Source organism: Candidatus Nitrosocosmicus sp. FF01 (genome assembly GCF_047711275.1).
Taxonomy (GTDB): Archaea; Thermoproteota; Nitrososphaeria; order Nitrososphaerales; family Nitrososphaeraceae; genus Nitrosocosmicus.
Genome location: NZ_JBLNIG010000002.1, coordinates 692,057 through 749,355 on the forward strand (window position 1 = coordinate 692,057; position 57,299 = coordinate 749,355).

The following is a 57,299-nucleotide window of genomic DNA, read 5'->3' on the forward strand; positions in this document are numbered from 1 at the left end:
GTTGCTGTGTCTGCGGAGCAAGAGTCAATACGTAACCAGTCTGTCTCTGCAGTAATACTAGGAATAGATGGTGACGATTCTTATTCACCCAATCCAATAGAAATTCAAGTGGGTCAGACTGTGACTTGGTACAATGGGGATACTATTTCTCATACAGTAACTTCAGGACGAGATGGAGATCTTGATGAAGGTAGCTTGTTTGATTCTGACGCAATAATTCCCAATCAATTTTATACTCTTACTTTTGTCGTACCTGGTGAATTCCCGTATTACTGTATATATCATCCTACGATGGTGGGGGAAGTGATCGTAAATGAAGGTGAGACAGGTTCATCATTGTCTGATGACTCCTCAAGCGATGAAGATGACTCCTCAAGCGATGAAGATGACTCCTCAAGTGATGAAGATGAAATCTAATTTATACGCAAAAGTCAGTGTCGTAAAAAAGTTGTCTAAACATGACCCTCGGTCATGGAGTGACTACATTGCATACTTTGCATACTTTGAAGAAGAATTTGGAGGCAATTACAGTTCAATTAACATAAATACTGATATCCAGAGCGCGGATTATCGTTTTCGACGATTTATCGATTAGTTGTTATTGTGCAGATTAGTTCGCTCATCATATCTTATTATTTCTAGATCAAAGAGAGATAAATTTAAAAACGTTTTCAGATGCCGCTGGTCAGAGCTAAACGAATCTAATTTATAGTAATAAAAGAAGTTCAAATTAAGAAGATATAATCACATATTTAAAATATTTATATCAATCTTTCATTGGCATTATCTATTTTTGTATCCCGGATATTGATTGATTTTCAAAGTGATTATCTATTCTTTCAGGATCAAAGTACACGTCAATAGATTCATTATACAATGCTATAATAGTTGTTAAATTAGTAACAGGTCCATTTCTCATGGTAATTGTTGATGTACCGTTTAGATTTATGACCTCGCCATCGACTATCGGTGCTTGGGTAAGATTGAAATTACTTATTTCATGTTCATGTCCTGCGCTCCCATTTGGCTTTGACATTTCTATTACAGCAGTGAAACTAGGATTAGAGCTGTTCAAAGCATTAATTGACCAATTTCCTGAATTTATCCAACTAGTATTACCGGTAAAATCGGTTTGAGTATGATTGAATATTCCTGTTTTGGAGTCTGTTTGTTGTGCTTCGACATTGGAATGATTATTTATAGTTAATGCTATTGTCGCAAGGAACAGCGTCGTAAATCCAAATACAAGAGTAATTTTTGTAAAATATCTTTTCTTGTTTAAGAAATTATTGTAAAAATTCATCCCTAACATTAGTACTTACTAATATATATATTGATTGTCATCTTATATGAAGATAGAAATAATTTAATAGATATTTTCTTGTAGTTTGAAAATCCTTATATTTTGATTGTATTCAAACGGAGTACCATCAACTAGCTGGTTGTAATATAAATTCGACTGTTTCTAAAATTTATAGAATATTTGATAATTAGCATGAAACGACAAAACTTTCATTATCTATTAGCATTTTGTGTTACTATTATACAATATATGTCATATTTTTAAAAGGTTTGTCTTGCCCCCACTCATACGACGGGTATAAACTGGGTTCTAGAATTGTGAAATGGCTGATATACTTTTTATCCCTTAATGATTTTTATATCAAACCATTACAGTATATGAATGGCACGATTAAATCATACTACAGGATTAACTATTGATGATCTTGATATTTCTTTTTCATTTGTGAATAATCAAATTCCTTATTTCTTCAAAAAACTTGTTTGCTCTTTGAAAGTGCATATTTGATTACACGGTTTGGAAAAATGAATAACAAATCTAAGAAGGATGTTAACGAGCAAATGTTATCGGGTACCACTGGAGCTGATGATGTCGCTGTATCTGTAAAGGGTTTAAGAAAATCATTTAAAAATGTGACAGTCCTCGATGGCATTGATTTTGATATTCAAAAAGGGACCGTTCTGGCCCTTTTGGGACCAAACGGTGCGGGAAAAACTACTACGGTTCATATTCTCAGCACGTTGTTACTACCAGACAGCGGTAGCATTAAGATCAACAATTTTGATGTAGTGAAACAAGTAAATAAGGTCAGAAGTTTAATTGGATTAACTGGGCAATATGCCGCACTCGACGAATATCTGACCGCTAGGGAAAATCTACAAATGATTGGTAGGCTTTATCGATTAAGTCACAAAGATATTGGTCGCAGAACTGATGAGTTACTAGAATTATTTGATTTGGTACATGCATCTAACCGGGCTGTAAAGACATATTCGGGAGGAATGCGTCGTCGTCTGGACTTGGCCGTCAGCTTGATTGCTTCTCCTCCGATTCTCTTTCTGGACGAACCTACTACCGGTCTTGATCCACAAAGCCGGTTGATAATGTGGGATATAGTTAAACATCTTGTGTCTGGTGGAACAACAGTGCTTCTTACGACCCAGGATATGGACGAAGCCGATCATTTGGCAAATAAGATTATAGTGATGAATGGAGGAAAGATTATAGCAGAAGGAACTTCAGAAGAGCTAAAATTACTAGTAGGCTCTGAGAGATTGGAAATAACAGTTATAAATGAAGAAGATTTTGAACGTGCTGCTACTATAATTCAGGAGGAAAATCTACGTATTGAGAAATCTTCCAAAAAACTTAGTTTTGCAACCAAGGGCGGAGTACATCAATTAAAACAGGTTCTTAGTCAATTAGATGAAGCTAAAATTGAAGTCGAAAATATTTCATTCCATAGTCCGACTATGGATGACGTTTTCCTTACTTTGACTGGTCATATGACAAACACTGAGGATGCCGGCAGCAAGGAAGACGGGGTGATGATTCATTGACAACACGTTTCATAAATAATGATGTCAAACCAGAATCACATTCAAGATTGTTCTGGCTAATTAGCGACTCTTGGGTATTGGCAAAACGCAGTATTAGACACATTACAAGAAATTTGGATCAGCTTTTCTCAGTGGCTCTCTTTCCAATTATGTTTTTTTTGCTATTTAGATATGTTTTTGGAGGTGCAATAGATACAGGAAGTATAAGCTATGTCAATTTTTTAGTAGCTGGTATCTTTGTTCAAATGCTTGCCTTTGGAGCTAATTATACGACAATGAATTTGGCTATAGATTTACAAAGAGGCATAGTTAACAGGTTCAAATCCCTTCCAATATCGAGATCGGCACTATTAATAGGTCACGTAGGTGCTGACCTTGTCAGAAACATGATGACTGGATTAATCGTAATCGGGGTGAGTTTTTTAGTTGGATTTGAACCAGTTGCAGGTGTTATTGATTGGATACTAATTTTTATCTTGGCCGCCCTCTTTTCACTGGCCATTTCATGGATATCAGCAGTTATGGGGTTAATAGTAAAGAGTATAGAAGCAGCCCAGTGGACAGGTTTTATAGTTATTTTTCCTCTGACCTTTGTTAGTAGTGCTTTTGTTCCCACCGAAACAATGCCTTATGCGCTTAGATTGTTTGCTGAAAACCAACCACTTACTCACGTTATAGAGGCAATTCGTTCATGGCTAGTGGGCACCCCTGTGGGAGATTCTGGATGGCTTGCATTTGCCTGGTGTATAGGTATAATTGTAGTAACTGTACCTACTGCATCCTGGCTTTTTAAGCGTCAGACACTCAGATGAGTATGGGGATTTAATTTCGATATCTACCAGTAGCCAAGGATCCTGTATCTTTTGGATGTTGATCAGATTAATTATCCATCCAATTCTCGTCGACTCTATCATGAATCAACTTGGTAAATATCTATCCATAAACCTATTACTATATAATATATTGATCGTTATAGTTCCTATTTGTTTTGACATATCTAACACAGCTATTGTATGGATAAACAGCTTAGATTTAATCTTTCAATGGTAGGAATATAGATACTATCCAGCGAGACAGAGAGGGAGAATGAGCGTGTATGTATATGTATGACTCTACTCTACTCTTTGGTTATTTCAAATCAAGATCCTAACCAAAGTTTTTAAAAGGATTTGTTGCTTATATAGTGTGAAATTGGAGAAAGTATTTCGCAAAAAGGACATCACGATGATTGATAGAAGGTCTTCTGAGTTTTCTCTGGTAGATACCCCTCCGATTTATGAGGCAAGGACTGAATTATAGTATGCAATCTCTTACCTTACTCGTACCGGAACATTTTGTTACTATTGAAGATACAATTCCAATGATATCAAATGTTATTTCAATCCGCGATGCAATTCTTGGCAAAACTAATCAGATACAATCGACAATTGCAAGAGATGATTCTCAAAACTTAAACTCTCGATTAATTAAGGATAGTTATACTCGAGATGATTATGTTTTATCCATCAAGGATCTTCATAGTCTTGATAGGAAAATTCTGTGGTTATTGACTGAACAGCCGTGGTCAACCTATTCTTTTAAAGCATTGGAAAGAAAGTTAAATGTTCATCAACAAACTCTTGCGAGATCATTGCGCCGACTGGTGGAGCTGGATTTCATAGAGAAATCACCGGCTGGATATAGTCTAAATCAAATGACGGCGTCATCAATTCTCTCTTTGATTGAAAATTCAACAGTCAATCTATTTGACGAGGAGGAGATCGCATTAGAAGATACAAACAAGTCAAAAAAACAAAGAAAATTCAACCAATTACTACAAATGCATATCCCTATTAAAGTAAATGTTGAACAGCTAGTAAATAGTATATCTCGCAAGTGGTTTGGAAATTTAAGATGGTTAGGGCTTGTCAGGAAGGATACTGGATACAGGCTTGAATGGGTAGTACGAAATAAATACTCAGATGGGGACTTATTCAGGATCAATGTAACAATCGTATCAGAATATATTATAGTAGAGTCGGACGCAGAAACTAAAAGTGAAAAGATTGAAGCAATGTCTTACTCAAATAAACTTATTGGTGAAATACTAAAAGGATTTAAAAGTGATCTGACGGAAAATCCTAACAATAAAGAGACCTATCATCAAGTACTTATGGACGATATAAAATATAGGGTGAAAAAAGGAAAGTAGTCAATTCTTTTTTATTAATTTTTTATTTTCGATCCAAAATTATAGATAGGTTACTTAATAGGCTAACACTATTCAACTCAATTTTGAAAATCCTTCTTTTGTAACTATTCCTGATTCCACTCTAGGTTTTTCACCGATAGCCTTTTCAATTGCCTGTTTTGCAAGTTCTAAAGCTTTATCAATTGTGATATCATTGCTGTATTCCTTTTGAAGTACCTCTATCGCAGTATCAGATGCATGACCTATTGCAAATCCATTTCCTTTCAGGTAGGTACCACTGGGATCGATCTGATATAATTGAATTCCAGTGACGTCTTTACCCGCAATTATTATAGAAGCAGCTTGGGGTCTTACTGCATAAATTGTGTAATTATGCAGGTATGTGCTAAGATGCTTGGCTATTGACTTTATATCTATTGGACTTTCATAGGATAATCTATGCTTTTGTGCTTGCAATCTAATTTCTTCTATCAATTGCTCTATATCTGCTATGTAACCTGCACCTGTTGCTCCAATATGTTTGTCGATAAAAAATATTTTTTCATTTGGATCTACAAGAGGTAACGTTGGTTTAATGTGGCTTGTTATTAACGCAAATTCTGGAGTTTTTATACCAATAGTGGTGGAACCTCTATTGACTGCCTCTAGAGCGCTATCAACTAGTACTAGCCTGCCTCCTTGCCCATAATAATATGGATACCTGCCGCTATTTCCTGAACCATATTGGGAACCAGATGAATTACTGTCTTCTGTCATGTCTTGTCATTCCTCTCCTATGCTATTGCTTGGCCACCAACAGTTACTAGTTTTGGAATCACTAGAATATCAATGCCGTTACCTGAGCCCGGATCACGCTCCATTGATGCGGAAACTGCCTTTCTTGCAACCTCTTTTGCTTCATCATTTGTAATATTCTTATCATATAGGCTTTCAAGTACTCCATATGCAATTGGAGCACCTGATCCTGATGCCGCGAAATCCTCGTTTGTTATTGCTCCACTCATATCTGCGACATTTACTTGCGGTCCACTGGAATCCACTCCAGCCACTAATAATTCTACATAATATGGCTGATAACTGCGAAGCCCCGAATAAGCTAGATTTGCAATCAATCTAGATGACTCTTTAACACTCAGTGGAAACCCTCTTCTCAGTTCCAATAATTTTCTCTCTGCTGCAGCCACTTTGATCAAATGTTCTGCATCCGATAACTGACCAGCTATTGCTATTGCAAGCGTATCGTCTATTTTAGAAATTTTTTGCACTATTTTTGATCCAATAAAAAAACCCTTGCTAGCTCTTTTATCCGATGCAAGTACAACTCCCTCAGTTGTTTTTATCCCGATAATGGTTGTCATATTGTTACTTATATTATACAAGTGCTCAAATTTATTGACCAACTTTGGGGAAACTTGGTCACATATGAAAATGAATAATAGCAGAAATAAAGTATGTGTTTAATCTATTGCCAAAATACTATATAAAAACAAATTATCTGTTTTGAAATCGATTAGAATAAAAAAGGTTTCATTGACCAGGAAAATTAGCACATTAATCCTGGCTTACAGTGACTGGGATCGAAAGATATGGTGCTTTTCTGTCCAGCTCTCGTGGTGACTGTGATGGTCTGCATGATGTGGATGAGTATGGGTTACAGTATGGGCGTGTCCATGGTGGTTAATGATAATGAGTGTGGGTATCAAGATATTGACCATCGTTATTAGTGGTAATTTTTCCAATTATGTCAGATAACTCTCCGATAATAGCAGTTAATTGGGTCGTAGCCAATTCTGAGTTATTGTTTGAAACAGTATTCTGTGCTTGAGTTAAATTTGTTACCAATTGTTCTAATACTCGTGTATTTTCTTCGTTACTACTACTACTACTACTACTGCTGGATTGAGCTGAAGCTTCGTAATTTTTCAAATTTTCAAAAGATGCTCCAAATCCTACAAACAGCATCGATATCAATGCAAAACCAAAGTAAGTGATTGTTTTCATTGCAAATTTATTACTAACAAAGTTATATTTAAAGAAAATTACGATTTCTAGAATAAATCTGAAACCTTGAATTGAATATTGATTCTTGATGCCAAAGAATAAAGTATACATACATATCATTCAATTCTAAGATAAAATTAATGCTAATTTCTGGACAGTTAATCAAATCAGTTTACAATCCACATTGTTTTAAAAAATTTCTGATATTTGCTCATGCTGAATTTAGTCACCTGGATCTAAATTTATCTAATTTAGTTTGTTTTAGAATAGGCATCAGTAGTAGAATGTTGTAAATCTTGTTAATTATTTTTGCATAATGAATAATATTCTACTATTCGTAATCGTAAGCGCATTTGCTGCATCCGTTTTATTGGTTGGTGTAGGAACGCCGGCCATGGCACAAGACAATATGACAATGAATACTTCTGAACATGCTCCTGTTACAAACACAACCGAATTAACAGACACAGGTATGGGATTGGATGGAAATTCAGTGATGGGTAATGATACATCTGCCACAAATATGACTGGCTAATCTATAATCCATTTAACTACTATTTTTTGGATATTTAATAGAAAATTGAATAGAACAATATAGTTATTTGACTTTTACCTATTGTAAAACCACTGGCTCTTAATAATTGCGGTAAAATAATAAAATCTAAATCCTATTATCGATTTTATCTAGTTGAATTTGCATATATCGCGGATAAAAATATTTTGCTTATTTGAATAACTTTGAAAGACAGGTTCTTTTCTAAGGGTCATTTCCAAGGTTGATTTATATAAATACAATTAATGTTTTTGAATAATTATACTAGGTGTTTTATATATGATGTTAATTAAGTAGCTAAAATGAATAAAAATAGTATAATATCTATCAGTTTTGTTATAGCAATAGCATTCATACTGGCAGCCTCATCTCCTAGTTTGATGAATGTATCTGTATATGCTCAATCAGGCGATGATGAAGAAGATGATACTTCAGGGTCTAGTGATTACGAGGAATTTGTGAATTGCCTGGCTCAATCAGAGGGCGACAAGGGATTTGCAAGCGAAGATGAAATTAGAGACTGCTTTAGACCTATTTATGACCCAGAGGCAAATGCCAATTCAGTTGCATCAGCTGATGGCATCGGAGATAGCAGTAGCAGTAGCAGTAACAACAATGATGACGACGATGCAACTTCAAATACTGATGAGGAGTCAAACAACTAATATCAAGAAATCATTTTTTCTATTTATAGGGTTGATTCCGTGATTGGACCTACCCTTTATTATTATTAAATCTTTTTGTTTATACCCGCCGCTTAAATTCTTGTAAACGTGAACACCTTTCTTATATGCATAAGCCATTTCCATTTAGTTTGTATGATGTCGAGTCGGGCAAATTACAAAGTTATCATGCCTTTGATTTGTTGTACATATTGACTAATGTTTTTAATAAGAAGAACAGAATCTGGAACAGAAGCAGGATGTCAACCAATGTGTGCACGTTGTGGAGATAACGCCTGTCGTTCCCCTACTCTTCATCGCTTCCACATTTAGCGCTTTTATAGGTTTTGAATTTCTGTAATTTATGCCATTATCAAATACTTTACTGATTTATAAGATTTAGAATATTGCCATCGGGATCTTTAAACCATACAACCTTCATACTACCATCAATATGTATATCCCCGTTTAATGTAGTATTGGGTATATCATAATGTTCAAATCTGACTCCTTTATTCTTAAGATCTGAGACAATATTTTCAATATCATCTCCTACTGCCCAAGTAACACATGTCGATTTATTAGTTCCGGCAAATTCAGATCTATATACAACAATTGACGAATTGCCACTTTTATATACTATCACCTCGTCTTCAAACGTATCTATTCTTTTTAAACCCAGAGTATTTTCATAAAAGTTTTTTGCAATTTTCAAATCTTTTACAGCGATATTTGCTGAAGATGTCTTCTCACCTAACATATCTGATTTACTCCTTGATATAACAAAAATCCTGTAATTTGGCTTACTGGGAATGACATTCTTTCATTTATTTTTTCTGAATTTATTTCTGAACCAAACATAACAGTTATGAAAATACATCGTATAAAAGTAAATAAGGGAATAAAAGTATATCCGATTATTCAGATTCCATAAATGAGATCAAAATAGTTAGGTTCCACTCTTATCCAAATGATTTCCTCACAACAGGTTGGGTCTCCAATGAATTTGCATTGATGTTGACATTTCTGTTTATCGCTATTTGGTTAGCATAGGTGCAGCAAAATTTTTTGGATGACTCTATACTGGAGTGGCTTTCTGCAACAGTCTTGTTCGGAATTTTACTTAGTGTACGAGTCGGATTATTCTGATAAGTCAAGTTTGAATCATTCGATAAAATTGGGCAAAGGTAAGAAATGTCTAACTATTGGCCACACCACCAACATAGATTGGAACTGATCCAATAATTACTGATAAAACTATTGATTTCATTAATATGATATTAGGTAACATCATTTGATAGATTCAAAGCATCTCTCTACATAATGGGCATATAAGTTCTGATTTTAAGGATCGGAGAAACCTCCTTTCTAAAAGTTCGTGGTTATAAATTTTCTCTCAAATCCGCCAAGTCAGTAAATATGAAAGGTTACTTGATCTTTAACCATTGTTACACTAGATGTCCGCACTTGGATTTGATTTAAATACTATGTTTTTCGATAAATCATAATGATTAAAATAAATACTAGAATGCTCCAGAGCATTTTTTTGATAACAGTATCTGTATCTATGATCGCAGCAATCAATTTGAATCAGGTCTTTGCTCAAAATCCATCAAATCCAGATTTGAATGTCTTAAAGGGTTCTATTACTAGTACATCAAATAATGGGAATACTACAGAACCTGCTTGGATATTGGGAGGAGTGTACAAATTCACTGATTTCAATTCTTCATCTCCAGCTTTGAATACCACATTTTATATGACTAAGATTGATGGATCAGCTGAGCATACTCATTCAATATATGATTTGAAACTAACGGGAGACCCGGTTGTTGATAGTAATTCAAACTCTACAATCTTTAACGGAACTACTACAGTGACATTAAAAGATGGACCCGTTGCAAATGTGCCGACTCAAATAAGCCTGCTGGATAACAGTGCAATAGTGATTAGTGTTGATGGCAACATGACTAATGATCACTTTGGATCTACACCCATCTACGGAACTCAACACCTTATCTGTGTAGAAATTCCAGATCTTTGCAGCTAAATAACGACTACAATTCATTCTTATTTTTTGTCACTGAATAACGGATATTCTTATCAAATCTTGATATTTGTATGGGTCAAACTAATGTGTTATTTACATACTAATACGAGGACTAGTCTCTAGTCTCATTTCCGAGACCTTTCCTATGAATTCATTGGAAAACGAACAAAAAGGTTGAATTTCAGTAATAGAATTCTCTCAAGTTTTTGTCATATTCTAGATATGTCTTTAAACTACAAAGCATTTGTGTCCAACCTTGACAATTACTATAGGATTCGTCCAGTGAAGCTTGATCGGTACTTGTCCATCCTGACTCTGAAATTTTTATCAATGTAGAGTCTTCTCCTATACTTTCAAAAGTGATCTCAACTCTCAATCTGTTAGTTTCTACTGCACTGGCCCACTCAAATTCTATCTTTTGGTTTTTTATTGATCGAATAACATAGATTGGGAAAGATCCCGGATAGTCATGAAAATCCCACATTACTTCATTTCCTTCGTCTAAGGATCCACTAGAACCACCAGTAGTGAAATATTTACTTAGTTTCTTTGGATTATAAACGGCGTCAAAGACTTCATCAATTGGTTTTTTTATTTTTGCCTGTACGGTGAATTTTAAAACCATACTTATACACTCTTATAAGGTTATTAGTAGTAAATGTTATATAAATATAACATGTACACTGAGAGTGAGTATGATCACATTCTAAAGGCACTAGGTAATTCTACTCGACGTGCAATCCTGGATTCGATCAAGGATAATCCAAAGACCACATCTCAGCTGTGTAGTTTATTAAGTGAACTTGATCGGTGTACCGTAATGCAGCATTTAGACGTGTTAGAAAAAGCCGACCTGATTATCATTAAACATCAGGGAAAGCATAGATGGAATTACATTAATCTTCTTCCAATAAAAGAAATTCATGACCGGTGGATACGCAAATATTCATTCGAGGCTCTAGATGTACTTTCCAAAATGAAAAAAGATTTGGAATAACTCCAAGAAACAATATGAAAATTTTTGGGTTATTATGCAAACTTTATGAATTCGAGTGCCTCTCGTTTCACACAAGTCCAAAATGCTGTTGTTACAACTTCAATGCTTCATTTACTAATAGCCTAAGATCGGAAAACCGAATAGGTTTTTGAATCAGACCTGTCAATTCTTGCATCCTTGTATTCAGGTTGGTTCTCTAAATCCTTAGTTTCGAATGCTGTCATTAAGAATATCTTTACATTCGTATTCAATTCTCTTATTTTTCTTGCGAGTTGCAAACCAGATAGACTAGGCATTCTTAAATCAGTAATGATTAGAGAGTGTTTATCTGGCGTCTGTTTAAAATATTCTAAAGCTAAAGTGGGATCGGTAAACGAAAAAGCAATATGACCCTCCTGGTCTAAAAATGTCTTGAACAATGTAGCCAGCTCACCTTCATCATCTACTACCATAATCGAGCAAGCAGATGGCATCATGAATTTATTTTTCCCAAGATTATTTAACCTTATCTAATAGCAAAAGCAATCATTTACGGATACGAAACGCGACGGTGTTGACCAGATTCATGAAGATAAAGTCATAATTTACGATGTGGAAAGAATTTGTAAATCGAATGCTTCAACTAAACTAGGATGAATCTGTGAATGAACTATGGTCATTATCTCTGTAGGTGCAGCTCTATTTTCAATTGAATTTATAAGATTTGCAATTCCATTTTCAAGATTGCTACTTAGATTGGAGGAATCATTTTTTGATGTTATTATTGGCTGTAATTCCTCATTAAATATATCGAGCAGTTTATGTGCAGACCCATTTGCGCTTTGATAGTTTGCCATGTTTTTTATGTGTTCATTGTTACCTTCATCTTGAGAATTCCTATTAGACATATTCATCATGCTGTGATCCATTGTGCTAGAGTTATTGTTATTCATTGCCATGTTAGTCATGTCTGTCATGTCAAAATTGACGGCAAAAGCGTCTCCATAATTTCTAAGTACGCTATCTAACAATTCGGCAAACCTTATTGGATGAATAAATCCATCATTGCCACTATTGGTACCCTGGTTCCCACTAATTAAATTAGAAAAAAATCCTGTCACTACATTCATAAAGTTGGATTCCTCGGATTGTTTTAAAGTTGCAGTATTTGAAATAATCTTTTCGATGTTATTGTTAATATTTTTAGTTATTTCATCCACTCTTTGAAGTGCTTTTTGCTTTTCTACAGCAGTCGTGTTCATACTACCGTTTGCATACAAAGATGTAAGATTTCTTAACTCTCCTACCGCTACTTTAAGATCATCACCAACTTGTTTATCTTGTTTCACGATTTCGACTAACAGGTCCCAATAAAAGATGCTGTTTGCTTCGTTTGCATGTTTTAGTGCCATTGTCGTATCATTGGCTATCAGATTACCTTTGACCAGATTTGATTCCGTTTGAAATTGATCCATAGATGCAATTAATTTAGCGTAATTATTCGATGGGAAGTTGTGAGCAAAAGCTAATTGATGAGTAGACGCTTTGGCATCCAAATTAATACAAATAATTACAACCGTAATAGATAATACGCATAATAATCGAAAAGAAGTAAGTGTAAATTTCTTCTTCACATGACTAAATATAGGTCGAATCTTATAATAATACTTCGATTAACAATATATTTATATTCAATATAGTTTGATTGTATGTTGGATTCTTTACCTTCATCATACAGACCAAATTGTTTCATCCAATTTCCTAAAATTCGCAATAAATTATATGTCTAGTCAAATTATGATGGTTGCTGGTTATGGTTAATGATGATGAGAGATAATCCTTACCAACAATGCTGATATTCTCCAATTAGCATTCGACCTTATTATTTTATAATGTGTTATCTAACAACTACAAGTAAACATTATTGCGATAAGAACATTTTCAAGTGTTTCAATACGTAATATCATTCAAATAATCTTATTTCAACCAATTGATAGATGAAGGACATTATCTCAAATTCTTGTTCAAGTGGCTTGTTCACGGAAGAATCTTTTAGCGAATTTAACTAGAGTAAATTATTGCTATGAAGGATGACACGTTTTGGGGCTTATTTGTTGTTTTTTCCGGGTATAAATGTATAAATGCGTTGACTAGTTTGCCAATTAGTGAACATACTGGAAAATCTAAACCTGAATTACCAAATTACTATTATTATTATTCCATTTTTCAGAAAGGGCAAATTGTGAGTCGTTGATAGCAGATGATCCTAATTCTGGACATTGTGCAATAACAGAATCCAAGTTTCGAAGTTCTTTCTGAACTTCATTTGACAGATTTCCTTGGTTCAATGATCTAAGGAATTCTTCTTTTCCGCCTTCCATGATATAGATTTGGTTCGATATTTCGTTGACTTTAATTTTGCACAAATCGAGATATGCAGAAGGTGCAATAAATCCTATTATTACTGCGGTTCCAATTATGATAGGAACAGAAAGTATCAATGCCAATTTCTGGAACTTTTCCATTAGATTATGGGTACTTCATACGATTGTTAAATAATTTATCTATTTAATTAATGGCTATAATACTAGTGTCCAAATCTTGATTTAAGAGGCTATAAAATAACTGTGATATTCATACGTTTGCTCGGGTTAATATGGAAATCGTTGCTTTCTACTTAGCAAAAAAATTAAGGATTGTCATAGCAGATCGCATAACTTTGTACGGATAGTGAAGAATCTGAGTTCGAATCTGATTCAATCGTAGTTGTAAACGATGACACGCTATCGGGAATGGCCGAGATAGCAATCACATTTCCTTCAATTATTTTGTATATGTAACCGCCACCTAGAATAGAATCGTTGCTATGACATGAGGCCGTTGATGAATAAGGACTACCGCCTGAATTTGTTGTTTGACCATGAATGATATAGGTTTTCCCTTCTAATGATGAATCTGAGGATGATGAATCTGAGGATGATGAATCTGAGGATGATGAATCTGAGGATGATGCGGGATTAGTTACTACTACGTTATTAGTACTGTCTTGAGTATTGGTTATATCGGTTGAGCCTATTCTACATTCAGTACCTATCGTATTCTTGGCCTCTGTTTGACATCCATCTCCGCCCATGTTCTTGGCCCCTGCATTCTTGGCCTCTGTTTGACATCCATCTCCGCCCATGTTCTTGGCCCCTGCATTCTTGGCCTCTGTTTGACATCCAGCTCCGCCTGATTGTTGAATATTGTTGCGGTCTTCTTGACCTAGCTGACCTCCTTGACCTAGCTGACCTCCTTGACCTAGCTGACCTCCTTGACCTAGCTGACCTCCTTGACCTAGCTGACCTCCTTGACCTCCAAACTGGAAGTGTTCTCTTTGTGCAAAAATTTCCTCAATATGACTCAAGTTAACAGGGACTATGAGTATTACTGTTATCAATCCATATGTAAGTAACATTTTTCTTAAAAGTTGCATATTTTTTAGAAGTTAAATGAGGGTAATATAGATTTAGTTAAATTGGAATACTTTGTTACATGTTCTTGTTACTTGAACCAGAAATAAAAATTGTTAATGAGTTATTTTGAAATCCGCAGATACAACTAACATTTTTAAAAAAGGCATTTTCTGTTGCAATGGCTGTAGGACATCAATGGGGTGGTGTTGTCGATATTTCATCACCGTTGTCTGTATAAAGCGAAGTTTGACTTTGGTTGGTCATATCACAATATTCACATGTATGATCCACTACTACGCCTGCCAGCCTGATTGCTAATAAATGTGTAAATAATTCTCCAGTCAACTTTGCAAATTCATCAGGATCTTCGTCTCTAGTCCTATTTCGAAATTCAAGCCACTTTTCAATCTTATCTAAATATTCAACAGGCTTTTTCTCTCCCTTCAAGTCTATGTCCTCGTACTGAAGGGATAAATTTCCGTCCAGTAGATTTGTAATGTATTCATTTACATATCTGAATTTATAATCTGATTCCATTGTAATACTCCTTGTTTAAATAACTATATTACTGTAATCAATTTTTGATAATTTGCCAAATTATGGCTCTCAAAGATATTCAGGATATTTTAGCGAAACCATGTTTTTTTACTAAGATATCAGTACAAGGTAAGAATATTATTTGATGCTGTGTGGATTTATCTATGACAACCTCATAACAAGATGATGAATTCTATTGAAGCTCCGTCTGACGATCCTTGGAAAGTGCAGAATACCATTTATCACATCACAATAATGATGGTCTCAATACGATGACATCGTAAATTGATAAAGGCAAGAAGGAAAGATCTTTTCCTTCTTTTGAGATAATTAGTAAGAAATACTATTTTGAGATCAAGAAACGAGATTTAATTAGAAATTATCGTATTTAAAAAAAATTATTATTTCTAGAACAGTAAAATGTTATGAACAATCTTGCATTAGCTTATTTAAATTGACAACTATAATATCTATTAGATGTATAATCTGAAGTTAATATTTTTCCTTAGTATTGTTTTCTGCTTAGGTCTAGTTACTGTAACATATGATCAATTTAAAAGTGTGCATGCTTCTGTGTTATCAAATATCACACATGAAATACAATCCAATTATACTAAATATAGTGACACTCGATTGGGAGTTGGTTTCGAATATCCTTCCGGTTGGCAACTAAACGACAAAATCAACAGATTTGCCAAGAATTCGGATGTAACAGTATATAATAATAGTAACTCTTTTAGTATAATGAAATCTCAGTCAAACTCGGACACAATATTGGTCGATAAGCTCGGTGGCCCTAGGGAAATTGTAGATATCATTCTACCCTCTGAAGAACGAATAATTGGGCAAATTGAAGAAAATAAGTACATGATTGATGGTATTGAAGCAGTTTCTGTTCTAACTGCACTCGAGGGAATTGAAAACGTCCCGGATAAAGGATTTGAACGTTTCCTTTTGGTTAATGATGGTACCTTGTATATTTTTACATATCAGGATACTGTAGAAAAATTTGATACTAAAGAAAGTCAAGATACTTTAAATCATATTATTAACTCGATAAGATTTTTGAATCCCGAGCAAAATGGTGATATTGAGAATGAAGATCAAAACGAAACTGATGAAGATGATGATGATAACTGAGAAAGCATTGATCATGAGTTAGATAACTATAACATAGGAACAATGTTAATTATAATTAAGATGCACTAAAATGGAAGATAGGATATTCAGTACGTTTATTGATATAGATCTCATTTAGCTCTTATCTATGTTCAACATAAGTTGATGTTAGTGACCATAATATTAATCTAAACTGAGAAAAGGGCAAAGGCATCAATAAGTGTCTCGTTAACCCTTCGTGCTTTTGTTTAATCAACATCATTGTCACAAGTGACATTTAGTTGAAAATACTTATCACATGAATGTAGCCTTTGCTCCTTTTCTCTTTGGGTGGTATTCATCCGTTTTGATGATTCTACCCTGTGGTGGTAGGAATAGTTATATGAACGAAGATCTATTTAATGATTTCCAATAATATCCATTTTTATTACGGTTATTCCATTCTATAACATTACCCAGCTAAAACTTTATTGTTGATCCAGAATAGGTGCATAATTATATAGCATCAAAGATCTGTTTTTTTTGACATCATGAAAAACATGTATCGTCAGTGATTAATTTTTCTTTAAAGCAAATTAACCCCCAATACAAATTACCTTGCATAATTATTCAAAATGATATATACTGGACTGTACTTGGTGTTGGTGAGATATTATTGGAAGCTATTATTCTTCCAAATCTGCATTAAGAAAAAGATCCACGTAATAGTCATGATGATAAATAAAAAGGCAGGTAAAGAAAGGATAGCTATGGACGAACTATTGACCTTTACACCAAAAGACGAAGATTTGTTATTGCTCTGTTCCTCTATACTGTAGGGCTTGCTAGAGATTGGGTCTAGCAATTTTTCTACTGGTGCATACTGATCTGTTATTATTGGAACATCATTCTTATCAATCAGATTGTTTTCTAGTACATAGTCTTGATAATCTATTTCCTCTATAACTTTGGAAGTAGATTCCTGCAGGTTAGCTATTTCGAATTTGTCCGATATATCGTACTCATCGATCTGTCCTCCCTTTACTGAAGCTAGTATTATATTCTGAAGGGATTTTGAGTGATCGGTTAAAAAAACAAAAACTTTTGGAAAAACTTGTAAAAATGTCTTTAGGTTTGCTCTGTACAAATCAGAGGTTGCTTGGGCATTACTGGGTGAACCAATGTGATTCGATATCACCACACCGCCGTTTGACAATTTATCGGATAATAACTTGTAGAATTCTACCGTCATCAAATGAAAGGGAACATAGCTCTTTGAGAATGCATCAAGTACTATCATATCATAACTTCCCGTGTATTTATTCAAGAATTCTCTGGCATCTTGTACGTAGATATTTAGTTTGGGATTGGATTCATCTAAAAAGAAGTATTCTTTGGCAACTTCAACTACTTTAGGATCTATCTCAACTACATCGACTGCTATATTGGGATAATTTTGGAGAAAGTATTTTGGACCAGAAAAGCCTCCCCCTCCAATGAATAAAACCTTTGTAATATTTTCTTTTAATATCAATCCCAATGGAAAAAATTTAGTATACTTGCTTTCAAGAGTATTCGGGTCTGATCTATCCATTATACTGTGAGGGTAACCATTTAAGAATAATACTCTATTATTTATTGAGTTATAATTATCTATTACATCTAAATGGCTATACAGTGTTTCTGTTTCATAAATTACCATACCTGGGTGGAAATGCAAATTTCTAAAATCTAGCGATATCGTATTTACATCATCAAAAAATATCGATATACTTACAATTACCAAGAGAATCAATGCAATTGCTTTTACAAAATTTCTTAATTTGATAGTTGATGTTACTACTAATAATATTCCCATGCCATATAGGACATGATTGATTTGGACAAACGGAATTAGTATGAAAACTGTTACGAATGTACCCACTATGCTTCCTATCGTTGAAACTGAATACAGATTTCCAGAGGTATTTCCTAGTCTATCTAAAGATTTGGTGGCTAGTTTTACTGCATATGGAGAAACCATACCAAGTAAAAGAGTTGGGATTATGATTAGAATGAATGTAGCAACTAGCGAATTAAGATTGCTTGCATAACTATCAAGATTAGGGTCTGTCAATGTATTTGTTATCCCAATAGTAAAGTCAATGATTATAGCTGAAATCATTGGAATAAATAGGATATACAGCCCAGCTGAGAATAGGATAGAGCAAAATTTCTCAAAATTCGGATTTTTGTCAGCTAATCTGCCTCCAAGATGATACCCGCCACTAAGTCCAACCAAAACAACTCCAATTAAACTTCCCCAGGTGTAAATTGTGCTTCCAAAAATGGGAATAAGTAACCTGCTAACAGAAAACTCCAAAGACATTGTTACAAGACCTGCAACTAATACAAGTAGTGAAAGTATTGTAAATGCTCGTGAAGGACCATTAAGTATCAATATTGGTTACATTATTTTCTGTCAGTACTCTATTTATCTTGTCTTGTTTCATGACTTTTGCATTAAATCATATGATGTTTCATACGTGATCGTTCATTTTCTCAATCAATTGGACAAATAATATATGCAATGTTAATTTTCTATTTGTATTACTTGATAATTTCAATGATTGGAAGACCCTTTAACATGCATTCAAGTCGATAATAGTAAGATGCAGTTATCAACATCATTTCAATCCAAACTAAATTTACGATCTTTTTTGATATTGATAAAATTAATTCTTAGACATACCCACTATCTTTCTGTTGCAGATATTTTATATATTCGACCATCAAAGTATGTTAATATATACAAACTTCCATCCGTTCCTGTTTCGATATCTGTAATTCTTCCTTCAAAATTCTTTGCAAAAATGATTTTCTCTAGTTCATTCTTATTATCAGCTACTAAATCCTGCAATCCTTTTTCTTTCTCACTTGTAAATATGCTCTTCTGCAGATCGATCCCTGTCCTATTTGAATTTACTTTAAATAGATATACATTACCATTATTGATATCTCCTACAAATATATTATTTTCTAGATCATTACCAAGGTGTGAAGATTCTAAAAATTCGATATCTGTAACACCAACGGGAACTCGCCAACTAAACTCAGGATCAGAATAGTGGGACCCATTCAATAAAACCAAATCGGAAAGTAGCGTATTGTTACTTCTACCGAATGGACCCATTATCTTATTCCATCCACTGTTAGAGCCTGGTTGGACAAGGTTGATTTCATCATAATTACTTTCGCCATTTTCAGTATCCCATAATTTTCCAGTTAATGGATCTGTGTCTAATCCGAAACCATTTCTTATTCCATAAGAATAATATAGTTTCATTGAATGAAGGGTGGTATTGTTATCATAATAGGAGTAAAATGGATTATCATTGGGGATAATTGATTCGGATAAAGGATTGATTCGTATGATAACGGATGAATTATTAGGCGCAGAAATAGATTTATCTTTTCCGCCTGGATAGTTCTGTAAAGTATTATTTATGGTAACCAGGTCTCCTATTATTATGTACAAATTTCCTTGTTTGTCAAGATGCATTTTTCCCCCATTATGAAAAGGATCGGGTCCGCTTGGTAGATCGAGCAAAAGAGTGGGATTTGATAAATTTCCATTGCCAGACCCATTCCAATTGTATTCATAAACTCTGTTGTGGGTAGTTTCACTCAAACGCTGATTAGTATTATTATAGATACTAGAAGGTACAATCGTTTTTTCTGTAACATACAGGTATATTTTAAATGTAGAATCATTGGTATGTGGAGTTCTAAGGGATGAGGATGTATTTATTAAACTGTTTGCAGATGTTGGGAATTTATGATTATCATTATCGAATTGAATTTTTTCGAGGACTTTGGACTTGTCAAGTGCAGCAATGCCCAACAAACCTCGTTCTTTCTCATTTGAGATATTCTCTACAGTATAAATAGGATCTTTTTGCAGGACCCCATTTGATATCAGGCGAACATTTCCTCGATCCTTTTCTAATACTAATATGGAATTGTTACCTACAAAAGTCATACTTGTTGGAAGTGATAAACCTTTTGCGATCAAATCTATGCTAATTCTGTCTTGATAATTGGGGTTAATTTCTATTGACTTCTCGCTTTGGAAAGGCATCGTGAACAAATTGGTAATATCCGAATGATCCACGTATTTAAAACCAATCCACATTAGAACTATCAAAACTGCTGATAATATGACTAGTCTCTTCATTCAATCACCTCATTAAATTACTAGCTAACTTGGTGTGTTCGTTTTTTGTATGTTTGTGTGTACTAAAATATTTTGGTTTTTAATTGGTCTGGAGCGCATCAATAGGCCAGTTTATAATAAATATTAGATAGACATGATGGTCTCAATACGTTAGTTGCAATACTGCATGCATACTATAGGCAAATTATTTTGTGATTATCATATTATTTCTCTCTGTCTCTATGTCTCTCTGTGATCAGTCTAAATGGGATAGAGCTCTTTTCTATAACTTTGATTATTTCGTCGGCGACGATAACTGGGTGAGGTGCTCTATTCATTGCATTAAAGTAAAATGTTAAGAATCTATTTATCGTATCTTTGTAAAATGATGAAGATGACGAAGAAATGTCATTTAACTCCACATTGATTGATGATTTATCCATTGGATTTCCGCTCATGCCCATCTCATACTTATTTGCGGGTATAACTAAATCTTTTACAAACTCTGTTCTTATCACTCCGGGTTCAATTAGTATTGCCTTGATCCCAAGGGGTTCCAATTCGTATGACAAGGATTCAGTTATTCTTTCAACTGCGAATTTTGTACCTGAATAAACAGATTGAGAAGGTATTCCCGCCAATCCCGACATAGAACTAACGTTGATTATTATACCACTTTTTTGTTGCCTCATGGTTGGAAGAACATTTCGAATTACTCTCATAACATCAAAAACATTAGTCTCAAATTGTTTTTTTAAAATCTAAAATTGTAAAGTCTTCCAAGGCTCCAAAGAGTCCATATCCTGCGTTATTAACTAGGATATCAATTCGACCATACTCATTGACCATTTTCTGAATCGCATTGCTAACCGAATTATCATTGTGCACGTTCATTTCAAATACTTTTATTGGCAGGTTTTCTTCTCGAGCGATCGTTTCTAAATGTACAGACTTTTGAGTGTCTCTCATGGTAACACATGTCTTGATACCTTTGCGCGCAAGGGCTAATGATGTCTCAAATCCAATACCAGTGGAACTTCCTGTTACAACTGCTACCGCTTTTTCGATCTTTTGACATAACACAATCAGGTTATAAACATGAGTTAATAATTTTACTACTTTATAGTCTCCAATCCCTGATGTAATCGCATTGTTGTTTATAAAAAAGTTGTACCATTTCATGATACATTAAAGATCTTGATTAATGTATCTTAAAGTGTGTGCATGTGTCGTGCCCTAGTTATTTTTTTTGCAAGCATATAAAATATTGAAAATGATTAATACAATATGCACAATTAAGTTTCCCAAATTTTTGGTCGATATTTTGAGTAAACAGGGACATAAGATTAATCATAACCATTTCACAAAAATTCTTTTCTTGGTAATTTTAATTGAGTAAAATTGTGAAAAAGCCTACTAACAAATTTAGATTGCTCAATTGACTGATGAGGAATTAATCTACTATGGAAGGTTTTAGTTCTTCTATTTTTCTTGTAATTAGCACAGAATCGTACCAGTGTAGTTCTTTATATCCCACAGTATTAAATTCCTTATTCTTTAACAAAAATGCATGGATTTACTTGGGGATCTCCATTTTCCAACAAGTTTGCCACCACTATTGGATTAATAACTTCTAATGGACCTTATCATGACAATATAATGGCGTGTGAGTGGACTCATCATCTATCTTATTTTCCGGGACTAGTAGCAGTTTCATTGGGTCCTACCAAAGCAACGGTAAAAAATATACAAACTTCTTAGGAGTTTGGAGTAAATTTGTGCTCTACAAGTCAGTCAATTTTATCCAGTGTATCAGGTGGATATAGCGGAAGAAAGTATGATAAAATTTCTGCTCTAAAGGAGTTAGGAGTTAAATTTTATAAAGCAAAGACAATTGATGCATTAATGGTGAAAGAAGCCTCGCTAAATGTAGAGTGCAAACTGTTTAATGAAATAACGTTCGGTGATCATATAATGTTAATTGGTGAGGTACTGGATGCAACTAGCAATCCAGAAAAACAATCACTAATTTATCACAATGGGAGATACTGGCCATTAAAGGACGTGGTTAAACCTACTCAGGGGGAACGTGAAAGGATACAAAACACTTTGGAAAAACATAGGAAGAACAATCCCCAAAATATAGATGATTAAGATATGACCGAATTTGATATTGCCCACTTATCCTCTTCCAGTAGATATTCTATTCTCACCTCCTTGGTAGTGCCTCGACCTATTGCATTCGTGACTACTATAAATGAGAATAATGTAGTTAATGCGGCACCGTTTTCATACTTTAATTTAATGGGAAATGATCCCCCAATAGTAGCTCTTGGGATTGGAAAAGATGAATCTCGTAAATATGGTTTAAAAGATACTGGGTATAACATTCAAAAAACAAGAGAATTTGTAATAAATATAGTAAATGAGGATATAATAGAAAAGGTAAATCTTACATCAATCGACTTTCCTCCGGAAATGGATGAATCCGAGATCGCCGGGTTTACCAAGTTATCATCTGTAAGAGTCAGGCCACCCAGAATCAAAGAATCTGTTTCTAATTTTGAGTGTCGTCATTTAAGTACACTCGAGATAGGAAATGATCGAGTGGTAATAGGAGAAATAATTTATTTGCATATTGACGAGAAATATGTGACCTCACGAGAAAATGACCACTATGTTCTTACTGAGCTGATCAGGCCTGTGGGAAGGATGCACGGTAGAGATTTTTACACCCGTTCTACTGCAAGCCTTTTTAGATTTGCAAGACAGAGTTACAACGAATGGAAAAATAAACTAGATGAACAAAATTAATAAATGAAAATTTCTTAGTTTCTAATTCTTAAATAAAGTCTAATCTAGACTATATACTAGGAGAAGAATATGGCTGGAGAGAATTGGTACAAACTAGGACCTGTTGATGATTATAAGAAAACACCTCTTAAAGAAATCAAGATAAATAACAAACTAACAATCGCTCTCTCATTCCACAATGGACACTTCGGAGCTATTTCTAATACATGCAATCACGTAGGAGGTCCCCTGGGAAAGGGCAGGTTAGATGACGATGGTGATTACGTCGTATGTCCATGGCATAATTGGAAATTCCATAGAATTACTGGCTTTGGAGAACCTGGCTTTGAGGACGATCGAGTCCCTCAATATCGCCTTAAAATTGAGAATAATGAATTGTTTATAAATCTAAACCCAGTTACGACTAGGAACAAAAAACTACATTCACCTCATCCACTTTCCAGAAATAATACACGAAAGGAAGGGCCAATACGAGTTGTTGGAATTTCGACCACAGTTATGGATAAGGATAATCCCAGATATTCTACTTCTGAGAAATTACTTAGAATCGCCTTAGATCATGCAAAAAATGATTTAAAATGTGACACTTTGCTAATTCGATTAAATGAACTTCATTTTAGAAGCTGTGAGGGTTACTATTCTAAAAGTGCTAAAGCATGTACGTGGCCCTGCTCTATAACTCAAATGGATTCAAGTGATCAGCTGGATAGAGTGTATGAAGCGTTAGTACATTGGGCAGATGTTATCATGATCTCTACTCCCATAAGATGGGGAGCGGCCAGCTCCTTGTACTACAAAATGGCAGAGAGACTTAACTGTATTCAAAATCAAATAACGATTCAGAATAAAATACTAATTAAGAATAAGGTAGCGTCTTTTATCATAACTGGTGGACAGGATAACGTTCAAGACGTTGCTGGGCACATGTTAGGTTTCTTTGCAGAACTTGGATTCTTGTTTCCACCTTTTCCTTTCATTGCACACTCTAGGGGTTGGTCAGCTGAAGATATGGAAAACAATATGATTGACGTGGAAAATAGCAGCGACTTAAAAGACGGTGCCAAGGATTTGGTCCGAAGATGTGTAGAAATGGCTGAAATTCTAGTAGTAACTGATATTTTCAAACGAAGAGTAGTGCTTTCAGGAAGGAAGGCGAGAAAAATAGAAATGAGAGAAAAAAAATAATTTGAACCCTTTAGTGGAATTAATATGTTGCACTTGCATTATCACCAAATAATTCTATTTACAAGGTTGTGGGCCTTCCACATGGATAAAATGTAAAGGCCTAGTAGTAGAGGTATAGATTTTGAATTGATATCTGAAATAGGATTTTCTATTTGTACAATTCAGATATTGAATATATGTACCTCGATATGCTCGTAACTTTTTTTATGTAAATATAGCATTAATTTCAGATAAACCTGGTGAGCTAGTTACGGTGGACTTGTGTGTTCTGCTCTCTGTTACTTTCGCGTTAGGACTCGAGTGTCTTTATTAAAAATCAACATAAGTATGAATAATATGGAATAAAAATAGGTCTTACTGTTGACCTATTGCATTATTTCCTTCATTTTCTTGGTTTTGGAAGTTAAAGTTGTTACCAGAACCTATCGAGTCACCACCAGATACTACTTGGCTGTTTTGTTCTGAAGATTGAGATTGAACAATTGCTTGTGATGCACTATTGCCGTCGCCATCATCATCTGAATCTTGAGCCAAAGCATTATTTCCTTCATTTTCTTGGTTTTGGAAGTTAAAGTTGTTACCAGAACCTATCGAGTCACCACCAGATACTACTTGGCTGTTCTGTATAGAACGCTGAACTTGAGCTATTATTTGTGATGCACGATTTCCATCATCATCATCATGATCGTTACCACCAGCAAAAACTGTATTGAAATTGTAGCCCGACCCTAATGGAGACAAGGTCATTGCGATAGTTAAAACCGTGATTATGGATATGATAGATATTTGTTTCTTATTCATACGGATCAATTTGGTAATTATTACCGAATAATAAACAATATAACTTGTATCAAAAATCCTTATGGTAAAATATTAGGTAATAAGATACTATAACAATCTGTCAATATTTATGATCGTAACATAACGTTAATTTTGTTTCCTGTTGATAGTACGGAAAGAAGATAATTGAATCAACATAGACTTGCAGAACTATTCCAATCTCTTTGTAATCTTGTCTCCTCTCTGTGTCATTTGTTTGGATGTTCAAACTACACATAGTTGGTCAGTGTAAGCTGATTCTTGTCAACATTTTTGAATTTGAGATTCTTGTTGTAGCTAATTCCCTTTAAACTAGGAAAATCAAATGTCATTCCATTTTCCCGAATTTTTTTTTCGAGATTTTGCATAAAATCAATTTCATAATTTCTGTCTATTCTCAAGTTATAATCATGTCGGATTGGGTCTGTGAAGTTATACAGTTTATTGTAGTTTGTAACAAATAGATCTGAATCTACATTTAACAACTTGAACACGATTTTCATTCTTTTCCAAATATCAAATCTAATTCTTAAAAAAGCTCCAAATACATTTTTAACACCTGCAGCCCGGCAATTAGTGATAATTGTGTTGATATTTTCAAAAGAGTCAGTAATTAACGGAACTATTGGATCGATATTTACAGCACATCGTACTCCTCTATTAGCAAAGTTTCTTATAATTTTAAACATGATGGATGCAGGAGGAGTTCCGGGCTCCAAGCAACGTCTAATGTTTTCATTGCAGGTTGTGATGGACCACACTATAAAACAATTATCTTTATACCGTTCATGAAGTTCCAAATCCCTATATATTAATGATGATTTTGTAAACACATAGTAAGGAATATTGTACTTCTGTAGTATGTTGACGCATTTCCTGGTCAACTCAAACTTTAATTCTGCCGGTTGGTAAGAATCGGTTGCTGACGATATCATGACAGGTTCGATAGTTCCTGATCTCCACTTCCTTATTTCATTTTCCAGCAATTCTGGTGCGTTACTCTTGGCATATATTTTATCATAAAACTCAGGAGACCATTCATAAGTAGCATAACAGTATCCACATCGATGCTGACACCCTTGATAGACATTCAGAGTATGACCTCTATACTTTCCAAACGTAAAGGGATGGAGAATACTCTTGCTTGTCTTGTTATCGAATGTTGGCACGCTGTTTTTGTTATACCACATCTCCATAGTTTTATATGACTTGCATAATAGTTAAATCAATCTGAATACTCTGATAAGACTTGATTATAGTAATGCTGGTCTCAAAAGCATTTCTGTATTAAGATTTCAGTAAAAAGTCTACATGTTAGATGATTTTGATCAAAAATTAGGACAACTAAACTGGCTAAATTCATCATCGGGTGATCACCGGGGTGTGTGTGATGAATTTTAGTTGACATGTTTTTTAGCCATATTAATATATATTCTATGTGTACTTGTAATTTGTCCATGACCTATCCAGATGACCTGATGAGATCTATTTCGAACACTATTAATCATATTACACCCAGTATTGATGATGTTCCTACAAAAGATAGCCAACAAATTACTAATCAGCGAATCGATGAGACTAACGAGTATTTAGCTGAAATATCAAAAAAATTAGATATTATCATTGACATCCTAAGAGAGATAAAAAAAGACTGATGCAAATTTAGTTAATTAATTTATTCACTCAGATTTATGATATAGTCTAAAACGCTAGTAGCCGAGGATATTTATTTTCTCTTTTATAATTGTTATATTCCTTATTAAATTAGTTTATAACAATATTTTATTATGGTGGGTCCTGGCAGTTCTAAGAAAGCCATTTATGCTGCTTTATTTGGTAATTTAGGAATTGCGATATCAAAACTAATAGCCGCATTATTTACGGGAAGTGCTTCTATGTGGGCTGAAACCTATCTCTCTTTTTCAGATACCTTCAATCAAGTTTTGCTTCTGGTTGGTATAAGAACAAGTAAAAAACATGTTACGGAAAGACACCCTTTTGGTTACGGGGAAGAACAGTTCTTTTGGTCTTTCATCGTTGCTACTCTTATATTTGGTATTTCGGGCATTTTGTCTTTGGAGCAAGGATTAGGTTCGATTTTGGGGAGCGAATCTCATAGATTCGAAAATGTGTCGATAAGTTATCTAATCTCGGCAATATCTTTGTATTCGAAGCTAATGCATTACGAATTGCTCTTGGATTATTTGAGGATGCAATAGAAGACAAGGGTGAAAAATTTGGCATTATTGCCATAATCAAGGAATTTAAAGAAAACAAAGATACCGTAATTTTGACTGTTATAGTAGAAGACTCTGCTGCACTTTTGGGAATTGTTATAGCGGCTGCTGCGTTATTTATTTCAGAAATTACTGGAAATCTTGTATATGATGCTATTGGTTCACTTTTGATTGGATTGATGCTAATGGCTTTTGCATTCTTTCTTGCCAGAGAAAATAAAGATTTACTCATAGGCGAATCCATGTCAAAAAGAGACAATCAGAAAATCTATCAAATCGTATCCCAAATACCTGAAGTGGCCAAGATAGTTTCAATTAGTTCTATGCAACTTGCACCCGAAGATGTACTAATATCTCTAGAAGTAAGCTTGGTCGATAATTTAGATACAGATACTATAGAATCAGTAATTGATAATATTGAAAATAAGGTTAAACAAGTTATACCTTATGCCGCATCTTCTAAGATTTACGTAGAACTTGAGCGAACTAAACAATCATGATTTTAAAAAAGAACACAAAGATAGTGATGAATTGGTATTCACAATTAGTTTGAATGATGATCCGAATAAGAATAGGAAGTTTGAAACGACATATCTTTGGGTATTAAGCCGTTTTGATCCTTTAGGCAATAAAAACCGCATATATACTATAATTATACCCCACTTTGGAATAGATTCAGAATTTAAAAATAAGGGGTGGTATCTAGCAATTTATGATAATATCAAAAATATATATACGTTACCCATGTTAAGAATATATAATATGACTAATAATAATGTAGAAGTAACAATTAATCCAATTTTTATCGGGATTATGAAGAATTTTAATTACTCAACAGCCGTGATGATTAGAGTAAATGATGAAATTCTTGATAAGCCGCCTGATTATTTGGTTGACTCGTCTTCCAATGATAATGCCTTTTGGGAAAAATGGTTTCTTTAGAAGTCAAATAAAATCTCCGTTGAATGATTCTGTTTCGATCAATAGATTTTTGCAATCGCCTGTAATCAAATCAAACCAGCTCACTTTTTCAATCATATATTATCAATGCATCAAGACGATACGAGATCAAAATACAGGTCCACGTAGTTCTGTAGCAAGTTCATCTTGTTGGATTACCATATGAAATACTCATCATTTTGAATCAATAAATTAAACTCTTTTTATAGTTAGGTTTCGAAAGTTAAGTGTCTACTATGAATAAAAAAGATGAGAAAGGAACAAACATTTGGTCTGAATGGTTAGATTTTAACCTCTCTAATATAACGGCTGCAGTTGTTGCCGACAAGCCGGGAGTTTTTAAGGTTCATGCTAATATGAAAATACTATATATCGGAAGTGGTACCAACTTGCAACAATCCTTGAAAGACTCATTGTCGGATCCTTGCATAAGTAAAGCCAGACGTTTTAGCTTTTTAGTTACAGATAATGCAGAACAAATAAAGGATCAGATAGTAAGGGAGTACCTTGATAGCCATGGAGGAAAATTACCATCATGCATGGAAAATAATTAATTAGTAAATCCTTTTTCATTTCGCTTATTCTTGATATTGTTTTATTCAACATCTACAACCCCTATTAACACTGTCGTGTACTCTTTCATAATAGTACAAGACATGACCAGCAATGTTCCAGATCAGTGATAGATGATGTGTAACAAAAAAATGATATTCCAGTGTTTAAAACATCATGAATTTCTGCAATGCTGTGTCTTGTCCAAAAAGAATATCATAAATTAATTTGATAATTATAGTACTGAAATGTTGAAATATCAAACAATTAAAAATATCATGTTTTATACAAATGTGATTGAAAACAATTAATTTCAGATCAAGCGTGTTAACAAATTTAAATCAATATATGCTTTCAACGTAATTATGGATCCATATACCACGTTTCAATTAAATCATAGAAGTCAAACACAAAAGAAATTAAAGATGGATCATTGGGATCCAGATCTCTCAGGTGTACATTCCAAAAAAAATCTCGAAAATGAATTGGTTGGAATTTCGGAAAGCCTTTCTATCTCACAATACAAGTTTTATGCTGAAAACAAAAAATCATTGTTGGTAGTATTACAAGGGATCGATGGTTCCGGAAAAGATGGTACTGTCAGTCACGTAATGAAAGCACTAAATCCACAAAATTGTTATATAAAATCCTTCAAGATTCCAAATGATGAAGCATTGTCTCATGATTATATTTGGCGAATTCATAAGGCAGTTCCTGCGAAAGGACAGATCTGCATTTTCAATCGCTCACATTATGAAGATATAACAGAACCCGTAGTAATGGGTGCCATTTCTTGAAATTTACTAAAACAAAGACACAGACAAATAAATGAATTCGAAAGATATTTATCAGAAAATAATATTTTTATCCTTAAATTATTTCTGTATATTAGTAAACAGGAACAGAAGAAGAGATTATTAACTAGAATACAGGATCCTAATAAACATTGGAAAATTTCGGAGTGACATAATAGGTCACAAGAACTATCAAAAATACATAGATGTTTATGGAGGCATATTCAATCACACAAACAAGAAGTGGGCTCCTTGGTTTATTATTCCAGCAAATGTCAAATATTTTCGTAACTGGGCTGTTTCAAAAATTTTGTTTAGGACTTTAGAGTCTATGAAGCATGAATACCCGAAAATAACCCTTGATCCACATAAATTCAATTTGAGCTAATGATTAAATCCAAAATTGAATTTGCAAACCGCCTGATTGTTTATGGTCCAAAGTGAATCTGAATTTAATAAGTGAACAATTTGGACTGGAACTGACAATCATAATACAAGGTCTGCTGCAAGAATTACTATATCCTCAAGGTTTTAGCATTAATCTTGATGTAAATTTTGATGAATTTTCTAAACAAAATACTGACTGATCTCTAAGAAGTTACTACCTAAAATATTTGAAATAAATTACTCAATGCATTCATGTCAAGGAAAATGCTGGATATACTTATTATCATCACTTTAAGAATTTGAGTATGGTCAAGGTTTCAGTTTATATCGGAACAAGTTTAGACGGATTTATTGCAAGAGAGAACGGTGATATAGGTTGGTTGGATGAAGCGAATAAGAATGTGACACCAGGAGAGGATTTCGGGTTTAATAATTTCATCGAGTCAGTCGACCTGATAGTTATGGGAAGAAAAACTTTCGAACAGGTTAAAGTTTTTGACAACTGGCCCTACATGGACAAAAGGTTAATTGTATTGACCACAAAAAACCTTCAAATCCCCGAAAAGCTGGAGAGATTTACAACTACTTCTAGTACATTTGTTCCTGAAAAATTGATCAGCGAATTATCGGACCAACATGTTGATCATATATATATAGATGGAGGCTTGGTGATACAAGAATTTTTATCAGCAGGATTAGTTGATGAAATCACTGTTACTATAGTACCAATTATCATTGGAAGAGGAAAATCTTTCAGCAAATTAGTATCAAAAGATTTACATCTGAATCATCTAAAAACAACAGTTTATGAATTTGGTTTTATACAAAACAAATACAGGATCACTAAACTAATAAAGGGTTAAGAATTTTTGAAATCACGTACTGTATAACTATTATACTTGTACTGTAAAAGGATTTCTACCATTTAAACAGGTATGATTTATCAAGGTCTCCAAAATACCTGTTGTTATAGGTAAACATCCATTGATGATTTAATTGTATAATATAGGGTGTTTATAACCGAATTACTTTTGGTAGTTGCTCTCCCTTTGGGATAAAATGTAAGGACAGTGAATTCACACATTCCCGAGTGTTTTTTTCTGTCAAATGTTCACCCAGGAATTCATGTCCTAGGTGTGCGCCACAATTTTTACATTCTATTTCTGTTCTTATTCCATCGGGATCAGGCACATGCCTCAGTGCATTTTGAAAGCTTTCATCAAAGCTTGGCCATCCGCATCCAGCGTCAAACTTGCTTTTGGATGAAAAGAGCGGACTATTACACCTTCGACAGATAAACGTTCCCTCTTCATAAAAATTGTCATACTTACCAATAAAAGGAGCTTCCGTTGATTTATTTATAATTATTTTTTCCTCCTCTGGTGTTAATCTATTATAACTCATATATTGTAAATATCTCGGTATTGGATTTAAAGACTATTGTGTTGTATTATTCAATGATGTAATAATGCGTAATCAACTATCTTGAGCGGATGACAAAAATAATTATCTCCTATAAATAATAGACCGTGGAGACAATACTGGATTATGATAAGTGTATTTTATCAATCTAACTTGTCATATAGTTTAAAATAAAAGTACGCAGTAGAAAAATCATGGGTTTAGAATCAATTAGTATTTCGGACGTAATTACTAAAGATGTTAAAGTAATTGATCAAGAACAAAATATTTTTGATACTTCAAAGGTTATGGTAGACAACAATATCGGTTCTGTTGTAGTTATTGATAACAATGACAGCAAGAATCCGGTAGGCATTGTTACTGAGAGAGACATTGTTAGAATAGTTAGCACATTCTCATTATCAGACTTGCAAGTTCCAATCAGAAAACTTATGAGTTATCCCTTAATTACACTCTCAAAAAATGCATCCGTTTTAGATGCCATGAAATTGATGCATGAGCGAAAGATAAAGAGAGTAATTATTTTGGAAGACAATAAACTTGCAGGTATCGTTTCTGACCATGATATATTTAATCTACTAATGAATAGCAAGGAATTGATTACTACTGTTATAGCAAGTGATTTTCCAATCCCTCAAAAAGATGTATACGAAGATTTTTCACGTTTTTGGTTTAGTAATTCCTATTATAAATAAATAGGGCAGTTCTTGTATACTTTGCTATCGATACACTATACCTTCTATTTGTTTTTGTCAGGATAATTTCACGATATCAAGTAAATTTCCTGTTGTTGAATTCATTTAATACTGCATCGTTCTCAACATCCCAAAAAGATAGACAGAGAAAAATTATGGTTCAATCTAGCAAGCATCGGTTTTAACATGATTTAAAGAATTTTCTTGGCTGGCTCATATTAAGAGTGTTAAAAACCGTGGTGTAAAAAATGAGATCAGTGTTATTCTGGGCTTATTCGTACAAGTGATCTACCCATATGGTGACCGTTAAATAAACTGACAAAAGCCTTTGGTGCTCTATCTAGTCCCCCAAAAATACTTTCCTTTAGCTTTATCTTATCATCGCTAATCCATTTTGACATCTTGTAATTAAATTCGTCTAATACATCGAGATGATCACTCCGGATAAAACCCTGGAGTCTTAATCTGTGTGAAACTGCCCATGAAAGGTTGGAAGGTCCGGGATGAATTGATCTTTCGATTTGACTGTCGGGTTTATCAGATTAGGTAGTGAAATGAGTATCGTCATTATATTGGGAGGTTGTTCCACATAATACTATCTTTCTAAAAATATTCATATTGTCAATTGCTGCTTCTAGATGTTCTCCCACCCAACGTTATAAAAATAAATATCGATCCCACTTGGGCAGACTCTTTTCAATTCAGAAGAAATATTGCCAATTCCTTTTTTTTATAATTTATGATGTGATCTATTCCAATTTCCTCTGCAAGATATCTTGCTTTCTCGTCGCTTCCACAGTTACCTATAACGCGACAGCCCTTTACCTTTGCTATTGGCATACAATAGATCCTACCCCTCCAGCCGCAGAAGATACAAAAACGGTTTCTTGACTTCCTCTGAGGTCTCGCCTATCTTAAACAGCCCAACATAAGCCGTAATACCTGTAATTCCAAGAATTCCTAGAAAATTTTGTGATGGAGCAGTTGAGGAATCGATTTTTGAAATAGCATTTTTTTCACTATTGATATCGTTGGATAGCCAATATTCTCTCCATCCAAAGTTTGCCTTCACATGATCTCCAACTTTGAAATTTGAACTTTTGGATTCTATTATTTGTCCTATGCACTCCCCCCATCAATTACTTTGTCCAGCTCTAAAGGTGATAATGCTTTACTTTTCCATTCACCATGTAAATTCTCAAAAAAGGGTCAACAGACATCCAGATATTTCTAACTAGAAACTCCCCTTCTTTTTTCACTTCTGGAATCTCTACCTCGACAATCTCAAAATCTTCTATATCTGCGTATCCAGATGGTCGATTCTTTAAATGGATTTCTTTACTCATCTTCTTTTCATTTGTCCATTTAAGAATCTCCTAATTCTTCCATGATCAAAAGAATTGCTCTATACAAATAGCACTCTATTCGTATAAAACCACTCCTATGAATGACTTAAGCATCACCACATACGAAAAGCTCTGTTCTAATTTGTCGATCTTATATAAGGAGGATGTGGTAAAGAGTTACTGAATTTCATTCAAAACAAGATTTTATAGCATTAATTTTTAGTAATAGTCTGAAAGCATCCTGTTTAAAGTATTGTGAAATGCTTGTCTTTCCTGGTCAGTCCTTTCACGATCAATTGACGTTTGCTTTTTTGTTTCTAGATTGGTTATGGCTTTATCAACTTCAGCTAATCCAATTAGTGCTTTATTTAATCGATTAGATAAGAAAAATATCGTAGAAAAAATATAGCTGATTTTGTCATTATCAAAGTCCAATTTTGTAGATGAAGGAAAAATATCATCCAGTCTTTTTCTCAAATCAGTGCCACATTGTTGTATGCATTTTGAATCGCCATTACAGTCTTGTAACTGTTGAGCCCAAGATACTAAACATTCTATTATCTCGGTCGAATATTTGCTCATAAATACACTGGGTACTTATAGTTTTTATACAGTGATTGATTTGAATGTCATCATTCGATCCTTTAAAATTGAAATGTTAATTTTGAGATAGATAGACTAGAAGTTATTGCCGATGAAAAGAAATCATCAAAGTAGATACAATTACCAAAGCGATTCACTGATTAGGATATTATTTTTGAAATTTTGATTGATCGAATAATCTATAATTATTCCATTTACTACTTTGTTGAATCTGCATCAAATCTTTTCATAAATTTATTTAGTGCCTCATCCTCTGAAACAGCAAATCTTAAAGCTTTGCCATCATAACTTTCCACTTTATATTGAGGAATACTGAAAATCTCTTTGTTTCCTATGCCTCGCTGAGTCAGGATTAGACCATTAGAAACTTCTTGAACCTCTCCAAGATCAAAATCGTTGCTACCTTTTGCTTCCTTCTTTATCACGTCATTCCAATCTATATTTGAACTCATGATAGATTTAGTATAACATTACTTAAATAGAATTGACAAAATAGTATCATAAATGGTAAAAAATAAGTTATTCTAATATATCAATTCTTTTGTAGAATGATATTTTTTACCCGTCTTGATTCTTTAGGTTTTTACGTGATTTGCTACTCTGAAAGAAATTTTCTTGTTGTTGTTGACCAAGGTTGCCTTATGGATGCTCTTTATGTAATAATACAATGTATACTTATATTTGAGCATAGGTTTCAAACTGAATCAATAGACAAGATCCATTGAATTTCTATCGGGGTCTATCGGATCTATTAAGATCTGATATGGTCTGGAATTTGATAGGCAAACAAATTATGATGGTGAAAAAATCTTAATTGACCAAGACCTTTGATCCAAAGATTGTATATTCTAGAGAGCTTAAGGATCAGTGTTATATAAACAGATATTATCTTGTGTTCCAGAGCTATATATGATTCCAATGGCTGTAATCTTAAATATATACACATTACAATAAACCATAGCTACGTTATCCTGTTATTCTGATTAAATAATATATGTAAATCTATCAGGATTATAAAAGATATTGTTTAAGCAAATACGTTATGGACAATAAATTACTTTCTATAATTTCTTTCGCTTCAATATTTATGATTCTAGTAACTACGTATGGGTGGATATCGACCGTCATTGCTCAAGGAGACTTGTCTACAAGTAATTCGTCATTGGGGACAAAAACACAATCAATAGGCAATAGTTCGTTAATTATTACACCTTGGAATACCGGAAATGATAGAAATAATGGTAATGCGTCTAGTATTGGTTAATTCCCTTGGTTTTCTGATATGATACTTTTTTTAAGTAATGTCTTGTAAATAAGCACTATATCTAAAAAAGTCTAGATTATTTAAACTATTATTGTTATGTTCCATTAAATGGATTGTACTGATGATATAAAAAATAGGTTTCGAGAATTTGAGAACGCTATGGAAGTTTGTCTACCCAAAGTGGATAAGAATTTGATAGTTGAGTTGCTTGGCGATCTAAAAGAAGACGATTACCCCGGTTATAATCTTCAAATAAAATTGAGAGAGGGATTTGATGAAGAGAATTTCAGAGAATCCATCTTACATGATTTGGGTGTTCTACCTGGTTTTCATAAAGATGAAAAGTATGGTGGTCATGCAGCAGTAGAACATAGAGTTAACTTCAAGACACTCTCTTACTTGAGCAATATGGATGATGTTGAATTCATACATGGCTCTAGAGCAGGAGGTGGACGAGCCTCCATAGGACCACGATTAGAAAGAGACGAAAATGATAAAATCTATGGCCCACCAGGAAGCAAAGCCTAACATGGATTTGGTATTCTAAGAAAATTACAAGTTCGTTCTAACGGGGATTATGCAAGTCTTTTTCATAATTTGTGCTGGTTAAAAGACAAGATAAATCATGGATATTCTAATAACATTCATAGGCCTTTTAGCCACTGCGTTTACAGTTGCAAGTACTCTTCCACAGATTAGAAAGGCAATAAAAACAAAAGATACCAACGATGTTTCTATACGTTTTCTTCTTGTATTGATAGGGGGTTTATTTCTATGGGTTATTTATGGAATAGGACGATCAGACGTTGTCATAATAATTGGTAACTCTATAGGAGTATCACTAAATATCTGTATGTTAGTCTTGAAGGTAAAATATTCAAAAGAGCCTTTGGAGGAAGAATAATACGGAATCATAATTTTAGTTCTTCTTTGAACTTCTTTCCTAGTATCTGCTACCTAAAAACAGATGAGCAAAAGCACGGCAGTTGATTGGTATTTGAGATAACACGACCATATCTTATTCCTAATTTTGGTATTTCACTAGAAATACTTGTTTCATCGTAACGGTAGATAAATGTGCTTTCCTATTCCTTGGGATTTTATTTGCTATCAAAAATACTTCAGAATTTATTCATAAACTATCGCCTTTTTTTAATGAAAATAAAAGGAAGTCAAGAATTAGATTTAAGAAAATTTTTATCAATTGTTAGTCAATAAATTGGGAAAACTACTTACTGGCTACTCTTTTTTAACTATCATATACACAAATTAAAAATGTATATGTATTTGATATACTTTGGATTGCCTTTAGGACGGTTGTTAAAGTATCAAGGGTAACTGATGATTAAATGAACAAGACTGATAAATTTTTGATCCGGAGAAAAAAGCAAAAGGATGGGGAAAATAACGACTAATACACAGGTATCTAAAAAATTTCAGGCCAAGCCCAAGTATGAATTAGAATATAAACAAGTAAATGATTTGATTTCTATACAAATAGATCCTCCCCATCATAATCAAACCCCACTGGAACAACATCTGGTTGATACATGCAATATCTGAAGTTGAATTAGAAGAGACAGTCGCCATCCTCACAAGTTTCTGGGATTTAATATACTCTTTTTCTTTTTCAGTGAACAAAGATAATCATAACTTACTAGTCGACATCACATGTAAAATTAGCACGGGAATATATTACTGAATATTCACTTTGGCTTTTTCTTTAGGGATGGAACGGCTGAATCACATTCAAGATCACCTTATCTGACCGGTTATTCAAATACATGGAGAAATAATTTTCATTTTTGATGGGATCAAATGGTTCTCTTGAAAAGATCACTAATTGCAGATGATTGTATGTTAAATCGCACTTCAACTTGGTTTTTTGTCCTCAGTCTTTAAGGCTTGATTTTTAAGGACGTGCATCTAATTGGCAGGTAAAGATATATTTTTTCATTGTTTGTTACCCTTTTATAGTTTATTGAACGAAAAACTTTACAAATGATTAATAAAAAAATAATGGTTATTGGTATCTTTTTCGCTATAGGCGCAATGTTGCTTTCCTCCGGGAATGTATTGAACCTCTCGCACGCACAATCAAACACTCTTAGCCAATCAAATTCTAATGACCAAACCAACGACAGTGATGAAGGCCAAGCGAATACTGGCGGTGGCGACAATAACTCAGACAGACAAGATTATGATGATTTTCAGAATTGTCTTGAAGATGAAGCAGGAATAGAGGGATTTGCTACAGAACAACAGATAAGAGATTGTTTTGCTCCAATTTATATCGGTGGTAACGATAACAGCAATGACGATAACAATGATAACAGCAATGACGATAACAATGATAACTAACTGAAATAACTATACTTGAGGACCACAGTTAAACAGCCACAATTTTTTTGAAATCAATTGCTAAAATTCAGGTCATCAGCATTCAAAGTCAAGTTTTCTTGTAGGGTATGAACATTGGCCCCACTAATCCATATCTTTTCTGCGATACCTTTATTTCCAATACCGATTTCTACATATGTTTGTCTGAATATCTAAGAAATTCCATTAATATGCTCAAAAATTCCAAACTACTAACATATCAGAATATTTAATATTTCTAAATACTTATTATAATATACATCATTTAGGCTATGATGTTTGCATCCAGGTAAGTGGAAACACACTTTCTGGATGTAAATTACTGCCTTTTATATTATGGATATCCTAATCAATTAGTTTGGGATTCGTATTTCCAACATGGTCTATACATACCTCTTACTTTTGATTGATTGATATTATCTAAAAGTACCTTCTAAACATGCTTTATTTATTCAAGTGCTCGTAGATTTGAAATATGTCTGTTCACTTGATTAACAAATTTATGGTTCAAAAGAACCGAATTGGTAATTGCTAATTACGATGCTAACTTTCTACAAATTTCTGAGTTTGTTCTTCGTGAACTTGCAGATTGGCCTCGTCCACTTTTATGGAATTGGTTGGACATACTGTAACACAAGCCATACACCATATACAAGCACTTTCTCGAATTGGATCGGGTTTGTCGGTATAATCTTTTCTACCTTCTCGGTTATGGTCATCTCCTATACCCTCACTTACTGCATTTACCATTTCGATAGCCGGAACATCTTGTTCGGACCTATACCATTGATATACTTGAACTGGACATGCTTCGATACATGCTCCATCGGAAATACAAGAATCCCAGTCTACTGCGACAAATGTCCCGTGAATACCCAGAGGAACATACTCCTCTCCTCTAGCTTTGTACGCATCCTGTACATCCTTATTAGTTGAGGATTCTGCATCCTTTCTTCCTGGTCCCCACACGAAGTGCGAATAATCCCCATTAGAAGTTGAATGTTTGCCAATCACAACATGGTTTTTTGGAAAATCTGGATCTATAGTCATGTTTTAACCTTTACATGAAACTATATAAGATTCAGATATTTACTCAAAAGTTGGATAATGTTTTCTTAGCAAACTGAGTGAGGCTATTTAGTTTACTCAAGGGTAACAATTGATTTCTTAAGTTACTTTAATAACTAATGAAGTATATCTTAACCCAAAAAGCTATGTCTTAACAATAGTTTAGTATTGGATCCCGATCTACTTTGTCAATTTTTATCTTTATATTCTTTTTATGTCCTCGATTCTAATTTAGTCTAATGCTTTTGGCTATTCTTTCTAATTTTCGATCTATGTGGCCATAAAATTTGGTCTTGCACCATTTCATGTGTTTTTAACATGTTATCAGCTGTAAAATACAAGAATTTAGATCCTAGTTATAATACTAAAAAGATATTGTACCTTAACTTTGGAAAGATAGTAGTTTCAGTTTTATTATCCATGCTACAATAGAGTCCACAATACTAGTTGTTTGAAGTACAACCATAATATGTTGTCAAAATTCAGAGGAAATGACGATTGTCACTTTAAAAATAATATTGTTGTTTCATAGAATTCTAAATAGTGAGAGATGATAAATCACTTATTAGCATAGTAATATATTGATATGATCATATATATAAAATTCCGTCCATTCGGTTTATCCTCATGGTTAAATACTTTGTTTTATTAAAATCTTTACTAGGGCCACGGCTAGCAAAAGCAGACAACTGTACTACCCATCGGCATGTCCATTTCAAGTCAGAACAACAAACTCCTTGGGTTCATATGTGTAAACTTATCAAGGAGTTTGTTGCACGTGGCAGTCCTAATAATTAGTTTTGAATCTGGATTAAGTTACATTGTACAGATCTTGTATTACTCTCGTATAGCTCAAGAGTAGAAGGTTTGGTATGAATAAATAATCTTTCATAATCTTGAGGATCTCATTGGCAAGATTACTGATCTAGATCGAGTCTTACTAACATGTACAAATTCTTACTGGACCAGCTATCGGCTGACGGCCTTCTCATTATTATCCAATCTTTTGTCCTCCGTTTGTTTGTCTGTTTTGATTTCTATCTATGATTATTTATCAATGTGAAGATTTTTAGAAATTCCTGCATTTAGTAATAGTATCAAGGTAATGCTCGGTTTCACGAGAATACTTGTTTTAACAACACTCAAATAGAGATACATCTCAAACATTGATTTTTGGCGTAATAATATATAGAAATACCAACCAGAATTGTCCTGACATTTTGACAACTGTGTGCTATGTATTTAAGCAATATTATCCACACACTAGCCATGAAAAATGAATTCATATTCCTAATCTTCGCTGCATTACTAGTACCGGCTGTCAGCGTTGGATCGGCAATTGCTCAGAATCAAAATCAGAGCCAAAACCAATCATCAACGCCTTTACCCAACAATCAGAGTATGGCGACCATATCTGATAGTCCTCAAACTATTATAGCTAATCAAACAACAGTACCAGCCGTCCAGACTACAGTAACTGTTAATCAGTCATCCGAACCGATTCAGAACCAATCTCATCTCCAACCCTTAGAGGAACAGAAAATAACTCCAGAAACTGGAAATTTGTCTAATATAGAAAATAAGACTATGGTACAAGCAACAGGGCCCGCCGTTACAACCATTGCAAATAAAACTACTGTTCCCTTTAACCAAACAACCATAGGAACGGATAACACTACTGGCTGACGGATTTCTTTATTTTTTTGTCAATCACTTTATCAACACTAAGATTTGATTTAATTTTTTTCTTGTACTGCCATGTCTTCTTACAATTACTATTACCATAACTAATGCTAATTCTATCAATGCACCAATCTAGTGATATGCCAAGACCCTAAAAGATGACATATACGGCATGCTATTAATTTATAAAATCTCAGGGATATTTTTTTATCACATGGATACTAACTTTTAAACAAAAATTTTCGCATGATAAATAAGGATGATAATAGCGTCTATTTGAAACCAAAAGAGAATACTACTATAAAAACTATGATGTTTAAATAATCATACTGTGTTATACGTTGGCAAAGAATTGTTTTCGCTTTCAATGCAGCGGGTACTTGTTATCGGCCTTGGCCAACTTGGTCTTCCAGTTGCAAAATATGTTAAAGAGCATGGGTTTGATACGTTTGGTTATGATATCAATCAAAAAGCCATGCAGTCAGCTGAAGCCAGCTACGGAATTAAACAAGCTACAAACTTTGGTGACTTTGACGTACTAATAATATGTGTATCAACACATCGACCAGATGATATGTTTTCACCACAAGTAGATAGTCTAATGTCTGTGGTAGAAAAGATATCAAGAGAGGCAAAGAGTGGTGCACTAATATCCATTGAAAGTACAATACCAAAAGGTACTTCAAAGAGAGTCTTTGAGAAACTAGATCACAGGCTCCATGTGGTACATGCACCTCACAGATGGTATGCATTAGAAGAAGAAATTCACGGTGTTAATCAACTACGTATTGTTGGTGGTGTAAGCAATTGTTGTCTGCAACATGGACTGAACTTTTATGATGGTGTAACAAACAGAAAAGTAGTCGAATCTACTAATAATAATACTTCTACTAACGCTAACTCGATGAATGAAAACGACGACGTTACTATTATACCTAATTCTTCCGTTAGTACAGATCGTCATCCGTCAAAAGCAATTACATCAAATAAGGTAATGGATTTAGTAGGTAAGACAGACTATCGAATTAGTACAGACCCAGTTAACGATGATAGAGATCACTATGCAGGTAATAGTACTAGTAACATCAATCTAAAGCAAAGCCTGGGTATACCAATGCATCCAGTCTCTTCAGTCGAGGTAGCCGAACTAACAAAGATTGTTGAAAATGCACACAGATATCTTCAGATAGCATTTGCAGAAGAACTATACCTCTACAGTAAAGCAAATGGCATTAGTTTCTCAGAACTACGAGAATCACTTAATACCAAATGGAATGTCGAAATACTGGAACCAAGAGATGGAATAGGAGGTCACTGTCTACCCAAAGATACAAAGATGTTTATCAATTCATCTAATACGATAAAAAGCAAGATTCTACAAGCAGCCATGGAAATAGATGAAGATTATAGAGATTTTAAAATTCGACTGGATGAGGAAAAACTTCTTACTTCCATTTAAGACTATTATTAGCAATATCCTTGTTTTCTAAAACTAGGTCATTAATTAGACTTCATTCTTCTTTCAATTTAAATCGTGTTATCATTACCATAACAAAACGCAAGAAAACAAGTTAGACTTGTAAGATCTACTATTAGACTTTATGAAAATATAGTGATTTGAAAAGTATCGAATTATATGGTCAATCAAAAAATGATATTGTTATAAGACTTTATATATTAGTAACATTGTGTGAATAGCTCCGTGAATACCACTCTAATTGAACTTTTTTCCATCTCTAAGCAAAACAAGGAGAGATTGTGTCCATGCCTTTAGATATTGTGTAAGATTTGCTATTTACTTGGAGCTCCGTTATCTAAGTTCTTGCAAAATCCGATTGTCTATTTTCTTTTTTACAGATTCTTTCAAAACTTGCAAAGCGAATCCAACAGAGGCCCCTCCCATCACTAAACTACCTATTCCGACAGAAAGTTCGGGGATAACAATTCCTATGCCTACGAACATTACTGTGACAGATATCAAACCTATCGTTGTAATTAATTTTTTATTCATATGTCTAACACTGATGATTTAATATATAAACTAGTGCTAAAAATAAATACATAGTGCTAACTTCTAATCTTTATTTGTTAGAAAACTGTGAATTTTTTTCAATTTAGGTACCTAATTTTCTCAAGTACGTCTGAATGATTGAACTGCCTACAGACTATTGTTAAATGGGCTCAAGAAGTATAGATAGACCATGAGTTTTCTTTTGCCTTTTTTGCTTCCATTTAATTAGAAATTTTCTTATCGTATTCTGTATTACAAAGAATTGTAATGAATGAATTCTCAATGCTTGTACAGGATACTATTTATTTTTTTAATACATTTGGATTGGATCTGTTAAGATCTATTATTGCATTATTTGTTGTAATTGATCCATTGGGTACTATTCCACTCTTTATCTCTATTACTCAGAAGAAAACAAAAAAAGAACGAAATGAAATATCTAAAACAGCTGTAATAACTGCAGGAGGCTTACTGATAATATTTGCAATAGCAGGAACTCAGATTTTATCAATATTTGGGATCACAATAGCGAGCTTCATGATCGCAGGTGGAATATTATTATTCATAATATCGGTGGAATTACTTACTCATGGATCTTGGCGATTTGGAGGAGATATATCTGATGACTCTGGAGTAATACCCTTAGCTTTTCCATTGCTGGCAGGACCAGGTGCCATAGCAGCGGTCATACTTTCCTTTCAAACAACTGGCTTGATCATCACATTGATATCAATTGTAATTGTTATTGGAATTACCTATGTGATCTATTATCTTACCGATCCAATATATAAGATACTTGGAAGACGCGGCTCCTTAATTATTACTAGGGTATTCGCAATACTTGTTGCCGCAATCGCAGTTCAATATATCGTGAATGGTCTTCAAACGTTATTAGGCTAGTTATTTGTATAGGAAAAATATAACCACAAAAATACCATTACCAAATATTAGGATTTAAAAGAATTAACTTTTTTTTGATTCATATCAGCAGTGATCCTAACTTTAACAATTTTATGTGTTTGGGTTTTATCTGCCGGCAAATTGGCCTTATTTGCTTCTAGGCATTCGCGAGAATATATTGTGTCATGCTATACACCATACACCATTCTTATTCTAAAGACTCGATAAGAAATAGACGACCTAACGCATACTAATTATTGGTAAAGTATAGGATGGTCTAAGGTGTATTCTGATTGTACTGATGGCTGTCCATATCTATCTAAAAGGCAAAGTGTAATATGATATAATTACGAGGAATATATCGAACAGACAGTCTTTCTGACAGAGAAATCAAGGGCTATTTAGCGATAACCTATTGTGTGTTATAATGCTTAATGCTAGTATGTTCCTTTAGATCTTGCCTTGATTCAAAAGTTTGTCCGCATGTTTCACAGGAAAATGTCGCCTTTATATTTGTGGAATTTTCATCTGAATTTTTTCCACTATCCACTTTGGAATCGCCCATTCTACTTTGATTGACCGGTATTGAGTTGATCAAGCCCATCAAAAAATTCATATTTGAAGAAGACACTTTATTGAAAATCTTACTAGAAACGATCACACTTTCTGTATAATCGCTAATTAGCTTGTAATGTAATGCTGACATACTATAAAAGTACTCTTGATTGCTCAATAATTGACGCTGAATGTTTTGAAAGTAAGGTTGAAATACCTTCTGAAATGAGTTCAAAGTCTGCTTTTGCAGTTCCAAATAGACTTCTGTTATTTCTCTGGTTGCTTGGACTGTTTGTTCCTGCGTATCGAGGATAACTTGACTATAGCCGGGAATTTTGCTTGCGTATTCACCTGTATTTCTATCTATAACCTTTCTAGGTTCTTCCGTGGCACCAATGACCTCTTTGGCTGCTTCTTGTTCTTCATATTTTTGAATATATGATTGGCGATTATTGCTATTGTATTGATTTAAAGATTTATCATTGTGATCAGTATTCTTACCGGGAATAATCTCCTCAATTATGGCCGGAGATTCCGTTTCATTATTCTTATCATTATTGTACATGATAAAGCCATTGATTAACAAGTTATAAAAGACTGATAGAACGAGAAAAGCCAATATAATTGCTATATGCACAATACCCAAAGCCAAATGGAAAATACTTTATCAAGGAGGCACTATTCAATTAAACCGAGGTTTTTACCGTTAATTATTTTGATGATGATCGAAATATGTAATATTAGTACAGATAATTATTCTGAAATTATTCATCAGAATTATATTTCCTAATTGTCTTCTTTAATTGTTATATCGCATATTTTACGTTAATAAATCAAGTTTAAAATGTTAAAGTCAAAAAACACAAACAAAACTACACTAGTATTGGTAGTGTCTGTATTAGCAGCCATAATGACATTTGGTCCTTCGGTATCTAACTATCACAGCGTTTTTGCTACCAATGGTGTGGATAGTGAACAATGTAAGGATGATGAAGATTACTATGAAGATCACGAAAAAGCATGTGATAAGGATCTAAGGCTTCATTATGGTGAAGATTATGATGGTGATTTTGGATCTAAAACAATTGACGATGACGATGACGATGACGATGACGACAATGATAATGATGGAAATTCAGCATCACAAGGAATTGGTCAATCACAATCAAGTAAGCAAAACAGCCAAGTGGTATCTGGTGGTGACTCGATAGGCTCTGGTAACAACTTTAGCTTCCAAAACCAAGAAAACTCTGGTAGCAATGCTTTAGCTCAGGATGGCGGAGATGATGGTGATGGCAACAGCGCAAGACAGGGAATTGGTCAATCACAATCAAGTAAGCAAAACAGCCAAGTGGTATCTGGTGGTGACTCGATAGGCTCTGGTAACAACTTTAGCTTCCAAAACCAAGTAAACACCGGTAACAATGCCGCAGCACAACAATAACCTCTTCTTTTTTTGCCAAATTCTATAGTCACAATCTATTATCCAAATTAGGAGATTAAAAATGAAAGAATCTGCAATTAAGAGGAGCCGTTTAGAATTATACTATTTCATATTACGGTCTTGTACAATTAATGAGCAACACACTAGAAGTTCTCTAAATAGACATCTTAAGATTCCTTATTCCTTGTTAAATGAATGCTTGACCTACTTAGAGAGGATAGGATTTCTAGATATTAACCATAATGACAGAACAATCAAGACTACTTTAGAAGGACAAGACTATGTTAGGAAATTTGGTTATTTAATGTACCAAGTGGGTGATATCGCCCACCTAACAACTTAATATTGTATATTTTAAAAGTTCTATACCTCGCTCATATTTTTAACCTCATCGTATATTTTTCTGAAATTCAATTTAGTGAGGATAAATATTGTTAAATCAAACTGACTTTAATCTGGTGCAGTGAGGAAAGTAATTGGAAAAAAGCACTGACTGTTCGAAGAAGTAGGGAAACTGGTATTTTTGTACTTTAAAATCAACATGCAAGGTGGGCTTCAATTCCATAGAGCATCTAAGAACTATTACTTGATTTATCTTTTTAAGACACATATCATATACTGCATGCGTGAATCATAGGAGATCACAAATAAGGAGGTTCTGATTAAATCGTAACATGACCCTTAGGATATGGACAGGATCAACAATAGGAATTATCATTCTTTTCTTTTCATTAACCGTGACCTCAGTACCACTACTACTACTAATATCATCAGACTCTTTTTCAATTTCTGCAAGCGAAAGTTTCTTTAATAAAACGGAATCTAATCTAAGTAATACAACTAACGGAACTGTAGATGATAACAACAATAGTCTTCTAAGCCTAAAGATCCTAAGTGATAGTCTGGAAAATAGACTAGATGGCGCTGCTTCAATGCTAGAGTATGCAGCCAGCTTGTCGGAAATGAGGAGTATGCCGAATGCAAGCTTACTAAATACAACTTTAGAAACACTTCATGGAATTCCACCAGATTCAGATATACCGAAAAGGATAATTGCACAAAAGGTCGTATCTTTCTATCCTGAAATAGCGGGAATATCATTTATCATGCCTAACGGTGATACTTACTTTATGGAACCTTATTCCTTGCAAAGTAACCAAACTAAAAACAATCTTGCTTTCCGCGATTACTTTAAAGGTGCCATTGCTTCAAATGACACATATTTAGGAGATATAATAACTTCTACTTCTTCAGGCCTCAAACGAGCTATCATAGCAGTACCAGTATTTGCTGACGGTGTTGAAAGTAGCGGTGTTTTAACAGGCGTTTTGGTTGGATCTATAGACTTGAGACTTTTGAATAAAGAGATTCAGTCGCTTAATTTATATCAAGGACAAAGAATTGTGTATATTGATTCTAATGATACAAAGATTGCTGATTCTGATGTAAGGCATTCTGCAAATAACGATGAATCATTTTCTAATCTAATGAGTTTCCAAAATGCCATTGAAGGAAGGTCCGGTACTTTGATAGAGTATGTAAACCAAGAAAAGATGCTAGTTTCGTACTATCCTATGGATGCTATTCAAAACAGGTGGATAATTCTTTTGATGCAGCCTATTAATAGTATTAGTGTAAATGAGAATAACTAGGAAATCTAAGATGCATAAATTGAAAGCCATATGACTCCTGCGCATCAAGAAATGATATAGCCATAGGCAATCAATCTTTTTGACGAATAGTAATGAATAATGTATATATCCATTTTATTTAGCACTGTTACTAAAAGTTCATAGAGATGGTCGGCGGGTTTAGGGCTAGATATATTATGAGTCTAGAAATATCAAAAAAATAGTTATTGTAATTTTTCTATTTTGTTCTTGTTTGCTTCATATCCATTACAACAGCCATGCGGAGCAATTACTTCTGATACTTTGCCAAAAATATCTGGTCCTTCATCAGAGACTATCATGCACTTTCCGCCCATTGAATCAATCCAGTAAATACAATTATAACAAAAATAACCTTTATGTAAATCCGATGTTCTAAATTCTTCTCTTTCAAGATACGCTGCTTGCAGTTTTGATTGTTTTTGAAATTTAGTTAGATTTTCAACTACATCTGCAGCTTTTTCTACTATGTTTTTGTCAGACAAATTATTTGATCTCCTTTTCGTTTGGTGTCCAAAGAGAACAAATTCCATATGAAGCTATTTCATTTGATGTTTTGCCATGGAGGTCCTGCCCTTCATCAGTAACAATTGCACAATGATTTGGCTTCATAAAGTATATACAATTATAACAAAAATAGCCTCTGTGCAAGTCTGAGTTTTTAAAATTTTCCAATGCCATATACCCGGAAGAAACCTTTGTCAATTTATTTAACTGCGTCGCCTCTTGCGGAATTTTTTGTGTAGAAAGTATATTGGTGGTACTCATAATGAATATGTATGATCATACTATAAATATACAAGATAGTTAGATATCAACTCAATTAAAAGACTCAAACTTTATTTCGTACAACATTATTATACCATTTGCATCATTTAGGCATACGTTTGCATCCAGGTAAGTTGAGAAATATTTGTCTGCTGAAATGCACTTAAAATATTAGACGAGATAGAATTCTATATGTAATAAAGTCATCTCTTGGAACAATCTAATTAAACTCTCTATTGTCATGGCTCTATCTATTAAATAATTAGATTTCAATTTTTTTATTAATTTATACAATAACCATAAAATAACAACTAAAGAGTATTATATTAAAATCACCGAGTTAACAGAATTATTTTTTGATTTTCCAAGTAAAATGAAACTATCTATTTATAGTATTACCTTCATGGTATGTTGCATGAACAAATTTAATGCATTAGTAGTTTTAAGTATCGTAGCAGCCACGTCAGTATTTGCAGGAATAGCAATGGCAACACCAGTCACAGCACAAGATAATATGTCAATGTCTATGGATAATTCAACTATGCCAATGGATCATAGTAATATGACCATGGGAATGGACAATTCCACCAGTGCAGGCAGTAATTCAACCATACTATAATTAGAATAACAAGAAAAAAACACTCTCTTTTTTTATTGACCATTTATTTGGTTATGTGGTAATTTCATATTCTTTATCTTGCTTTGATCAACAAATCTACAAGAAAAAAAACACTCTACTTCTTCTACCGGTATATAATAACGAACTTGATTTTTTTTAGAATGTTTTAACCCATAATAGTAAGTTTAGATTATGTACGCGTGGGCACCTGAGCCTCGATTATAGCAATTTAATTAATGAAACGAATTATCAAAATAGAATATTAGTAGATCTATGAAAATCATTTTAAATTGTTTGGAAAGTGTAATTTGCATTACAAGAATATCTTCCTCGTCTGTCTCAGCAGATTACAACTTCTTCTTAGACAAACCTTTACAAGTTCTGCATCATTCAACTCTCTTGCTTATTTTTTTGATTTATCTGTCCACCTAAAGAAATTGTTCTCAAAAGTTAGTATGTTTTTTAAATAGGTACACTAAATACTTAAAAAATAACGATTTAAAGAATCAAGTCGTTCTTATTAAATAAATTATGGTATCAAATAGTTCATTACACGGATAAAATAATTCCCTGCCCTGTAACTTAGGGCTGTCACTTCAGTAGATGCTTAAAATATAAGGTCATTTTCCTCCCATTAGTATTTCTTTGGATAACCCATACTCATAATCACTCAGCAGGTTTGAATGGCAGCTGCTGCTATTACCAAGACTTTCTGTATAGTTTAGTGATTCGACGCTTGATAGCGGAACCATTCCGTCGTTGGGTTTTGGAAGAGTATCATATCCTCCCTTTTGAGTTAAAGAAAACATTGAGAGGTCACAGTTACCTGATTCGGGTTTCCAATCCCCTGCAATAGTATAGTAATTGGTATTTTGGTTTTGTTCCACTGCTGTGCTTGCAGATCCTGGCCTCAGATCATATACAGCTGGAGCACACATTTCATTATTTTCTGCGAGAGGTGATCCTGCATTTGGAGTTCCGATCATTATTAGATTTGCTACATCCTGTGTGTTATTGGCTAGATATACTCTCGCGTCAAGTCCTCCTTTGCTGTGTCCTACTATGTTGACCTTGTCTTGGCCTGTTTGGTCTTTTATGTTTCCAATTTGGTCGGATAGCTCCTTTGCATGTTCTGCAGCAGATCCGCATTTGTCATCCGATTGTCTAAACGTTATCGGAAAAACCGGAATCTCATCCTTCTTTAGCAAGTCCTCCCACTTTTTCCACGTTGATGCATCAGCCATATAGCCATGTATCAGGAGAACGGGTAGTGGTTCTGACTCATTTGCACCTGTGGCAGTAGTGGTATTATTAGATGTGTTATCGCCCTGGCCATATGCTGGATGTAAAAAGAGAATCATCCCAGTACCTATCACTATGGCAAAAATAATAACTACAGTAAATTCAGCAATCTTTATTTTTTTATTACTCGTAAGCATAAAATAATATGTCGTCAAAAGTTTATATACTCTATACATCTAAGTTGTAGATTTGTTACTCCCTCTACAGATCACAAACATATTAGATATTAAAACTATGAATCTTTGTCTCTATATAAATATCATTAAGTTTTCATAATAACACAAAAAACTAAAATACCATGTTAAAATAGTAATTTTATCGGTTTCATGATATGTATTATCGTTTTTTTATTTAGATTACATATGGGTTGTTATCATATGTGAATAACATATTTCATGTTGTATAACCATGAATCTCAAAGAAATCAAACTTACTTCCAGTATCAAAGAAACTTCATCCAATACAATTAATGAGAGCTCGTATTTACAGGGAACACCATTTTGCTAGTCTAATATGCTGGAACTGCAATACTTACCGATCCAACTTTTGTTTATAACATGTATGAAAAAGTTAAACTTAATTGGATGAATCAAAATCAAAAAGACTGGTCTACCCTGTTTTAAATATTGAGATTTACCGTCTATAAACTTAATTGTATTATCTTAATTTCATGGTGATCACTTTGATCAAGTCGCCGAAGGAGATCCTGACAAATCAATGTGAGTTATTACTACATCTCATCTCGCAAAAGACTGATTTAGAGGGGATCAAATCTCAAATAATACCAACAATCTAGTTAAACGTCAAAAACTTATACAACGTTACCATTATTAGTTTTCTCTTTGCCAAGTGCCTCGAATTTCAGTTTTCCATAGATATATCGTATCCCCATCTGGAATGAAATGGATATGACTATTAATTCGAATCCTCCTGAAAGACCAGATTTTGGATTGGGGTGTTTTGTCGTCAGTAGATATGGTGTATTACTTTCGTCCACGTTACGGAATGAACGAAAGTTGATCAAGTATTAACAACTTTGGAACACCAAGTCGATTAAATTCACTTTTGAGTACATCTTCGACAAATTTCGCTTATTAATCCAGTTACTAGGGAGAAAAAAGCAATCGGGGGCTTACGTCTCATTTTCAATGCCAAAAGAGCACTCAATTACATAAAGTAGTTTGTAACTAAACTTTTGTTAGTTAATTCATTTCCATTATTTAAAAAATTTTAGATCTTGTTTCAAGCGAAATGGACAGTTCGATTCAAAAGTCCTTATTTCGATTTGAGATAAATGATTTTCTTTCATTCATTGTTTCAATTATGTCTGCTTTACTAATGATATCCTCTATGATATCGTCATTATTGCACACAAAGATTTTGTCTTGTGTTTCTTTGATCATGGTGGATAGTGCCTTTTCAGCCGTGTCATTGACATTTAATAATTTTATTTTACTTTTTGGAGACATGATATCTTTTACAAGTACTGTATCTCTCTTGGATTCTGGGATATCTAGACAACTTTTGAGGGTGACTATACCAACAATTTCGTAGTTTAATTTTGTTGCTGGAAAGGAACTTTTCATGTAAATATTAAAATAATTCTTTATGATTGTATCGACCGTAATATCTTATGGAACAGAAATGACGTTTGTTTTCATTAGCTCTTCTAGTTTTATATTAGATAATATCTATCCTCATAATATCATATTGATACATATAGGATTGTGCTCCATTTTGCAAGAACCACCCGATTAGAAATTATCCACAGTCCACTAACAAACGATCCAGAAAGTATTGTTAATATTCCAAAACCAAAGAATATGTATGACATAATTACACCGATTCTAACTGCAATTCGAGTCGATTTATCGTAATTCTTGTTTCTGTTATAAAGTATTGATCTTAATATCCTTCCACCATCCATTGGAAATGCTGGAATTAAATTGAACAGTCCCAAAATCAGGTGCAATATGGAGGAATAGTAAAGTATTGCATTTACCATAGTTAAAAGTAGTATAGAAAAATCCTCAACAGGTGAAGCAGATTGTGATTGAGTGATAATCATATTTGTGATCGACCAAAGGAGGGCAAAGACCATCGAGAGCCCTAGACTTATGAGTGGACCCGCAATTGCCAATTTGAACTCTTTTTTAAAGTCTTTGGGTTCTTCCTCTATATCTGAAACTCCTCCAAAAATAAACAAGATTATTTGCTTTACTCAAATTCCATATGATCTTGCTACTAAAGAATGAGATAACTCATGTGCCAATACAGATAAAAATAGTATGTTAGACCCTACAATACCCATGATCCAATACTGTATTTGATTCAGATCAGGTGCATATCGAGGCATGAAACCAACTGAAAGGGTCCACGTAATCAAAAAAATACTAGAATAAGTGAGAAATGCAGTTAAATGGTATTTGTTTGATTTCTGCTACCTGTAATGACATAGAATATATGATTATAATAAATATAATATACTAGTAACCTAGATCTATCTGCTATAGTTGTTAGAATACCACCTAAAATTACAATTACAATTAATTACGCAAAAGTGTTATTGTTTGCTTGATTAATTGTTTCTATCTCATTTGCACGGTAGGAGACACAAGTGAATATGGACATGCCAAAAATACATTACAAAGAATTCATCTTGCTAAGGTTATGGATAAACAACCACCAACAATCAAATAGTAATAATTCTTATTCTATCGTATGACATCATGAATGGGCTATTATAGAGATACTGTTAATTACTTCATTACTATGGTGGCTTCATTACTTTAAGACAGTAAACACGAGAAACCAGGTTGATTTTTTTAGTATATTGAAGATATGGTGTCAATACTCTGCTAGAAAATTGTATTAATTGATTTTCCTTTTTTGGGTGTCGTTATATCTTTAACGAATTAAGATATTGAGTCTGATTTTAAGAATTAGAGTTTGATTTTAACCAAATATGCTAAGGACATTCACAACACATATTTTTCTCTAATTTAATTTTTTATGCACTCAAAAGACCTAAATACGATTTTGTAGCTTATTATCTATGATAAAGTTTTTTAATCCTGCTGATTATCTTCCATGTAAAAATTGTTCACATTCTAAAAAGCTTCACATAACGGATTCTACACTTCCAAGATGCAAAGTTACAGGATGTCAATGCAGCGCTTACAAGGGATATGTTTAAGCGCTGATCATGTAGATTTCTGGTCAATACCAACCCCATATATTTAGAAATTCAGCATACGCATATCTGTGTTATTAATATGCAGTAAATACATTAGTATCATAGCTATAGCTCTCTCTATTCATTGAGGTATATAATATAAATCCAAATATAACGAAGTATTTTCGCATTTTCTTACAAGGCAGTTATATAATATAACTATTATTCAAACCTGTTAATAATCAGACCTACCTTGAATTGGATGGTTGCTCTGCCAAAATCTCCTTAATCAATGGATTTATCTCTTTGAAGTGAAAAGGCTTTTCAAGTATGGCCGAGATGCCAACATCCTTAACTATCTCATTGTCTATATTTTCCTCCATCAAAAATCCGGTAACTAAAATCACCTTGATAGTTTTATTATATTTTCTTAACCTTCTGGCTAGTCCTAAACCGTCAAGTCCGGGCATTCGTAAATCTAAAATTACCAGACAATAACTATTAGGATGCTTACTAAAGTTATCAAGTGCTAACTGGGGATCAGTAAAGTAATTACAATTAAACCCACTTGACTCTAAAAACCTACCAAAGAGTTCCGCTATTTCCGTTTCATCATCTACCACCATAACCGACGGTCGTGTTGGCATATTTTCAACTTGTACAATTGGCAATGTAACTATTTATAATTTTGTAAATACCCGACCTAAAATCTATCAATAGTGAATATTTCTATCATTAAATAGAATATACTCTATTCAATTTATCATATTGGTTAAATACTTTGTTTTATCAGATTTCTTACTAGGGCCACGACTAGCAGAGGTAGACAATTGCACCACTAACCTCATCTGCAGGTCTATCTGAAGTCGGAACAACAAACTCTTTGGATTCATATGTGTAGGCTTCTGAAGGAGTTTGTTTATCGTGGCTTCGTCGTATTAGACTAGGTATTCCATTTGATTAAATAATTTATACTATTTATGAGTAGTAGTAGTAGTTCTTATCCGGAGAATGAATTTTATTGTTCTAGCCTGGATTGAATTCTATTAGTAACGATAATTCGTATCCAAAATTGGGGGGTTCACTAAATAGTTGTATGACATTATCTATTATATATGGATGAATATCAAAATCTTAAAACAGCTGAAATTGTGGCCGAGGCTCTGATAGATTGGGGGGTAGATGTTGTATTTGGATTACCAGGTGATGGTATCAATGGTTTTATTGAGGCATTACGACAAAGACAAGACAAAGTAAAGTTTGTCTTGGTACGCCACGAAGAATCTGCGGCATTTATGGCATGTGCTTATGCTAAATATACAAAGAAGCTTGGTGTATGTGTTGCTACCTCTGGACCAGGTGCGATACATCTCATAAATGGCTTGTATGATGCTAAACTTGATAGTACCCCTGTCTTGGCCATTACGGGAACCACTTATTCAGATCTTATGGGTTCAAGTTATCAACAAGATGTTAATCTTTTGCAGCTATTTTCTGATGTAGCCGAATATAATAACATAATAAACTCGCCAGAGCATGCCGAAATGGCTGTAGACATAGCATGCAGAAATGCATTAGGTCGTAGAGGTGTGAGTCATTTAACCATTCCAATAGATGTACAGGAGCAAAGACTAAAAGGTAAATATTCATCGCATAAAGTAAAAGGTCATACATCCGACACCTTTAACCATGACGTCATTCCAAGTCCGGACTTGCTAAGAAAAACTGCCGATATATTAAATGAAGGGAAGAAAATTGTAATACTAGTAGGTCAAGGTGCTTTAGATGCTGGCGAGGAGGTTGCTATCGTTTGCGAACGATTAAACGCCCCTGTAATCAAAGCCCTTTTGGGAAAAGCCGTCATTTCTGACTATAGTCCATATAGTCTCGGGGGTATTGGCATGTTAGGGACAACTCCTGCCAGTGATGCAATGAATGAAGCCGACACTATATTGTTAATAGGTACATCTTTTCCATATATCGATTATCTTCCAAAACCCGGGCAGGCAAAAGGCATTCAGATTGATATTGTACCTGAAAGAATCGGGTTGCGTTATCCGGTAGATATAGGATTGATTGGAGATGCCAAACTAACATTGAATTATTTAATTCCAATGTTAAAGATAAGACAAAAAGAAGATGGTGAATTTTTAAGATCAAAACAAAAGGCAATGAAAAAATGGAACGATCTATTAAACGAACGAGGTAGCCGTACAGACAAACCTATTAAACCTCAAGTCATAGCCACTGCCGTTTCCAATGAATTAGATAATGACGCCATCGTCTCGGTAGATAGCGGGACCAATACTATTTGGGCCGCTCGATATATTCAAGTACACGACAAAATGAAATTTTCCCTATCCGGTACTCTGGCAACTATGGGCTGCGGCTTACCGTACGCGATAGCAGCCAAAGTTGCATATCCGGAAAGACAGTCAGTAGCTTTTGTTGGGGATGGGGGTTTTACTATGTTGATGGGAGAGTTTGCAACGGCAGTTCAGTATGATTTGCCAATTAAGGTCATAATCATAAAAAATAACACACTAGGAATGATAAGATGGGAACAAATGGCTTTTCTGGGAAATCCTGAATACGTTGTAGAATTCTCTCCTATAAATTTTGCAAAGTTTGCTGATGCGTGTGGCGGAAAAGGATATACTATTACAGAACCCGGCGAGGTAGGACCAATAATTCACGAAGCAATGGAAGAAAAAAGACCAACAATTATCGAAGCTTTAGTAGATCCATTTGACCCTCCTATGCCCCCTAAGGTAGAGCCAGAATTTGTAAAAAATATTGCGGAATCGTTTGCAAGGGGACAGCCTTATGCCTCCAGAATAGGTTTAACTTTGTATAGAAATCAAATCCATGAAGTTTTGAGAGGCCTCCATCATCATGATTCATTAAAAAATCATGACCACAAACGTTCCAAAAATAACTGATAACTGCAAAATTTTACGGTAATGCTGTGTCAACAATCAATTATTTTTGGTAATGGTTTGTAAATCCATCTGGGTTACTAGAATTATAGCAGTTTTGATTCTTTTAGTATTGTGGTATCTATATACTAAAAAACCAAATAAAATAAGACGAATACAAAGAAGTTAATGGAACTGGGTTAAAAAAAGGAATGTGATTCGATCCAACATCACTTTAACGGATTTCAATTATGACTATGTGTTAGTATTACATACACCGAACCTTCGAAAAGTAAGTTTCTTACGGTCGGCAAATGCTCTTTAATATAATACTGAATTAAGTATTCTTTAGGGCCAGGATTCATCGAACAAGTGTAATCAAGTCATAGCAAATTTATTAAGATATGATGATCCTTTATCCTTAAGATTGGATCTACGAGTAATTTTAGTACCTTATGATAGTTCCCATTTTTCAGAAAATGCATTGGATTACGCCGTATATCTAGCCAAAGCAATATTTTTAGGCGATCCAAAAAAACGAATAATCCGGATCGTAATGTTACATGTAATACAGGAGATACCACTAACCAAAACTCTTTTAGAGAAAATGAAAATTAATCGTAAAAATAAGAAATTATCTTTGAATGAACATGCTGATAGTATTTACGAAGAAACAAAAACTATAATGCAAAAGGAAATGGATGAGAAAAAAAAGACTTACAAGTCTATAGACGGAATCAAACTAGAATCGCGGATTCTTTATGGCGATCCAGCTAATCAAATCATAGATTATTCTAATAATAATAGAATTGATTTGATAGTTATGGGAAGTAATGGATTACAAGGTTTGGCTAAATTTAAAGGACTTGGAAGCGTATCAAGAAAAGTATCGGAAGCAGTCTCACGACCTATGACAATAATTAGATAACGATATTAGTAACAATATATATTAAACTCGTAAACGATTGAATGTGCCTTTTGAGCCAATATTTGATCAATACTCTAAAACATATCAATGAAAATAACAAGTAACATGTAATCGTTATTTGAAATTTAACTGTATCCTGTTAGTATCTGTAAGAGGACATTAAATTGATTCAAAAGTTATACTAACATTAACTATATTATACGCAACCAAAATTTCTCTAT

At 33.9% G+C, this 57,299-nt stretch carries 67 protein-coding genes and 3 pseudogenes (1 of these 70 cut by a window edge); 35 read left to right on the forward strand and 35 right to left on the reverse strand.

All coding sequences use genetic code 11. From position 1 onward, the window contains the following. Nucleotides 1-417: the 3' end of a PQQ-dependent sugar dehydrogenase gene (locus tag ACMT7R_RS09085; protein WP_415311349.1), read on the forward strand. Its footprint begins 1,323 nt before the window's first position; only the last 417 of its 1,740 coding nucleotides appear in the window; its start codon lies off the left edge, out of view; the stop codon is at nt 415-417. Beyond that, nucleotides 407-595, forward strand: a complete 189-nt coding sequence (locus ACMT7R_RS09090) for a hypothetical protein (RefSeq protein WP_415311351.1) — start codon at nt 407-409, stop codon at nt 593-595. The genes ACMT7R_RS09085 and ACMT7R_RS09090 overlap by 11 nt, the downstream gene beginning before the upstream one ends. Nucleotides 596-787: 192 nt before the next feature. On the opposite strand, the gene ACMT7R_RS09095 is transcribed toward ACMT7R_RS09090, so the two are convergent. Further along, nucleotides 788-1,303 (reverse strand): hypothetical protein, encoded by a 516-nt coding sequence (locus ACMT7R_RS09095; protein WP_415311353.1) that lies wholly within the window; start codon nt 1,301-1,303, stop codon nt 788-790. A 524-nt stretch (nt 1,304-1,827) separates the two neighbouring features. Between ACMT7R_RS09095 and ACMT7R_RS09100 the strand changes: the two genes are divergently transcribed. The 3 genes from ACMT7R_RS09100 to ACMT7R_RS09110 all read left to right on the forward strand — a co-directional run bounded on the left by ACMT7R_RS09100 (nt 1,828) and on the right by ACMT7R_RS09110 (nt 5,053). Then, on the forward strand, nt 1,828-2,862 hold the full coding sequence (locus ACMT7R_RS09100; protein ID WP_415311354.1) for an ATP-binding cassette domain-containing protein: 1,035 nt from the start codon (nt 1,828-1,830) through the stop codon (nt 2,860-2,862). Further along, complete coding sequence (locus ACMT7R_RS09105; RefSeq protein ID WP_415311355.1) at nt 2,859-3,674, forward strand: ABC transporter permease; 816 nt, start codon at nt 2,859-2,861, stop codon at nt 3,672-3,674. The genes ACMT7R_RS09100 and ACMT7R_RS09105 overlap by 4 nt, the downstream gene beginning before the upstream one ends. Before the next feature lie 488 nt (nt 3,675-4,162). Continuing rightward, entirely contained in the window at nt 4,163-5,053 is an 891-nt protein-coding gene (locus tag ACMT7R_RS09110) for a winged helix-turn-helix domain-containing protein (protein WP_415311356.1), read from the forward strand. Nucleotides 5,054-5,125: 72 nt separating this feature from the next. On the opposite strand, the gene ACMT7R_RS09115 is transcribed toward ACMT7R_RS09110, so the two are convergent. The 3 genes from ACMT7R_RS09115 to ACMT7R_RS09125 all read right to left on the reverse strand — a co-directional run bounded on the left by ACMT7R_RS09115 (nt 5,126) and on the right by ACMT7R_RS09125 (nt 7,054). Continuing rightward, nucleotides 5,126-5,809, reverse strand: coding sequence for a proteasome subunit alpha (locus ACMT7R_RS09115; RefSeq protein WP_415311357.1), 684 nt, complete (start codon nt 5,807-5,809; stop codon nt 5,126-5,128). Between the two features lie 17 nt (nt 5,810-5,826). Then, the gene (locus ACMT7R_RS09120) at nt 5,827-6,453 is read right to left on the reverse strand and encodes a proteasome subunit beta (RefSeq protein WP_415311358.1); all 627 of its coding nucleotides are present in this window, start codon (nt 6,451-6,453) and stop codon (nt 5,827-5,829) included. A gap of 277 nt (nt 6,454-6,730) precedes the next feature. After that, the gene (locus ACMT7R_RS09125; RefSeq protein ID WP_415311359.1) at nt 6,731-7,054 is read right to left on the reverse strand and encodes a hypothetical protein; all 324 of its coding nucleotides are present in this window, start codon (nt 7,052-7,054) and stop codon (nt 6,731-6,733) included. 316 nt (nt 7,055-7,370) lie between these two features. Between ACMT7R_RS09125 and ACMT7R_RS09130 the strand changes: the two genes are divergently transcribed. Next, entirely contained in the window at nt 7,371-7,589 is a 219-nt protein-coding gene (locus ACMT7R_RS09130) for a hypothetical protein (protein ID WP_415311360.1), read from the forward strand. A gap of 320 nt (nt 7,590-7,909) precedes the next feature. Then, nucleotides 7,910-8,272: a hypothetical protein gene (locus ACMT7R_RS09135; protein ID WP_415311361.1), complete on the forward strand. Its 363-nt coding sequence runs from the start codon at nt 7,910-7,912 to the stop codon at nt 8,270-8,272. Between the two features lie 379 nt (nt 8,273-8,651). Here the strand turns inward: ACMT7R_RS09135 and ACMT7R_RS09140 are convergent, their stop codons facing one another. Then, nucleotides 8,652-9,029 carry a VOC family protein gene (locus ACMT7R_RS09140; RefSeq protein WP_415311362.1) on the reverse strand — a complete coding sequence of 126 codons (378 nt, stop codon included), beginning with the start codon at nt 9,027-9,029 and terminating at the stop codon, nt 8,652-8,654. A gap of 747 nt (nt 9,030-9,776) precedes the next feature. Between ACMT7R_RS09140 and ACMT7R_RS09145 the strand changes: the two genes are divergently transcribed. Beyond that, the gene (locus tag ACMT7R_RS09145) at nt 9,777-10,319 is read left to right on the forward strand and encodes a hypothetical protein (RefSeq protein ID WP_415311363.1); all 543 of its coding nucleotides are present in this window, start codon (nt 9,777-9,779) and stop codon (nt 10,317-10,319) included. A gap of 181 nt (nt 10,320-10,500) precedes the next feature. Here ACMT7R_RS09145 and ACMT7R_RS09150 read toward each other — a convergent pair whose 3' ends face one another. Further along, nucleotides 10,501-10,944: an SRPBCC family protein gene (locus ACMT7R_RS09150; protein WP_415311365.1), complete on the reverse strand. Its 444-nt coding sequence runs from the start codon at nt 10,942-10,944 to the stop codon at nt 10,501-10,503. Between the two features lie 33 nt (nt 10,945-10,977). On the opposite strand from ACMT7R_RS09150, the gene ACMT7R_RS09155 reads away from it, so the two are divergent. After that, a complete protein-coding gene (locus ACMT7R_RS09155) occupies nt 10,978-11,316 on the forward strand; it encodes an ArsR/SmtB family transcription factor (protein WP_415311367.1) in 339 nt (112 codons plus the stop codon). A 122-nt stretch (nt 11,317-11,438) separates the two neighbouring features. Here the strand turns inward: ACMT7R_RS09155 and ACMT7R_RS09160 are convergent, their stop codons facing one another. The 5 genes from ACMT7R_RS09160 to ACMT7R_RS09180 all read right to left on the reverse strand — a co-directional run bounded on the left by ACMT7R_RS09160 (nt 11,439) and on the right by ACMT7R_RS09180 (nt 15,287). Then, complete coding sequence (locus ACMT7R_RS09160; RefSeq protein WP_415311368.1) at nt 11,439-11,792, reverse strand: response regulator; 354 nt, start codon at nt 11,790-11,792, stop codon at nt 11,439-11,441. Between the two features lie 108 nt (nt 11,793-11,900). Further along, entirely contained in the window at nt 11,901-12,929 is a 1,029-nt protein-coding gene (locus ACMT7R_RS09165) for a hypothetical protein (protein WP_415311370.1), read from the reverse strand. 549 nt (nt 12,930-13,478) lie between these two features. Beyond that, complete coding sequence (locus ACMT7R_RS09170) at nt 13,479-13,820, reverse strand: hypothetical protein (RefSeq protein ID WP_415311372.1); 342 nt, start codon at nt 13,818-13,820, stop codon at nt 13,479-13,481. A 164-nt stretch (nt 13,821-13,984) separates the two neighbouring features. Continuing rightward, nucleotides 13,985-14,770, reverse strand: coding sequence for a hypothetical protein (locus tag ACMT7R_RS09175; protein WP_415311373.1), 786 nt, complete (start codon nt 14,768-14,770; stop codon nt 13,985-13,987). 172 nt (nt 14,771-14,942) lie between these two features. After that, the gene (locus ACMT7R_RS09180; RefSeq protein WP_415311375.1) at nt 14,943-15,287 is read right to left on the reverse strand and encodes a hypothetical protein; all 345 of its coding nucleotides are present in this window, start codon (nt 15,285-15,287) and stop codon (nt 14,943-14,945) included. Between the two features lie 477 nt (nt 15,288-15,764). On the opposite strand from ACMT7R_RS09180, the gene ACMT7R_RS09185 reads away from it, so the two are divergent. Continuing rightward, a complete protein-coding gene (locus ACMT7R_RS09185) occupies nt 15,765-16,427 on the forward strand; it encodes a PsbP-related protein (RefSeq protein ID WP_415311377.1) in 663 nt (220 codons plus the stop codon). Between the two features lie 631 nt (nt 16,428-17,058). On the opposite strand, the gene ACMT7R_RS09190 is transcribed toward ACMT7R_RS09185, so the two are convergent. The 4 genes from ACMT7R_RS09190 to ACMT7R_RS09205 form a co-directional block, all read right to left on the reverse strand. Continuing rightward, entirely contained in the window at nt 17,059-18,825 is a 1,767-nt protein-coding gene (locus ACMT7R_RS09190; protein WP_415311378.1) for a spermidine synthase, read from the reverse strand. A gap of 294 nt (nt 18,826-19,119) precedes the next feature. Next, a complete protein-coding gene (locus ACMT7R_RS09195) occupies nt 19,120-20,601 on the reverse strand; it encodes a PQQ-dependent sugar dehydrogenase (RefSeq protein ID WP_415311379.1) in 1,482 nt (493 codons plus the stop codon). A gap of 203 nt (nt 20,602-20,804) precedes the next feature. Next, a complete protein-coding gene (locus tag ACMT7R_RS09200; protein WP_415311678.1) occupies nt 20,805-21,341 on the reverse strand; it encodes an SDR family NAD(P)-dependent oxidoreductase in 537 nt (178 codons plus the stop codon). After that, a complete protein-coding gene (locus ACMT7R_RS09205) occupies nt 21,322-21,762 on the reverse strand; it encodes an SDR family NAD(P)-dependent oxidoreductase (protein ID WP_415311380.1) in 441 nt (146 codons plus the stop codon). The genes ACMT7R_RS09200 and ACMT7R_RS09205 overlap by 20 nt, the downstream gene beginning before the upstream one ends. A gap of 384 nt (nt 21,763-22,146) precedes the next feature. Here ACMT7R_RS09205 and ACMT7R_RS09210 point away from each other — a divergent pair. From ACMT7R_RS09210 to ACMT7R_RS09220, 3 genes and pseudogenes are all read left to right on the forward strand, one after another. After that, nucleotides 22,147-22,734, forward strand: a pseudogene (locus ACMT7R_RS09210) (flavin reductase family protein). A 3-nt stretch (nt 22,735-22,737) separates the two neighbouring features. After that, on the forward strand, nt 22,738-23,394 hold the full coding sequence (locus ACMT7R_RS09215) for a flavin reductase family protein (RefSeq protein WP_415311382.1): 657 nt from the start codon (nt 22,738-22,740) through the stop codon (nt 23,392-23,394). A 69-nt stretch (nt 23,395-23,463) separates the two neighbouring features. Further along, nucleotides 23,464-24,579 carry a Rieske 2Fe-2S domain-containing protein gene (locus ACMT7R_RS09220; protein WP_415311383.1) on the forward strand — a complete coding sequence of 372 codons (1,116 nt, stop codon included), beginning with the start codon at nt 23,464-23,466 and terminating at the stop codon, nt 24,577-24,579. Between the two features lie 354 nt (nt 24,580-24,933). Here the strand turns inward: ACMT7R_RS09220 and ACMT7R_RS09225 are convergent, their stop codons facing one another. Together ACMT7R_RS09225 and ACMT7R_RS09230 are read right to left on the reverse strand one after the other, a co-directional pair. Next, a complete protein-coding gene (locus tag ACMT7R_RS09225) occupies nt 24,934-25,380 on the reverse strand; it encodes a hypothetical protein (protein ID WP_415311384.1) in 447 nt (148 codons plus the stop codon). Nucleotides 25,381-25,628: 248 nt separating this feature from the next. After that, nucleotides 25,629-26,588 carry an SPL family radical SAM protein gene (locus ACMT7R_RS09230; protein WP_415311385.1) on the reverse strand — a complete coding sequence of 320 codons (960 nt, stop codon included), beginning with the start codon at nt 26,586-26,588 and terminating at the stop codon, nt 25,629-25,631. A 261-nt stretch (nt 26,589-26,849) separates the two neighbouring features. Between ACMT7R_RS09230 and ACMT7R_RS09235 the strand changes: the two genes are divergently transcribed. From ACMT7R_RS09235 to ACMT7R_RS09270, 8 genes and pseudogenes are all read left to right on the forward strand, one after another. Next, entirely contained in the window at nt 26,850-27,053 is a 204-nt protein-coding gene (locus tag ACMT7R_RS09235; protein ID WP_415311387.1) for a hypothetical protein, read from the forward strand. Between the two features lie 132 nt (nt 27,054-27,185). Beyond that, on the forward strand, nt 27,186-27,617 hold the full coding sequence (locus ACMT7R_RS09240) for a cation diffusion facilitator family transporter (protein WP_415311388.1): 432 nt from the start codon (nt 27,186-27,188) through the stop codon (nt 27,615-27,617). Between the two features lie 71 nt (nt 27,618-27,688). Continuing rightward, nucleotides 27,689-28,135 (forward strand): cation diffusion facilitator family transporter, encoded by a 447-nt coding sequence (locus ACMT7R_RS09245; protein ID WP_415311389.1) that lies wholly within the window; start codon nt 27,689-27,691, stop codon nt 28,133-28,135. Next, entirely contained in the window at nt 28,113-28,577 is a 465-nt protein-coding gene (locus ACMT7R_RS09250; protein WP_415311391.1) for a hypothetical protein, read from the forward strand. The genes ACMT7R_RS09245 and ACMT7R_RS09250 overlap by 23 nt, the downstream gene beginning before the upstream one ends. A gap of 254 nt (nt 28,578-28,831) precedes the next feature. Next, entirely contained in the window at nt 28,832-29,149 is a 318-nt protein-coding gene (locus tag ACMT7R_RS09255; RefSeq protein ID WP_415311392.1) for a hypothetical protein, read from the forward strand. Nucleotides 29,150-29,572: 423 nt separating this feature from the next. Further along, a pseudogene (locus tag ACMT7R_RS09260) lies at nt 29,573-30,112 on the forward strand (hypothetical protein). Nucleotides 30,113-30,116: 4 nt separating this feature from the next. After that, nucleotides 30,117-30,329, forward strand: coding sequence for a hypothetical protein (locus ACMT7R_RS09265; protein WP_415311680.1), 213 nt, complete (start codon nt 30,117-30,119; stop codon nt 30,327-30,329). Between the two features lie 304 nt (nt 30,330-30,633). After that, nucleotides 30,634-31,191 carry a dihydrofolate reductase family protein gene (locus tag ACMT7R_RS09270; protein WP_415311394.1) on the forward strand — a complete coding sequence of 186 codons (558 nt, stop codon included), beginning with the start codon at nt 30,634-30,636 and terminating at the stop codon, nt 31,189-31,191. 151 nt (nt 31,192-31,342) lie between these two features. Here the strand turns inward: ACMT7R_RS09270 and ACMT7R_RS09275 are convergent, their stop codons facing one another. Beyond that, the gene (locus tag ACMT7R_RS09275; protein WP_415311396.1) at nt 31,343-31,732 is read right to left on the reverse strand and encodes a methionine-R-sulfoxide reductase; all 390 of its coding nucleotides are present in this window, start codon (nt 31,730-31,732) and stop codon (nt 31,343-31,345) included. A 212-nt stretch (nt 31,733-31,944) separates the two neighbouring features. Between ACMT7R_RS09275 and ACMT7R_RS09280 the strand changes: the two genes are divergently transcribed. Next, nucleotides 31,945-32,445 (forward strand): cyclic nucleotide-binding/CBS domain-containing protein, encoded by a 501-nt coding sequence (locus ACMT7R_RS09280; protein WP_415311397.1) that lies wholly within the window; start codon nt 31,945-31,947, stop codon nt 32,443-32,445. Between the two features lie 260 nt (nt 32,446-32,705). On the opposite strand, the gene ACMT7R_RS09285 is transcribed toward ACMT7R_RS09280, so the two are convergent. The 7 genes and pseudogenes from ACMT7R_RS09285 to ACMT7R_RS09315 form a co-directional block, all read right to left on the reverse strand. Beyond that, nucleotides 32,706-32,846: a hypothetical protein gene (locus ACMT7R_RS09285; RefSeq protein WP_415311399.1), complete on the reverse strand. Its 141-nt coding sequence runs from the start codon at nt 32,844-32,846 to the stop codon at nt 32,706-32,708. A gap of 295 nt (nt 32,847-33,141) precedes the next feature. After that, a complete protein-coding gene (locus ACMT7R_RS09290; protein ID WP_415311400.1) occupies nt 33,142-33,285 on the reverse strand; it encodes a hypothetical protein in 144 nt (47 codons plus the stop codon). Nucleotides 33,286-33,295: 10 nt separating this feature from the next. Further along, nucleotides 33,296-33,517, reverse strand: coding sequence for a hypothetical protein (locus ACMT7R_RS09295; protein ID WP_415311402.1), 222 nt, complete (start codon nt 33,515-33,517; stop codon nt 33,296-33,298). 3 nt (nt 33,518-33,520) lie between these two features. Then, nucleotides 33,521-33,568: pseudogene (locus ACMT7R_RS09300) on the reverse strand (hypothetical protein); the annotation flags it as partial. A gap of 31 nt (nt 33,569-33,599) precedes the next feature. After that, on the reverse strand, nt 33,600-33,791 hold the full coding sequence (locus tag ACMT7R_RS09305; RefSeq protein WP_415311403.1) for a hypothetical protein: 192 nt from the start codon (nt 33,789-33,791) through the stop codon (nt 33,600-33,602). Nucleotides 33,792-34,010: 219 nt separating this feature from the next. Then, the gene (locus tag ACMT7R_RS09310; protein WP_415311404.1) at nt 34,011-34,373 is read right to left on the reverse strand and encodes a hypothetical protein; all 363 of its coding nucleotides are present in this window, start codon (nt 34,371-34,373) and stop codon (nt 34,011-34,013) included. A 218-nt stretch (nt 34,374-34,591) separates the two neighbouring features. Next, nucleotides 34,592-34,846: a hypothetical protein gene (locus ACMT7R_RS09315; RefSeq protein ID WP_415311405.1), complete on the reverse strand. Its 255-nt coding sequence runs from the start codon at nt 34,844-34,846 to the stop codon at nt 34,592-34,594. A 590-nt stretch (nt 34,847-35,436) separates the two neighbouring features. Between ACMT7R_RS09315 and ACMT7R_RS09320 the strand changes: the two genes are divergently transcribed. From ACMT7R_RS09320 to ACMT7R_RS09335, 4 genes are all read left to right on the forward strand, one after another. Then, nucleotides 35,437-35,658: a hypothetical protein gene (locus ACMT7R_RS09320; protein WP_415311406.1), complete on the forward strand. Its 222-nt coding sequence runs from the start codon at nt 35,437-35,439 to the stop codon at nt 35,656-35,658. A 108-nt stretch (nt 35,659-35,766) separates the two neighbouring features. Further along, complete coding sequence (locus ACMT7R_RS09325; protein ID WP_415311407.1) at nt 35,767-36,186, forward strand: hypothetical protein; 420 nt, start codon at nt 35,767-35,769, stop codon at nt 36,184-36,186. 97 nt (nt 36,187-36,283) lie between these two features. Then, nucleotides 36,284-36,562 (forward strand): SemiSWEET family sugar transporter, encoded by a 279-nt coding sequence (locus ACMT7R_RS09330; protein ID WP_415311408.1) that lies wholly within the window; start codon nt 36,284-36,286, stop codon nt 36,560-36,562. 1,097 nt (nt 36,563-37,659) lie between these two features. Then, nucleotides 37,660-38,019 (forward strand): hypothetical protein, encoded by a 360-nt coding sequence (locus ACMT7R_RS09335; RefSeq protein WP_415311409.1) that lies wholly within the window; start codon nt 37,660-37,662, stop codon nt 38,017-38,019. A 561-nt stretch (nt 38,020-38,580) separates the two neighbouring features. Here the strand turns inward: ACMT7R_RS09335 and ACMT7R_RS09340 are convergent. Continuing rightward, nucleotides 38,581-39,087 carry a ferredoxin family protein gene (locus ACMT7R_RS09340; RefSeq protein WP_415311410.1) on the reverse strand — a complete coding sequence of 169 codons (507 nt, stop codon included), beginning with the start codon at nt 39,085-39,087 and terminating at the stop codon, nt 38,581-38,583. 1,287 nt (nt 39,088-40,374) lie between these two features. Here ACMT7R_RS09340 and ACMT7R_RS09345 point away from each other — a divergent pair. Then, nucleotides 40,375-40,791 carry a hypothetical protein gene (locus tag ACMT7R_RS09345; protein ID WP_415311411.1) on the forward strand — a complete coding sequence of 139 codons (417 nt, stop codon included), beginning with the start codon at nt 40,375-40,377 and terminating at the stop codon, nt 40,789-40,791. Nucleotides 40,792-41,119: 328 nt separating this feature from the next. Continuing rightward, entirely contained in the window at nt 41,120-42,247 is a 1,128-nt protein-coding gene (locus ACMT7R_RS09350) for an NAD(P)-binding domain-containing protein (protein WP_415311412.1), read from the forward strand. A gap of 351 nt (nt 42,248-42,598) precedes the next feature. Here ACMT7R_RS09350 and ACMT7R_RS09355 read toward each other — a convergent pair whose 3' ends face one another. Beyond that, a complete protein-coding gene (locus ACMT7R_RS09355; RefSeq protein ID WP_415311413.1) occupies nt 42,599-42,799 on the reverse strand; it encodes a hypothetical protein in 201 nt (66 codons plus the stop codon). A 267-nt stretch (nt 42,800-43,066) separates the two neighbouring features. On the opposite strand from ACMT7R_RS09355, the gene ACMT7R_RS09360 reads away from it, so the two are divergent. Next, on the forward strand, nt 43,067-43,699 hold the full coding sequence (locus ACMT7R_RS09360) for a MarC family protein (RefSeq protein ID WP_415311414.1): 633 nt from the start codon (nt 43,067-43,069) through the stop codon (nt 43,697-43,699). A gap of 412 nt (nt 43,700-44,111) precedes the next feature. Here the strand turns inward: ACMT7R_RS09360 and ACMT7R_RS09365 are convergent, their stop codons facing one another. Beyond that, entirely contained in the window at nt 44,112-44,819 is a 708-nt protein-coding gene (locus tag ACMT7R_RS09365) for a hypothetical protein (protein ID WP_415311415.1), read from the reverse strand. Nucleotides 44,820-45,098: 279 nt separating this feature from the next. Here ACMT7R_RS09365 and ACMT7R_RS09370 point away from each other — a divergent pair, with 279 nt between their 5' ends. The 3 genes from ACMT7R_RS09370 to ACMT7R_RS09380 all read left to right on the forward strand — a co-directional run bounded on the left by ACMT7R_RS09370 (nt 45,099) and on the right by ACMT7R_RS09380 (nt 47,350). Beyond that, a complete protein-coding gene (locus ACMT7R_RS09370) occupies nt 45,099-45,698 on the forward strand; it encodes a hypothetical protein (RefSeq protein WP_415311417.1) in 600 nt (199 codons plus the stop codon). A 61-nt stretch (nt 45,699-45,759) separates the two neighbouring features. Next, nucleotides 45,760-46,041: a winged helix-turn-helix domain-containing protein gene (locus ACMT7R_RS09375; protein WP_415311418.1), complete on the forward strand. Its 282-nt coding sequence runs from the start codon at nt 45,760-45,762 to the stop codon at nt 46,039-46,041. Between the two features lie 331 nt (nt 46,042-46,372). After that, the gene (locus tag ACMT7R_RS09380; protein WP_415311420.1) at nt 46,373-47,350 is read left to right on the forward strand and encodes a cache domain-containing protein; all 978 of its coding nucleotides are present in this window, start codon (nt 46,373-46,375) and stop codon (nt 47,348-47,350) included. A gap of 203 nt (nt 47,351-47,553) precedes the next feature. Here the strand turns inward: ACMT7R_RS09380 and ACMT7R_RS09385 are convergent, their stop codons facing one another. Beyond that, complete coding sequence (locus tag ACMT7R_RS09385; protein WP_415311421.1) at nt 47,554-47,853, reverse strand: hypothetical protein; 300 nt, start codon at nt 47,851-47,853, stop codon at nt 47,554-47,556. 1 nt (nt 47,854) lies between these two features. Continuing rightward, nucleotides 47,855-48,136 carry a hypothetical protein gene (locus ACMT7R_RS09390; protein ID WP_415311423.1) on the reverse strand — a complete coding sequence of 94 codons (282 nt, stop codon included), beginning with the start codon at nt 48,134-48,136 and terminating at the stop codon, nt 47,855-47,857. Between the two features lie 415 nt (nt 48,137-48,551). Here ACMT7R_RS09390 and ACMT7R_RS09395 point away from each other — a divergent pair, with 415 nt between their 5' ends. Further along, entirely contained in the window at nt 48,552-48,755 is a 204-nt protein-coding gene (locus ACMT7R_RS09395; RefSeq protein ID WP_415311424.1) for a hypothetical protein, read from the forward strand. Nucleotides 48,756-49,375: 620 nt separating this feature from the next. Here ACMT7R_RS09395 and ACMT7R_RS09400 read toward each other — a convergent pair. The 5 genes from ACMT7R_RS09400 to ACMT7R_RS09420 all read right to left on the reverse strand — a co-directional run bounded on the left by ACMT7R_RS09400 (nt 49,376) and on the right by ACMT7R_RS09420 (nt 53,879). After that, a complete protein-coding gene (locus ACMT7R_RS09400; protein ID WP_415311426.1) occupies nt 49,376-50,194 on the reverse strand; it encodes an esterase/lipase family protein in 819 nt (272 codons plus the stop codon). A 674-nt stretch (nt 50,195-50,868) separates the two neighbouring features. Then, nucleotides 50,869-51,081 carry a hypothetical protein gene (locus ACMT7R_RS09405; protein ID WP_415311427.1) on the reverse strand — a complete coding sequence of 71 codons (213 nt, stop codon included), beginning with the start codon at nt 51,079-51,081 and terminating at the stop codon, nt 50,869-50,871. Nucleotides 51,082-51,322: 241 nt separating this feature from the next. Then, nucleotides 51,323-51,643 carry a CBS domain-containing protein gene (locus ACMT7R_RS09410; RefSeq protein ID WP_415311428.1) on the reverse strand — a complete coding sequence of 107 codons (321 nt, stop codon included), beginning with the start codon at nt 51,641-51,643 and terminating at the stop codon, nt 51,323-51,325. A gap of 119 nt (nt 51,644-51,762) precedes the next feature. Next, on the reverse strand, nt 51,763-52,263 hold the full coding sequence (locus tag ACMT7R_RS09415; RefSeq protein WP_415311430.1) for a site-2 protease family protein: 501 nt from the start codon (nt 52,261-52,263) through the stop codon (nt 51,763-51,765). Between the two features lie 1,217 nt (nt 52,264-53,480). Continuing rightward, nucleotides 53,481-53,879 carry a response regulator gene (locus ACMT7R_RS09420; protein WP_415311432.1) on the reverse strand — a complete coding sequence of 133 codons (399 nt, stop codon included), beginning with the start codon at nt 53,877-53,879 and terminating at the stop codon, nt 53,481-53,483. A gap of 468 nt (nt 53,880-54,347) precedes the next feature. On the opposite strand from ACMT7R_RS09420, the gene ACMT7R_RS09425 reads away from it, so the two are divergent. After that, on the forward strand, nt 54,348-56,174 hold the full coding sequence (locus tag ACMT7R_RS09425; protein WP_415311434.1) for a thiamine pyrophosphate-dependent enzyme: 1,827 nt from the start codon (nt 54,348-54,350) through the stop codon (nt 56,172-56,174). A gap of 403 nt (nt 56,175-56,577) precedes the next feature. Continuing rightward, nucleotides 56,578-57,078 carry a universal stress protein gene (locus ACMT7R_RS09430; protein ID WP_415311435.1) on the forward strand — a complete coding sequence of 167 codons (501 nt, stop codon included), beginning with the start codon at nt 56,578-56,580 and terminating at the stop codon, nt 57,076-57,078. The last annotated feature ends 221 nt before the right edge of the window (nt 57,079-57,299 follow it).

Coding starts and splice junctions, on each gene's coding strand:
- ACMT7R_RS09090 (WP_415311351.1), top strand. CDS start 407: ATGAAATCTAATTTATACGCAAAAGTCAGTGTCGTAAAAAAGTTGTCT.
- ACMT7R_RS09095 (WP_415311353.1), bottom strand. CDS start 1,303: ATGAATTTTTACAATAATTTCTTAAACAAGAAAAGATATTTTACAAAA.
- ACMT7R_RS09100 (WP_415311354.1), top strand. CDS start 1,828: ATGAATAACAAATCTAAGAAGGATGTTAACGAGCAAATGTTATCGGGT.
- ACMT7R_RS09110 (WP_415311356.1), top strand. CDS start 4,163: ATGCAATCTCTTACCTTACTCGTACCGGAACATTTTGTTACTATTGAA.
- ACMT7R_RS09115 (WP_415311357.1), bottom strand. CDS start 5,809: ATGACAGAAGACAGTAATTCATCTGGTTCCCAATATGGTTCAGGAAAT.
- ACMT7R_RS09125 (WP_415311359.1), bottom strand. CDS start 7,054: ATGAAAACAATCACTTACTTTGGTTTTGCATTGATATCGATGCTGTTT.
- ACMT7R_RS09130 (WP_415311360.1), top strand. CDS start 7,371: ATGAATAATATTCTACTATTCGTAATCGTAAGCGCATTTGCTGCATCC.
- ACMT7R_RS09135 (WP_415311361.1), top strand. CDS start 7,910: ATGAATAAAAATAGTATAATATCTATCAGTTTTGTTATAGCAATAGCA.
- ACMT7R_RS09140 (WP_415311362.1), bottom strand. CDS start 9,029: ATGTTAGGTGAGAAGACATCTTCAGCAAATATCGCTGTAAAAGATTTG.
- ACMT7R_RS09145 (WP_415311363.1), top strand. CDS start 9,777: ATGATTAAAATAAATACTAGAATGCTCCAGAGCATTTTTTTGATAACA.
- ACMT7R_RS09150 (WP_415311365.1), bottom strand. CDS start 10,944: ATGGTTTTAAAATTCACCGTACAGGCAAAAATAAAAAAACCAATTGAT.
- ACMT7R_RS09155 (WP_415311367.1), top strand. CDS start 10,978: ATGTTATATAAATATAACATGTACACTGAGAGTGAGTATGATCACATT.
- ACMT7R_RS09160 (WP_415311368.1), bottom strand. CDS start 11,792: ATGATGCCATCTGCTTGCTCGATTATGGTAGTAGATGATGAAGGTGAG.
- ACMT7R_RS09170 (WP_415311372.1), bottom strand. CDS start 13,820: ATGGAAAAGTTCCAGAAATTGGCATTGATACTTTCTGTTCCTATCATA.
- ACMT7R_RS09175 (WP_415311373.1), bottom strand. CDS start 14,770: ATGCAACTTTTAAGAAAAATGTTACTTACATATGGATTGATAACAGTA.
- ACMT7R_RS09180 (WP_415311375.1), bottom strand. CDS start 15,287: ATGGAATCAGATTATAAATTCAGATATGTAAATGAATACATTACAAAT.
- ACMT7R_RS09185 (WP_415311377.1), top strand. CDS start 15,765: ATGTATAATCTGAAGTTAATATTTTTCCTTAGTATTGTTTTCTGCTTA.
- ACMT7R_RS09195 (WP_415311379.1), bottom strand. CDS start 20,601: ATGAAGAGACTAGTCATATTATCAGCAGTTTTGATAGTTCTAATGTGG.
- ACMT7R_RS09205 (WP_415311380.1), bottom strand. CDS start 21,762: ATGAAATGGTACAACTTTTTTATAAACAACAATGCGATTACATCAGGG.
- ACMT7R_RS09215 (WP_415311382.1), top strand. CDS start 22,738: ATGACCGAATTTGATATTGCCCACTTATCCTCTTCCAGTAGATATTCT.
- ACMT7R_RS09220 (WP_415311383.1), top strand. CDS start 23,464: ATGGCTGGAGAGAATTGGTACAAACTAGGACCTGTTGATGATTATAAG.
- ACMT7R_RS09225 (WP_415311384.1), bottom strand. CDS start 25,380: ATGAATAAGAAACAAATATCTATCATATCCATAATCACGGTTTTAACT.
- ACMT7R_RS09230 (WP_415311385.1), bottom strand. CDS start 26,588: ATGTGGTATAACAAAAACAGCGTGCCAACATTCGATAACAAGACAAGC.
- ACMT7R_RS09240 (WP_415311388.1), top strand. CDS start 27,186: ATGGTGGGTCCTGGCAGTTCTAAGAAAGCCATTTATGCTGCTTTATTT.
- ACMT7R_RS09255 (WP_415311392.1), top strand. CDS start 28,832: ATGAATAAAAAAGATGAGAAAGGAACAAACATTTGGTCTGAATGGTTA.
- ACMT7R_RS09270 (WP_415311394.1), top strand. CDS start 30,634: ATGGTCAAGGTTTCAGTTTATATCGGAACAAGTTTAGACGGATTTATT.
- ACMT7R_RS09275 (WP_415311396.1), bottom strand. CDS start 31,732: ATGAGTTATAATAGATTAACACCAGAGGAGGAAAAAATAATTATAAAT.
- ACMT7R_RS09280 (WP_415311397.1), top strand. CDS start 31,945: ATGGGTTTAGAATCAATTAGTATTTCGGACGTAATTACTAAAGATGTT.
- ACMT7R_RS09285 (WP_415311399.1), bottom strand. CDS start 32,846: ATGTCAAAATGGATTAGCGATGATAAGATAAAGCTAAAGGAAAGTATT.
- ACMT7R_RS09290 (WP_415311400.1), bottom strand. CDS start 33,285: ATGCCAATAGCAAAGGTAAAGGGCTGTCGCGTTATAGGTAACTGTGGA.
- ACMT7R_RS09305 (WP_415311403.1), bottom strand. CDS start 33,791: ATGAGTAAAGAAATCCATTTAAAGAATCGACCATCTGGATACGCAGAT.
- ACMT7R_RS09310 (WP_415311404.1), bottom strand. CDS start 34,373: ATGAGCAAATATTCGACCGAGATAATAGAATGTTTAGTATCTTGGGCT.
- ACMT7R_RS09315 (WP_415311405.1), bottom strand. CDS start 34,846: ATGAGTTCAAATATAGATTGGAATGACGTGATAAAGAAGGAAGCAAAA.
- ACMT7R_RS09320 (WP_415311406.1), top strand. CDS start 35,437: ATGGACAATAAATTACTTTCTATAATTTCTTTCGCTTCAATATTTATG.
- ACMT7R_RS09325 (WP_415311407.1), top strand. CDS start 35,767: ATGGATTGTACTGATGATATAAAAAATAGGTTTCGAGAATTTGAGAAC.
- ACMT7R_RS09330 (WP_415311408.1), top strand. CDS start 36,284: ATGGATATTCTAATAACATTCATAGGCCTTTTAGCCACTGCGTTTACA.
- ACMT7R_RS09335 (WP_415311409.1), top strand. CDS start 37,660: ATGATTAATAAAAAAATAATGGTTATTGGTATCTTTTTCGCTATAGGC.
- ACMT7R_RS09340 (WP_415311410.1), bottom strand. CDS start 39,087: ATGACTATAGATCCAGATTTTCCAAAAAACCATGTTGTGATTGGCAAA.
- ACMT7R_RS09345 (WP_415311411.1), top strand. CDS start 40,375: ATGAAAAATGAATTCATATTCCTAATCTTCGCTGCATTACTAGTACCG.
- ACMT7R_RS09355 (WP_415311413.1), bottom strand. CDS start 42,799: ATGAATAAAAAATTAATTACAACGATAGGTTTGATATCTGTCACAGTA.
- ACMT7R_RS09360 (WP_415311414.1), top strand. CDS start 43,067: ATGAATGAATTCTCAATGCTTGTACAGGATACTATTTATTTTTTTAAT.
- ACMT7R_RS09365 (WP_415311415.1), bottom strand. CDS start 44,819: ATGTACAATAATGATAAGAATAATGAAACGGAATCTCCGGCCATAATT.
- ACMT7R_RS09370 (WP_415311417.1), top strand. CDS start 45,099: ATGTTAAAGTCAAAAAACACAAACAAAACTACACTAGTATTGGTAGTG.
- ACMT7R_RS09375 (WP_415311418.1), top strand. CDS start 45,760: ATGAAAGAATCTGCAATTAAGAGGAGCCGTTTAGAATTATACTATTTC.
- ACMT7R_RS09380 (WP_415311420.1), top strand. CDS start 46,373: ATGACCCTTAGGATATGGACAGGATCAACAATAGGAATTATCATTCTT.
- ACMT7R_RS09390 (WP_415311423.1), bottom strand. CDS start 48,136: ATGAGTACCACCAATATACTTTCTACACAAAAAATTCCGCAAGAGGCG.
- ACMT7R_RS09395 (WP_415311424.1), top strand. CDS start 48,552: ATGAACAAATTTAATGCATTAGTAGTTTTAAGTATCGTAGCAGCCACG.
- ACMT7R_RS09400 (WP_415311426.1), bottom strand. CDS start 50,194: ATGCTTACGAGTAATAAAAAAATAAAGATTGCTGAATTTACTGTAGTT.
- ACMT7R_RS09410 (WP_415311428.1), bottom strand. CDS start 51,643: ATGAAAAGTTCCTTTCCAGCAACAAAATTAAACTACGAAATTGTTGGT.
- ACMT7R_RS09420 (WP_415311432.1), bottom strand. CDS start 53,879: ATGCCAACACGACCGTCGGTTATGGTGGTAGATGATGAAACGGAAATA.
- ACMT7R_RS09425 (WP_415311434.1), top strand. CDS start 54,348: ATGGATGAATATCAAAATCTTAAAACAGCTGAAATTGTGGCCGAGGCT.